Source organism: Providencia sp. PROV261 (assembly GCF_028477945.1).
Taxonomy (GTDB): Bacteria; Pseudomonadota; Gammaproteobacteria; order Enterobacterales; family Enterobacteriaceae; genus Providencia; species Providencia stuartii.
In genome coordinates this window covers 1-57,671 of record NZ_JAMPMC010000023.1, presented here as the reverse complement: position 1 = coordinate 57,671, position 57,671 = coordinate 1, and the positions used below count along the sequence as shown (strand labels likewise).

49 protein-coding genes are annotated in these 57,671 nt (G+C 40.8%); 21 read left to right on the top strand and 28 right to left on the bottom strand.

From position 1 onward, the window contains the following. Nucleotides 1-266 precede the first annotated feature (266 nt). The 14 genes from PR675_RS13540 to soxR form a co-directional block, all read right to left on the bottom strand. Entirely contained in the window at nt 267-1,370 is a 1,104-nt protein-coding gene (locus PR675_RS13540) for a hypothetical protein (RefSeq protein WP_060560912.1), read from the bottom strand. Between the two features lie 14 nt (nt 1,371-1,384). Next, a complete protein-coding gene (locus tag PR675_RS13535) occupies nt 1,385-1,906 on the bottom strand; it encodes a fimbrial protein (RefSeq protein WP_004926037.1) in 522 nt (173 codons plus the stop codon). Then, nucleotides 1,906-2,433: a fimbrial protein gene (locus PR675_RS13530; RefSeq protein WP_004926035.1), complete on the bottom strand. Its 528-nt coding sequence runs from the start codon at nt 2,431-2,433 to the stop codon at nt 1,906-1,908. Before PR675_RS13530 ends, PR675_RS13535 begins: the two co-directional genes overlap by 1 nt. Continuing rightward, nucleotides 2,426-2,833 (bottom strand): hypothetical protein, encoded by a 408-nt coding sequence (locus PR675_RS13525; RefSeq protein ID WP_060560911.1) that lies wholly within the window; start codon nt 2,831-2,833, stop codon nt 2,426-2,428. Before PR675_RS13525 ends, PR675_RS13530 begins: the two co-directional genes overlap by 8 nt. A 39-nt stretch (nt 2,834-2,872) precedes the next feature. Next, nucleotides 2,873-3,610, bottom strand: a complete 738-nt coding sequence (locus PR675_RS13520) for a fimbrial biogenesis chaperone (protein ID WP_060560910.1) — start codon at nt 3,608-3,610, stop codon at nt 2,873-2,875. 53 nt (nt 3,611-3,663) lie between these two features. Beyond that, on the bottom strand, nt 3,664-6,180 hold the full coding sequence (locus PR675_RS13515) for a fimbria/pilus outer membrane usher protein (protein WP_060560909.1): 2,517 nt from the start codon (nt 6,178-6,180) through the stop codon (nt 3,664-3,666). A 58-nt stretch (nt 6,181-6,238) separates the two neighbouring features. Next, nucleotides 6,239-6,820, bottom strand: coding sequence for a fimbrial protein (locus PR675_RS13510; RefSeq protein WP_223854619.1), 582 nt, complete (start codon nt 6,818-6,820; stop codon nt 6,239-6,241). A 60-nt stretch (nt 6,821-6,880) separates the two neighbouring features. After that, a complete protein-coding gene (locus PR675_RS13505) occupies nt 6,881-7,432 on the bottom strand; it encodes a fimbrial protein (protein ID WP_004926028.1) in 552 nt (183 codons plus the stop codon). A gap of 197 nt (nt 7,433-7,629) precedes the next feature. After that, nucleotides 7,630-7,899 (bottom strand): helix-turn-helix domain-containing protein, encoded by a 270-nt coding sequence (locus PR675_RS13500; protein WP_004926025.1) that lies wholly within the window; start codon nt 7,897-7,899, stop codon nt 7,630-7,632. A 1,035-nt stretch (nt 7,900-8,934) separates the two neighbouring features. Then, the gene (locus PR675_RS13495; RefSeq protein ID WP_060560908.1) at nt 8,935-9,609 is read right to left on the bottom strand and encodes a hypothetical protein; all 675 of its coding nucleotides are present in this window, start codon (nt 9,607-9,609) and stop codon (nt 8,935-8,937) included. Nucleotides 9,610-9,674: 65 nt separating this feature from the next. After that, a complete protein-coding gene (locus PR675_RS13490) occupies nt 9,675-11,321 on the bottom strand; it encodes a Na+/H+ antiporter (protein ID WP_004926020.1) in 1,647 nt (548 codons plus the stop codon). A 382-nt stretch (nt 11,322-11,703) separates the two neighbouring features. Next, nucleotides 11,704-13,011 (bottom strand): MFS transporter family glucose-6-phosphate receptor UhpC, encoded by a 1,308-nt coding sequence (gene uhpC / locus PR675_RS13485; protein ID WP_036942056.1) that lies wholly within the window; start codon nt 13,009-13,011, stop codon nt 11,704-11,706. Nucleotides 13,012-13,047: 36 nt separating this feature from the next. Continuing rightward, on the bottom strand, nt 13,048-13,839 hold the full coding sequence (locus PR675_RS13480; RefSeq protein WP_004926017.1) for an inositol monophosphatase family protein: 792 nt from the start codon (nt 13,837-13,839) through the stop codon (nt 13,048-13,050). A gap of 507 nt (nt 13,840-14,346) precedes the next feature. Beyond that, a complete protein-coding gene (gene soxR, locus PR675_RS13475; protein WP_004926014.1) occupies nt 14,347-14,844 on the bottom strand; it encodes a redox-sensitive transcriptional activator SoxR in 498 nt (165 codons plus the stop codon). A gap of 159 nt (nt 14,845-15,003) precedes the next feature. On the opposite strand from soxR, the gene PR675_RS13470 reads away from it, so the two are divergent. From PR675_RS13470 to PR675_RS13455, 4 genes are read left to right on the top strand one after another with little or no spacing between them, the layout of a single operon-like run. After that, nucleotides 15,004-15,432 carry a DoxX family protein gene (locus tag PR675_RS13470; RefSeq protein ID WP_004926011.1) on the top strand — a complete coding sequence of 143 codons (429 nt, stop codon included), beginning with the start codon at nt 15,004-15,006 and terminating at the stop codon, nt 15,430-15,432. A 12-nt stretch (nt 15,433-15,444) separates the two neighbouring features. Continuing rightward, nucleotides 15,445-16,554: an efflux RND transporter periplasmic adaptor subunit gene (locus PR675_RS13465; protein ID WP_004926007.1), complete on the top strand. Its 1,110-nt coding sequence runs from the start codon at nt 15,445-15,447 to the stop codon at nt 16,552-16,554. Nucleotides 16,555-16,564: 10 nt separating this feature from the next. After that, a complete protein-coding gene (locus PR675_RS13460) occupies nt 16,565-19,669 on the top strand; it encodes a MexW/MexI family multidrug efflux RND transporter permease subunit (protein WP_004926005.1) in 3,105 nt (1,034 codons plus the stop codon). Further along, complete coding sequence (locus PR675_RS13455) at nt 19,666-19,842, top strand: hypothetical protein (protein ID WP_004926002.1); 177 nt, start codon at nt 19,666-19,668, stop codon at nt 19,840-19,842. The genes PR675_RS13460 and PR675_RS13455 overlap by 4 nt, the downstream gene beginning before the upstream one ends. Before the next feature lie 56 nt (nt 19,843-19,898). On the opposite strand, the gene arnT is transcribed toward PR675_RS13455, so the two are convergent. The 4 genes from arnT to dcuC all read right to left on the bottom strand — a co-directional run bounded on the left by arnT (nt 19,899) and on the right by dcuC (nt 26,816). After that, entirely contained in the window at nt 19,899-21,548 is a 1,650-nt protein-coding gene (gene arnT, locus PR675_RS13450; protein WP_060560907.1) for a lipid IV(A) 4-amino-4-deoxy-L-arabinosyltransferase, read from the bottom strand. Between the two features lie 480 nt (nt 21,549-22,028). After that, the gene (locus PR675_RS13445; RefSeq protein ID WP_004925996.1) at nt 22,029-23,303 is read right to left on the bottom strand and encodes a bifunctional O-acetylhomoserine aminocarboxypropyltransferase/cysteine synthase; all 1,275 of its coding nucleotides are present in this window, start codon (nt 23,301-23,303) and stop codon (nt 22,029-22,031) included. A gap of 608 nt (nt 23,304-23,911) precedes the next feature. Further along, complete coding sequence (locus PR675_RS13440; protein WP_004925994.1) at nt 23,912-25,159, bottom strand: aromatic amino acid transport family protein; 1,248 nt, start codon at nt 25,157-25,159, stop codon at nt 23,912-23,914. A gap of 298 nt (nt 25,160-25,457) precedes the next feature. Continuing rightward, the gene (dcuC, locus tag PR675_RS13435) at nt 25,458-26,816 is read right to left on the bottom strand and encodes an anaerobic C4-dicarboxylate transporter DcuC (protein ID WP_004925992.1); all 1,359 of its coding nucleotides are present in this window, start codon (nt 26,814-26,816) and stop codon (nt 25,458-25,460) included. 764 nt (nt 26,817-27,580) lie between these two features. Between dcuC and PR675_RS13430 the strand changes: the two genes are divergently transcribed. Continuing rightward, nucleotides 27,581-27,880 carry a PAAR domain-containing protein gene (locus PR675_RS13430; protein ID WP_036942061.1) on the top strand — a complete coding sequence of 100 codons (300 nt, stop codon included), beginning with the start codon at nt 27,581-27,583 and terminating at the stop codon, nt 27,878-27,880. A gap of 20 nt (nt 27,881-27,900) precedes the next feature. Here the strand turns inward: PR675_RS13430 and PR675_RS13425 are convergent, their stop codons facing one another. Continuing rightward, complete coding sequence (locus tag PR675_RS13425; RefSeq protein ID WP_014656910.1) at nt 27,901-28,356, bottom strand: regulatory protein RecX; 456 nt, start codon at nt 28,354-28,356, stop codon at nt 27,901-27,903. Nucleotides 28,357-28,437: 81 nt separating this feature from the next. After that, nucleotides 28,438-29,898 (bottom strand): DUF4026 domain-containing protein, encoded by a 1,461-nt coding sequence (locus PR675_RS13420; RefSeq protein WP_004925984.1) that lies wholly within the window; start codon nt 29,896-29,898, stop codon nt 28,438-28,440. A 236-nt stretch (nt 29,899-30,134) separates the two neighbouring features. Between PR675_RS13420 and PR675_RS13415 the strand changes: the two genes are divergently transcribed. The 8 genes from PR675_RS13415 (at nt 30,135) to PR675_RS13380 (ending at nt 39,153) form a co-directional block, all read left to right on the top strand. Next, nucleotides 30,135-30,317 (top strand): hypothetical protein, encoded by a 183-nt coding sequence (locus PR675_RS13415; protein ID WP_004925981.1) that lies wholly within the window; start codon nt 30,135-30,137, stop codon nt 30,315-30,317. A 216-nt stretch (nt 30,318-30,533) separates the two neighbouring features. Continuing rightward, the gene (locus tag PR675_RS13410) at nt 30,534-31,535 is read left to right on the top strand and encodes a hypothetical protein (RefSeq protein WP_014656912.1); all 1,002 of its coding nucleotides are present in this window, start codon (nt 30,534-30,536) and stop codon (nt 31,533-31,535) included. Further along, complete coding sequence (locus PR675_RS13405) at nt 31,535-32,686, top strand: BamA/TamA family outer membrane protein (protein ID WP_272582763.1); 1,152 nt, start codon at nt 31,535-31,537, stop codon at nt 32,684-32,686. The genes PR675_RS13410 and PR675_RS13405 overlap by 1 nt, the downstream gene beginning before the upstream one ends. Next, nucleotides 32,686-33,831, top strand: a complete 1,146-nt coding sequence (locus PR675_RS13400) for a DUF4056 domain-containing protein (RefSeq protein ID WP_014656914.1) — start codon at nt 32,686-32,688, stop codon at nt 33,829-33,831. Before PR675_RS13405 ends, PR675_RS13400 begins: the two co-directional genes overlap by 1 nt. Nucleotides 33,832-34,310: 479 nt before the next feature. Continuing rightward, nucleotides 34,311-35,117, top strand: a complete 807-nt coding sequence (locus PR675_RS13395) for a protein bax (protein ID WP_014656915.1) — start codon at nt 34,311-34,313, stop codon at nt 35,115-35,117. Nucleotides 35,118-35,377: 260 nt separating this feature from the next. After that, a complete protein-coding gene (locus tag PR675_RS13390; protein ID WP_004925973.1) occupies nt 35,378-36,796 on the top strand; it encodes an MBOAT family O-acyltransferase in 1,419 nt (472 codons plus the stop codon). Next, complete coding sequence (locus tag PR675_RS13385; RefSeq protein WP_041705094.1) at nt 36,783-37,970, top strand: SGNH/GDSL hydrolase family protein; 1,188 nt, start codon at nt 36,783-36,785, stop codon at nt 37,968-37,970. The genes PR675_RS13390 and PR675_RS13385 overlap by 14 nt, the downstream gene beginning before the upstream one ends. Beyond that, nucleotides 37,921-39,153: an SGNH/GDSL hydrolase family protein gene (locus PR675_RS13380; RefSeq protein WP_060560905.1), complete on the top strand. Its 1,233-nt coding sequence runs from the start codon at nt 37,921-37,923 to the stop codon at nt 39,151-39,153. The genes PR675_RS13385 and PR675_RS13380 overlap by 50 nt, the downstream gene beginning before the upstream one ends. A gap of 228 nt (nt 39,154-39,381) precedes the next feature. Here the strand turns inward: PR675_RS13380 and gntU are convergent, their stop codons facing one another. The 3 genes from gntU to gntR all read right to left on the bottom strand — a co-directional run bounded on the left by gntU (nt 39,382) and on the right by gntR (nt 42,468). Next, complete coding sequence (gntU, locus tag PR675_RS13375; protein ID WP_004925967.1) at nt 39,382-40,740, bottom strand: gluconate transporter; 1,359 nt, start codon at nt 40,738-40,740, stop codon at nt 39,382-39,384. Next, nucleotides 40,737-41,279, bottom strand: a complete 543-nt coding sequence (gntK, locus tag PR675_RS13370; RefSeq protein WP_004925965.1) for a gluconokinase — start codon at nt 41,277-41,279, stop codon at nt 40,737-40,739. The genes gntU and gntK overlap by 4 nt, the downstream gene beginning before the upstream one ends. A gap of 193 nt (nt 41,280-41,472) precedes the next feature. Then, the gene (gntR, locus tag PR675_RS13365) at nt 41,473-42,468 is read right to left on the bottom strand and encodes a gluconate operon transcriptional repressor GntR (RefSeq protein WP_004926113.1); all 996 of its coding nucleotides are present in this window, start codon (nt 42,466-42,468) and stop codon (nt 41,473-41,475) included. Between the two features lie 202 nt (nt 42,469-42,670). Here gntR and PR675_RS13360 point away from each other — a divergent pair, with 202 nt between their 5' ends. The 8 genes from PR675_RS13360 (at nt 42,671) to PR675_RS13325 (ending at nt 51,195) form a co-directional block, all read left to right on the top strand. Further along, entirely contained in the window at nt 42,671-43,696 is a 1,026-nt protein-coding gene (locus tag PR675_RS13360; RefSeq protein ID WP_060560903.1) for an ABC transporter substrate-binding protein, read from the top strand. Next, a complete protein-coding gene (locus tag PR675_RS13355) occupies nt 43,693-44,697 on the top strand; it encodes a FecCD family ABC transporter permease (RefSeq protein ID WP_014656919.1) in 1,005 nt (334 codons plus the stop codon). Before PR675_RS13360 ends, PR675_RS13355 begins: the two co-directional genes overlap by 4 nt. Beyond that, nucleotides 44,694-45,461, top strand: a complete 768-nt coding sequence (locus PR675_RS13350; RefSeq protein ID WP_004925950.1) for an ABC transporter ATP-binding protein — start codon at nt 44,694-44,696, stop codon at nt 45,459-45,461. The genes PR675_RS13355 and PR675_RS13350 overlap by 4 nt, the downstream gene beginning before the upstream one ends. A gap of 10 nt (nt 45,462-45,471) precedes the next feature. Continuing rightward, the gene (locus tag PR675_RS13345; RefSeq protein ID WP_060560902.1) at nt 45,472-46,290 is read left to right on the top strand and encodes a class I SAM-dependent methyltransferase; all 819 of its coding nucleotides are present in this window, start codon (nt 45,472-45,474) and stop codon (nt 46,288-46,290) included. Beyond that, nucleotides 46,287-47,132, top strand: coding sequence for a ModD protein (gene modD / locus PR675_RS13340; protein WP_040132720.1), 846 nt, complete (start codon nt 46,287-46,289; stop codon nt 47,130-47,132). Before PR675_RS13345 ends, modD begins: the two co-directional genes overlap by 4 nt. Nucleotides 47,133-47,240: 108 nt before the next feature. After that, nucleotides 47,241-49,250, top strand: a complete 2,010-nt coding sequence (locus tag PR675_RS13335; RefSeq protein ID WP_040132719.1) for a TonB-dependent receptor plug domain-containing protein — start codon at nt 47,241-47,243, stop codon at nt 49,248-49,250. A 475-nt stretch (nt 49,251-49,725) separates the two neighbouring features. Then, on the top strand, nt 49,726-50,715 hold the full coding sequence (locus PR675_RS13330) for a winged helix-turn-helix domain-containing protein (RefSeq protein ID WP_040132718.1): 990 nt from the start codon (nt 49,726-49,728) through the stop codon (nt 50,713-50,715). Continuing rightward, nucleotides 50,716-51,195, top strand: coding sequence for a FidL-like protein (locus PR675_RS13325; protein ID WP_004925940.1), 480 nt, complete (start codon nt 50,716-50,718; stop codon nt 51,193-51,195). A gap of 69 nt (nt 51,196-51,264) precedes the next feature. Here PR675_RS13325 and PR675_RS13320 read toward each other — a convergent pair whose 3' ends face one another. The 5 genes from PR675_RS13320 to PR675_RS13300 all read right to left on the bottom strand — a co-directional run. After that, nucleotides 51,265-52,317 carry an isoaspartyl peptidase/L-asparaginase family protein gene (locus tag PR675_RS13320; RefSeq protein WP_004925938.1) on the bottom strand — a complete coding sequence of 351 codons (1,053 nt, stop codon included), beginning with the start codon at nt 52,315-52,317 and terminating at the stop codon, nt 51,265-51,267. Between the two features lie 75 nt (nt 52,318-52,392). Next, complete coding sequence (locus tag PR675_RS13315; protein ID WP_004926106.1) at nt 52,393-53,160, bottom strand: fimbrial biogenesis chaperone; 768 nt, start codon at nt 53,158-53,160, stop codon at nt 52,393-52,395. Nucleotides 53,161-53,194: 34 nt separating this feature from the next. Continuing rightward, nucleotides 53,195-54,457: a hypothetical protein gene (locus PR675_RS13310; protein WP_014656925.1), complete on the bottom strand. Its 1,263-nt coding sequence runs from the start codon at nt 54,455-54,457 to the stop codon at nt 53,195-53,197. A gap of 120 nt (nt 54,458-54,577) precedes the next feature. Next, nucleotides 54,578-57,118 carry a fimbria/pilus outer membrane usher protein gene (locus PR675_RS13305; protein ID WP_014656926.1) on the bottom strand — a complete coding sequence of 847 codons (2,541 nt, stop codon included), beginning with the start codon at nt 57,116-57,118 and terminating at the stop codon, nt 54,578-54,580. Between the two features lie 95 nt (nt 57,119-57,213). Continuing rightward, on the bottom strand, nt 57,214-57,671 hold a 458-nt coding region (locus PR675_RS13300; protein ID WP_272582762.1), incomplete at its 5' end, for a fimbrial biogenesis chaperone.

Below are 57,671 nucleotides of genomic sequence, written 5' to 3'. Positions count from 1 at the left end.
AAATCGCGTCAATAACATAAAACGCGATGTGTGGGTGCATTCTCGACCATGTTTAAAAAATGGTTGAGCAAAACACCTTCAAATTTTATTCAGCGTATTCATCAATAACAGAGGATGGGTTGAGCCGCCATTTTCCTCCTAGTGCAATAAATGAAGCCAGCGAGATGATTATCTAACAAAAACAGACCGAGGCACGCTTCCCAAACCTGTTTCAAGATAACTGGCTCTTGCGGCTCAACCGAATAGCTTATTGTCAGCAAGACAAGTTAATCATAAGTCGCAATCAACCACGCAGATCCTCGATAATCCCCCGCAGCTGCATTTTGCCCTTGAATGCGACTGGTAATGCTGATGGTATCGAGTTGATGGATCTCAAGGTTTAAACTTTGCCCCGTTTGCCCTGTCGCTTCATCGGTCATTGTTAATTCACTATAAATGACATCGTGATGGTTTAACTGGCTTTTTAATGGCAAGCGCTTTTGAGGGTCATCATCTTTGGTGTAATCCAAACGTAATCGGATGTTAGTCGATGATTTAAACTTACAACTGTAAGTGACTTTTTCTACCACTGTACTATCGTAATTCACACTACTGAGTTTGCCATGACGTAGGCTGACGGTTTCTGCTTGCCCTGTGCTAGTCATGGTCGTGCACAGAGAGCCAATATGAATTTGTGAAGCAGCCAGCCGTAATGGAACCGTTGTCTCATTGATAGGCCAACTGTCGTAAGGCGGTACCGTTTTCTTGGCGGTATAAGCGCGAACATAGCCACCTAAATCCATAGCATTTATCACTAATTGCCCATCAATAATTCGCTCATTAATATAGAAGGTTAATTTGATTGGAAATTGGCTATAGAACTGCCCCGAAGGAAAAATGTCTCCATCAAAGCCATTAGAACAAACCGCAGCGTCAATATTGACCCAACTCATCAAGTTTGTTTCAACCGTCATGACTAAATTACTGTTGATTTGATAGGCTGGTCTCCCTTCAATATAGACACCAGCCATTGGCGCATACATAAATAAGCGATGAAATGCGTTTTCCGATGGGATGCCTACACTGCTCTCTCCCCATTGCCGACCTAAGCATTTAACATAACCGGATACACTCACATCTTTACTGGCACTATCAATTAGCATCGTATTGCCAATGCGGTAATAATTTTTTCCATTAGAGCCAACAAGTGGCGTCGCCACTAATTCACTGTTACGCTCTAATTTGATCACATACCCTGTGTTGGGGTCGACAATTTGAGCTGCGTAATCAGCCGTTGCATCTAAGCTATTTATCATTAAAAATAAACCTATCATCCACGCATAATTTTTAGCTGTCATATGCCTACGACCATCATCTTTAAAATCACACATCGCTTTAGCCCTTATTAGTCATACGCGACTAAAATTGTCATAGCAGAAGTGAACTTGCCCGCCGCTAATTGTTCAGCAGGAATGCGATTAACAAGGCGAGCCTGTAAATCAGTTTGGTATTCGGTAGCGCTAAGCCGTTGTGGGTTAATTCGTTGCAGCTTGTTCATCGCCAAAGGACGGATGCCCCCGTCGATGACTTCATTGAAAGAGATCCCTAATCCAGAAATTGAGGTCGCTAATACTGTTTGCCCATTATGAATGAATGTATTGTTCCCTTTCGGCGCCAACATAATCGCTAAATCTTTATTAAAGTCACACCCTGAAAGTTGAATCGCAAACGCTCTATGGTGCGAAGCGCTATTTAATTCATCAAACTTTACCGTACCGAAATCTATTTTTAACGTAGAGCCATGATGTTCACTGTGAATATTGCAACTAGGCGCCACCATAGTTGCACTGACCTCCACTAAAACATCTGCGTGAACTAACGAGCCAAATAGCATTAACACGGTGATCAGTGTCTTGTGTTGTTTCATTATTCGTACTCCACCACAAATGTCGCCGTGCCTTTAAAATCCCCCGTTTTGATTTCACCGCTTGCAGGTTTACGAACAAATACCCCAAAGTTTAATTGTTGGCGATTATCTACGACTGACACGACACCAACCTTAATGGGTTGATTCCAAATAACAGGCTGCTTGTCTTTATCCATTTCTATCAATCCAAGTAACGCCCCGCTTGCGCCTTGCGTCGTTAGATAATGGTTACCATCAATGTCGATTAATTGATGGCTTTGCCATGTTAGACGGATTATTTTATTCAGATCAGATGGGCTACATTTATTAATTTCAATAAAAAAGGGAAACACGTCGCTGACGCTATGTTCATTAAGATATTGTTTACGCAAATAACCTAATTGAATTTGTTTATTAATAGATCCCGCTGCAATTTGGCAATCGTGATGAATAAGTTCACCTTTAAATTCAACATCTAAATGATTTTTACCCAACGCATTTAATGGGCTGAAAGAGCATATGGCAATTAAGATAAATGCTTTATTCATAACTCACCTCTAGCCCCACTCTATTTTGATTTTTATTGAGTTCAGGAAGCGGTATTGGGTTATTGCCATTACCTAAGCTCATCTCAAAATATTCCAATACAACGCCTTGCCGCATATCAATAAATTGTACTTTGACAGGCGTTTTCGCAGCCCCTTTCAAAAGGGCACTGTCACGAAATAGCCCACCACTTCCACATCCTGTCAAAATAGCCTCAGTGTGGCTGATTAAATTACAAGGAGCATGAAATAAAACAGCATTAACCCTTACCCATCCTTGTAATAGCTGCCCATCATTGTCTCCCGTTATCAATGTATTGGATATCAATGGCGCCGCTTTTGCCCAATTACCTATAGCGCCAATCAGAGCAAGTAGACATAGCAATACAATTTTTGAATTCATTATTTCCTTCCTTTTTATTGTTTGCTGCCAAGATGGCTATCACAGCTCCTCTCTCACGGTGCAAATCGCATCAATACAACGAAATGCCAGAGTTGGCTTGCCACCGTAATCGTTAATGTAAGTAAGATAAGGAGTTGATAATGAAGGTGATATAATGTCGTGCGTTGATTTAGGTGGAACCATAACAACATCAAAGCGACTTTGTTCAGATTGAGATTTGCTGTTACCTAAGCCAATAACAGTTAAATGAAAAGGCGTATGATTATTCAGTTGATAACCTTTTGCCGTTCTCGCCAGTGTGATCTTATGTGCCCATTGCGTCTGCGACTCTGACAAAATATTCTTAGGGCGATAAAACAACTTAACGCGAGACTGCAAAGCAATTTGTAATGTATTTCCTTCTGTCGATTTAGGAGGTACTTCCCGTAAATTAAAATAAAATACCGATTCTCTATCTTGCGGTAATTGTTCCAGCAGCGGTGTCACACTTAATCGCACTAAACTATCGCTATTGGGTTCAATTCGCTGCAAAGGTGGTGTCGCTAAAATCGCCCCTTTGGTTAATTTATTTCCTTGTAAATCTTCTATCCAGCTTTGTGCCAAATAAGCTTCTTCAGGATTATCATTCGTGATCCTGATATTGATCGCGCGTTCATTTCCGGGAAAAACGATCCGAGTTCTATCTAATGTGACGGCACTATGCGCATATAGCGTGGTTAGCAACAGAAATAAACAACAACCGACAAACAGCCCATGACGTAAATATAAATTCAACATACCTAACCTCATAAACCTAATTTAATTATTTTTTACCTAGATGATGAATGAAACTACAACTTCCCCCGTAGGCATGGCAGTAACAACATGTCCGACGACACAACAAACGTCTCTGGCAATTTGATCCTGCATTGCTTTTGGTTATCCCAATAAACAAATAACGACTCTTGTGCCGAAACGCCCACTAACCAAGTCACTCCATCTTCCCCGACAATACCTAATTCACGATTATCAGCATTGCGTACACTGGCACCAAAAGGCGGTTTCTTGCCGTTCTCTAATGACAAAATGGCAAAGAGTTTTTCTCCCTTCATCACCGTTAAATGGCGATAACCAATCGCTCCTTTAGTGAGCGTAATATCGGTTGTCGACGTTAACGTCTCTAAATTATCGGGTAATTTGCTGGTATTAATGGATGCAGTAGACTTACGATAGCTATTCACATTTGGGATCACCGCTAACCCAAAAGCGTTGGTTTTGATCACGCCATTATCTAAAGGCACGCCGCTGATCCCCGACGTATCTATCATTAATCGCGTGTCACCATTTGCTGAACGATGTAATGCAACACCTTTAGCGGTCGCGGTTATTCCACTGTTTATGGAGGCTCCCACACTACGATATTCATGCGGTACATAGCTGGCATTTGCTGAGATATTCGCTTGCGATAAGTCTCGAGAATAGAAACCACTAAGGCTGGTTTGGTTATCCATGTTTTGGCCATGGTGATAACCCATATTTAAGCTGTAATTATCGGTCGTGTTGTAGCCGCTATAACCCACGTTGTGATTGAATTGATTATGACCGGATGAGCGAGAGTAAAGCTCTGAAAACGTTAAGCTATGCCCTGTATAAAGAGGAACCGTTAGGTATAGATTAATTGCATCATCTTCAAAACCATTATCCCGCTCTGTTCGCGTAGCAGACAGCGATAAACTCGCCCCATGTTGAGATAAGGCTGGCAAGTTGAGATGGGTACTTGCATACATCCCATATTGTGTTTGAGGATCGTTTTGCCAATAAGTACTGTATTGATAATTTAAGGAAATATTAAAGTGTTCAAAGTACTTATTCAGGTAAATTTGATAATTCGTTTTCGGCGCATAGGGGGTAATACCTGTACGCGCCTCATCAGAAAATTGTGTCAACGTCCGGTAGTCTTTATCGGCAAAACGGTAGCCTGCAAATGTAATATCCGTACGCAAATCATCAAAGGATTTAGCATAGTTGACTCGATAAGAGCGCCCTTGTCGCTTCTTATCTTCAAGATCAGCAAAAGACTGAGTGATATCAACGGAAATAGCGCCAACGGAAAAAAGATCACGCCCTAAACCTACCGCTAGCGCCTGATAATAACCATTTAACTGAGAGCCTCCGTACAATGACCAAGCATTAGAGACGCCATAGGAAAACTCGCCACCAATAACGGGCTTACCTGTAAGATGATGGCTATCATAACGCGTTTTTCCACCGACTAACTTATAAATAAGGCGTCCCGGTCGCGTTAAATAAGGCAGTGACGCTGTGCTAACCGTAAATGTCTTCTCTTCACCATTTTCTTCTCTCACGGTGACATCCAATATACCGCGTATCCCACTCTCTAATGTTTGAATACGAAAAGGCCCTGGTGGAACAAGCGTTTCAGAGATAACCCTATCTTGGCTACGGACGATCACCGTCGCATTGGTATTGGCTACGCCGATAATTTCAGGCGCATAACCAACCAGCTTGGGAGGGAGCATTCTATCGTCACTTTCTAATGACACCCCGCTATATTGCCAAGCGTCAAAAATATCAGAATAAAAATAATTCTCGCCTAACGTCAAAATAGCGGCTGACTCTGTTAATGAAGTGAATGCATATAACCGGCTGAAATCAAACTGATGTGTTTCTTGTGGCGAGTATCCTCCACGCTGTTTTTGGTAGCTTCCATTATAATCCCCGCGAAAGCGCCAAGCGCCGGTATTTATCCCCATCGTTCCATTGGTTGATAAATAAACTCGTTTAGTGCCGCCTTTTTCTTTTGTTGCTGACGCGTTCGCATTGAAATCAATAAATCCCCCGTTTACACCTTCCTCCCATAATGCTGGCGGTATCCAGTAGGGATCTCTGTACTCCATCCACATTTGAGGGATAGTTATTTTTAATGATAATGTCGATAGCTCAACTTGAGTTTGAGCCCCGGATAACAATGATAAATCTAGGCATCGCCCTTCGTTTAACGTGGTTAATTTGCGCTTTGCAGAATGCGTCAATCCTATTAATTGCAGCATATCTGTTGGTATACAAACAAATGGAGAGCGTTGCTCGGCAGAAGGGCTTTTCTCATATACGGAAATATCACGTGGGGCGCCTAAGCGCAGCCCATTAACCCACACAGTTAAAACATAATCTCCCGGCGGTACATATCCGGCGACAGAGAATCGGCTTATATCGATATTTTGCAGATCTTCTGCATCCAGCACATCAGTATTGAATTCAGCAGCACTCGCGCCCCATGTCGTCAGGCCAAACGCCAATAAAATAACCCGCCGTAGTTTGCTATGTTTAAACACCATGCTCTGTTCCATCCCTAATACGACAAAGAAACACCTCAAAAATAAGTGATGAGGCCCTTATTTCTGTTTCTTATTGATAGTCGATGAAAAAACGAACCAAACCTTGATAGCTACCTGCTTGAATCGGTTGCCCTGTCAGCTCTAGTTGTAAGAAGTAACGTAAAAAAAGAGTCTCCCCAGATTTGTCTTGTCGTAACACGTGGTTAGACAAAAAATAGCGCTGCTCAGGAACCAATCTTTTTCGTTGTTCATCCAATACGGAAATGCCTAAGCCGTGTGAAGGCCCCTGTAATACAAAGGCATTTATATTTTGAGTTGTATGTCCGGAAAAACGTATTGACCATGTTTTACTGTCGATTGTCGAGTGCATGCTGCCGCAACCATGTAGCTCAATGATAAAGGGTTGGCTATAGCGCTCACGACCGCTGGCTGTGGATAATAGCGGTAAGGTCAACGGGGAAAAATTGATTGTTTGGTAACGATCAGTCATAGCTATTGAACAGGGAGTGGCAATCACTGTTCCTACTATTCGGGTCATTCCATTGAAAGAATGGCGCTGTGTATCAATCGCAGCATACACGGTAGCGTGACCAAGTACCCACAGCATCATGAATTGTATAATGTGGCGACTAAAATGTTTGTAAGCACTCACAGCACCCTCCGCATGCCTTGATGGTTCCGCCAGCAAAAGGCTGGCGGACGGCTATCCTGTTTACTGGTAAGTAATTCGGAAGTTGGAGGTTGCATTGAACTGCCCTTCAACAACATCTTTTGTTGTATCTACGGCTTTCGCAAATGCTTTGAATTTTAATGTATTATCTCCTTTTTTGTTCGCTATCCGCGATAAAACATCCTTCGCTTTACCGAACTCAAAACCCTCAATACCAACACCGACATTATTCGTGTTGCCCACCGATGTTGAGAGTAATGTGCTTGCAGCGTCAGCATAGCTTTTACCTGTAAACACCAATTCCATGGTTTTCACTGCCATTGGCTTTCCTTCTGCATCTTTATCGAAGTCTGTAAAATCACACCCCGTGAATTCAATATTAAAATCCACCTCGGCAACCCTACCATTCTCAAGTGCACGACGAGAAAGCTGTCCGAAATCAATGGTTTGTTTTAATGATGATTGGGCGATATTACAGGGGGTACTGACGACTGTACCGATAAAATCCACTGTACCTAAGTTATCCGCAGTCGTGTTGAAAGAGGCAACAGATGTAGCAACAACAACCACTTGCGTGAATTTTACTAGTTTCATGTGTTTTTCCTTTCAATATAAAATAAGACTTAAATTGCTATAAATTCATCATAAGGCATTGATATGATGGAATTTACTAATTGATTATTAATAGGTAACAATAAAAAAATCATCCCTGATCAAACCGCTTTAGTCTCCTTGCATACGCAATGGCGCTTCGCGTATAAACTACCGTCGTTAAATTCTGCTACTGGAGGCTATCTGTAGAGTTTTAATTCCGCTATTTCAGCCGAATAATTTGCCATCACTTTGAAAAAAAAGTCTGACCAATCCATATCTAATCCTTTTAATAAAACATCTAATGTTTCAATGCTGATACTTGTTTCTCCTCGTTCGTAACGGGAAATTTGTTGTTGGCTAATATGCAACATTTTTCCAAGTTGAAGACCAGTTAAAGATTTACCTCTTCTCGCTGCTCTTAAAAAATCACCAATATCTTGTCTTAATAAAATTCTATTTTTGCTCATATTAAAAAACCAATCGTCAGATATTTAAGTTTCATAATAAAGTCACTATTTTTAAATAGCCTTCTCTTATTACTAATAATTAAATTAGCAAATGGATTCACTGATAATAAATAAAAATATAATTTTATTAAAATATAGATTTATCAATTAAATGTGTAAATACGTTTATATCGATCAAACACCCAATTATCAATAGCCAAATCCTATCAAAAATAAGCAAATCGATCGTTTATCACGATGGAATAATAATATAAAATCATTATTATCAAATAGTTAAAAAATACACTTCAATATTGAATAATGTTTTTTGCAATTAATTTTCTTGCTATTTAAATAAAAACAGTGAAAATAAACAGATAAAAATACACTTATCTAAAGTAATTATTTAAATCAAAACTATAGGATATAAAACAGTATATTAAAGCTAAGAAAAGTAATAATCCCACTCAAGAAAACTAAATAAAAAACACTTACAACATAAGAAATTGAAATTACACCATTATAGAGTAAAGCCAGGATGGAAAAATATTAAATAAAAATAGAATAATTAAAATAAAACTATCGTTGATTTAAAATACACCATTATTATTAAGATATATTTTTATATAGAAACTAATTATTTAATTATATTTTAACCATGGCATTATCCATTTTATATCAAATAATTTTTAATAAAGAACCATAGTATGACTATGCTCTATTTAAACTTTTATTTTACTACTGAAAACCAAAACCAATCATAATCTGACTGATATTAACTGTTGCGCTTTTCTATTTTAAGCATATAACATGAATTTCAATTTAAGCACGCCCCATTTATCGAAGAAATTCCATAATGTTATTCCACCATGTTCACTTCACTCCGTATGACCATTCATGGGCTTCCTTCTTTAATACAACAAAAAAACCCGCTTTATCTGGCGGGCGATGAGTGCAACTTATTCCTACCACTCAGAGATGGTACAAGCTGCAACGTTTAGCATATCTAGCCGATACCAACTAACCGCTTAAATAGAGTCTATGAAACGACGAGTGCTATATGTCAAAAAAAGAAAATGGAGCCGAGAAAGCGGCACTAAAAGAAGCGCCAATAAAATCAAAACCAAACTGTAAGGCATTAACGCTTAAGCAAGCTGTATCCCACACGGTCCACCCTTCTTCATCTTTATTCATCTCATTTTGCAACGTCAACAGAAGTTGTAAGTTAATGGGGAGTACGCCGAGTTTTTTATCTGCGCCTTTATTGGAAATGTCATCAACTAACACCGCGGCCCAACCATATGGGCTATTTTGCTCACCATAGTTCTTATGACCAACCCACTGACCAAAAATATCTACTCGAAACCCTTTTTGCTCATTATCCGCGGAGTGTTTTACTGCCATTTGCCATAATTGGTTAATCCGCTCAGCACTGATACTTTCTATTGGTAGCATTTTTAAACGATATTTCGGCTCAGAAGGCTGACCTAACTTGTCAACGACCTTCCAATGCACGGGGGTATAATCATTAAGCTGATTGGTACCTTGGTTGTGCTCTATTTTTATTGGAAACCAACCATATTCACTTTTCCGATTGCCATATTCATGACGACAGATCCAGTTTCCCTGTTTATCCTTGCGGAAGCCTTTTCCTTCATTATCACGGGAAATAAATAACGCTTTTTTCCATAGTTCATCTAATTCTTGATCTGAAAATTGCTTATTTTCCATGCCTTATTTCCTCCTATTGGACATTAAAAAAACGGCTAGAATCGAAACTCTAGCCGCTATTTTAATTAGTGTTTTTTGCTTTTATGATGATTGAGCGTTTCTTCTTTAAGATCTAATTCATCACGTAAGCGATGATATACGCGCTCACTGATATTCTTACCTTTACGCATGAGATACAAGGCATCGCGTTTCGCTTGTAAAGCTGAGCGAGACATTTCTCGTTCCATATCAATCATTTTGTGTAGGTCATAGACATCAGACTCAGTTTCATCAGTATTATCTAAGCGTCTGCCATAGATTTCCAATAATTGAGAGCCTACTTCGGTGCGCATTGCAATTTCATCAACATCTTCTGAAGGATGGTTCATCAATTCACGTAAATGTGCCATTGCAGCCTCATTGAGAGCCATACGAGCACGGATCTCATCATTATCATACGGTAAATCCTGTACCAACCCTTTCGTCAAAATAGGCAATGCAACGCTAGCGATTAACAATGAACACAAAATCACCCCCATTGCCAAGAAGATAGCCACATCACGATTTGGGAATAGGCTATTATCCGGCATTAGCAGTGGTAATGTTAGGATACCCGCCAAAGTAATCGCACCACGAACCCCCGCCGTTGCCATTACCGCCATCATGCGAATGTGTAAAACATCCGCTTCTTTACCACGACGACGGTTGTTAAATACGGTTAAGGTCATTGAGATCCAAACCCAAGCAAAGCGTAAAATCGCTAATGCGACGGTGATAACAATCACATACACAAATAGCATCCAAGGGTGGCTTGCTCCCGCCGCTTCAGCGACTTGCGGCATGTTATTCCACATACCTGGTAATTGTTCCCCTAATAAGATAAAGATCATCCCATTAAGTGCCGTTTGCACCGTATCCCATACCGCTTTACTTTGCATACGAGTTGCCGCCTGCATGCGCCCTGCAATTTTTTCATAGTGCATAGCGATACCCGCAACCACTGCGGCTAGGATCCCAGAGACATGAAGATGTTCAGCCAATAAGTAAGCACTAAATGGCATCAATAGGCTGATCATGATTTGGATTGCCGGCTCTTCACCGGTACGTTTCACCAAAAATTGGTTTAACCAGCCAATAACCCAAGCCACTAATAAACCAATTAAGATCCCGCCAAACGCGACAAGGGCAAATTCTCCTGTTGCGGATGTTAAAGAGAAGGTACCTGTTAATGCTGCCGCTACAGCGAATTTAAAACACACCAAGCCTGTCGCATCATTGAGCAGAGATTCACCTTCAAGAATATGTGCCATACGTGAAGGGAGTGGTGAATTGACTGTCATTGCAGAAACAGACACGGGGTCGGTTGGTGACAAAATTGCCGCCAGCGCAAAAGCAACGGCTAATGAAATTGCAGGGATCAACCAATGAATAAAGAAGCCCATCCCAACCACTGTCACCACCACAAGACCTATCGCCAATGACATAATTGGCTTAATCTCTTGGAATAACGCTTCCTTAGGAATACGCCAGCCATCCAAGAACAGTAATGGAGGAATAAACAAAAACAAGAAGAGATGCGGTTCAAATTCAACCACAAAACCAAAAGCTGACAACGCTGCACCTAGCGCTATCTGAATAATAGGTAAAGGAATAATATCCTTAAGTAGCCGAGAGACAAATACGCTCACAATAACGGCCAATAAAAAAACTAACACAAGGGTCACAACTGACATGGATTTGCTCCAGTATTAAGCTAAGCAGAAGTTATCAGTAGTGAAGTAAATAGATAAATTGAATCAATGTAAAGTATCTATTTACTAGAAAATAAAAAAACAGAATTTTCAGAAAACTATCAGTACAATCATTCTGTTACAGAATATTACAAACTTTATCGAGCCGAGCTTAATAAAATCCTATTATGATGATAATTAAATAGTTATAACGATTATTCGTGATAAATTATCAATAACTCGTTGGTTTTATCTGTTTTGCTATTTTTCTTATACCATCTTGTGTTCACTTACATCTGTCGTAATCGCCTAAGGCTATATTTAAGTCATATAAAAGGGTACTGACGTGATGAACGCCAATACCCTTTACTCTGCTATCGTTGATCTATTTCTTTTTCACTAATAAAGGCAATAACAGTACTGCCGATAAAAGCGTCGCAATTATCATTGTTATAAAGAAGCCATTCCAACCCGCTGTTTCAATGACTTTCGCAAGTGGATAACCTGATAAGGCGGCACCTAAATAACCAAACAAACCAACAAACCCTGTTGCGGCACCTGCTGAATCTTTATGAGAAGCTTCGGCAGCAGCCATACCAATTAACATTTGTGGACCAAAGATAAAAAAGCCTACAAAAAAGAAGCAGACAGATATCAACATGTATCCCATTTCAGGGAATAGCCATAAAAAGGCAGCGACTACGCCAATTCCGACCATAAAGATAATATTCATTGGTGTCCGGTTTCCTTTAAAAAAGAAGTCGGACCCCCAACCTGCCACTAATGTACCTATAAACCCACCCACTTCTAAGAATGATAATGCTGAGTTAGCTTTAATTAAATCATAGCCATACTCTTCAACTAGATATAAATTAGTCCAATCATTCAATCCGATACGTACTATATAAACAAGGATGTAAGATACGGCTAATAGCCAAACATATTTATTGGTAAAGATATATTGAACTAATATCGGCCAAAGTTTTAATTTACGGCTAGACGCTTCTTGTTGTAATTCAAGCTCATCATTACGCCAATGTCCTACTGTCGGTAATCCCATCGTAGAAGGCTTATCCCTTAAACGTAAACAGACGAATAGCCCAACAATAATCGCGATAATACCGGGTATATACATACCATAACGCCAGCCATAATGAACCGCTAATCCTCCTGCTAAAAGTGGGATTATCGCTCCACCAACATTATGAGATGTATTACAAATCGACCACCATAGACCTCGTTCATTGCGTGAATACCATGAAGTTAATGATTTAGAACATGGTGGCCATCCCCAGCCTTGGAAAAAAGCATTTAACACCCAGAAGAAGGTAAATAACCACAAACTTGAGCTCATCCCAAAAAAAATGTTGATAAACCCTGTTATGATTAATCCAACTCCCATAAAAAAACGGGGATTAGAGGCATCGCTCATTATGCCAGAAGCAAAACGAGAAAAGCCATAAACTAAATAAAAAGCAGTCGTTAATATACCAACATCAGCAATACTAATCCCCAAGTCTTTAATCATTTCAGGCATCACATAATTAAAGCTTTTACGGGTAAAATAATAGGTTGCATATCCGGCATATAGGGCGATCATAATATGAATACGCCAATAACGATACAGCCTATCTATTTCCTGTTTATCAGTGATGGGGGGTTGGTCGGGTAACGTTTTTATCCATCGGAACATAACATTCTCCTCAATAACCATTATTTTTATTGTTAGCTATAAAAACTGGTGTAATACATCTAATGCTTGTTGATGAAGTTCTGTTGTTCCTGCCGCAACCACTGTTTTTCCTGAATGCATAGTCAACGGCTTTCCTTCCCAATCGGTAATTTTCCCACCAGCTCCCTCAATAACAGGAACTAATGCACAATAATCCACTTCCCGCATACCACCACTATCAATACTTAAATCAATACGCCCTGTTGCAAGGCATGCATAGGAGTAGCAAGCCGCGCCATAGACCCGCCACTTTGTTTTTGGAATAATCTGTTCATAACCTGCACGATGTTCAGGTAAAACAGGCTCTGTATTACTGGAAGACATGAGAGCTAACTCTAGCTGAGTGCAATTGCGCGTTTGAATTGGGCGACCATTTAAAGTGGAAGGATGACCTTTAACCCCTACCCAACGCTCAGATACGGCAGGGTGCTCGATAATACCAATAACAGGTACTCCGTGGTGACAAAGTGAAATTAATGTTCCATAGATCGGAATACCTGCAATAAATTGGCGTGTACCATCAATCGGGTCGATAACCCACGTAAATTCTGACTCACCAAGCTGGAAGCCATATTCTTCACCTAAAATATTATGTTCGGGATGAAACGTTTGAATAATTTGTCTTATTTCCCGTTCAACATACTGATCAATTTCAGTTACTGGGCTTTCATCATCCTTAGTATCGAAATAAATATGTTCATAAAGTTTATTTTTTCTATGTTCAGTGAGAATATAACGTGCCCTGTCAGCCGCAACATGTGCAGCTTGTAAAAAAATACGATAATCCATAGTGACCTCTCTTTATGTTTATAATTTCTATAACCATCGTCTTTAATGATTAGATAACTAGCTGTTTTTTTTATTTATTTTTATATTTATCAACGAATGCCTATCGAGCGAAAAACTTACCCTTACTGCTATTCATGTTGCACAACACAATAACCTAACCAATGGCTATGTGAATTTTTTGTTGCATTTATGTTTCAATTTATAGACTGAGGGATTTTAAGAAGATGGTCTTGATGAGTTTCAATAGAAATGGTGCGTAATTCGGCATAACAGCCGAAATTTCGTTTATAAAAAGAGAGGTAAGCAAATGACAGGAGATAAACGAGTCTTTAGGTAACTCACTTAATCAAATATTTTTACTGTTTCGTCTTTCACCCACACGATGCAAAAGAGTGACAAACTCAATATTATTTAGTGCTATTTTTCAGTGACTCTTTCCCTGACCCGCAAAGCGGGTTGACTGGTCAAGTCGATAACATTTCACTTCACCAGTCATCACGCCACTTGTTATGGACGTTCTAAAATTCGAGCCCCCGGTCCTTTACGCCCTAAAATATCATCAGGGTTACGCAGTGGACATTCACTCAGAGATAAACAGCCACAACCAATACAATGGTCTAACTCATTACGTAAGCGAGTCAGTTGCCGGATCCGCCTATCCAACGAGGTTTTCCACTCCGTCGACATCTCTTTCCACTGCTCTGAAGTCAGTTTACTGTTGGCCGGAAACTTACCTAACGCATCTTGGATCTCTTTTAAAGGTATCCCTGTGCTCTGTGCCACTTTGATAATCGCAATATAACGTAATACCACCGACGGAAAACGTCGTTGGTTGCCTTGTGTTCTCGTACTTTGGATCAATCCTTTTGACTCGTAAAAATGCACGGTAGAAACGGGAACGCCAGAGCGTTTAGCAACCTCTCCGACAGTCAATGCCCTTGTGAAATCAATCTTATGTTCACCGTCTCCACGCCTTTTTGTCGTTTTCGTGTTTTTCTCAGCCATTTTTGACTACCTGCTCTTGACCTCAACTTAACTTAAGGTTTTATAGTTCTAGCCACTGAATTTGTCAATTCAGATTATTCCATTCTATTTTCTGCATGAGGTGGTGACAGCGCTTATTTTGTGACATGCAGGCTAACTTGATTTTAAAGGGGATAGGCTATGCCATCGGTAATTGCCAAAATTTTAGAAAGTAACACATTATGGATTATCGCTCGCTTGCTGATATTAATTCTGTTTATTTCATCTGGCTTAGCAAAGGTTTTTGACTATGAAAATAGCCTAGCAGAAATGCGCGCAGCAGGTTTACATCCAGACTGGTTCTTCAACATCGCCTCTGCATTTGTGCTGCTAGTAGGCTCGCTATTAGTACTCTTTAACCGCCTACTTTGGCTTGGAACTGGCGCACTCGCCGTATTTTTATTCCTGACCATCGTGATTGTTCATACTTTTTGGAGCTATACCGGTGAAGAAGCCAAACTCGCGATGTTTTGGGCTATTGAGCACACCTCTGTCATTGGGGGATTAATGGCTGTCGCCATCGCAGGTCATTTCCGTGATCTTTATTTCGCTGTTAAGGCACAGAAATAGTAGGTATTTATAATGAATAAAAAAACAATTGTCACGCTGTGCTCACTGCTGATTGTTGCTGGTGGTGGCGCAGCGATTTACACCTCCTACGCCCAAGACGGAAAAGACGAACAGGCGGCTTACCAATATCCACCAGTGAAAGTCGCATTAGCACCAGTGACTCAAGACAATGCACCACGCACTTTTTATGGTGTCGGTGAATTAGAGGCTGGCAGCCAAGTCTTTGTTGCGGCGGAAACCAGTGGCCGCATTACCAAAATCAATTTTGAATCGGGTCAACAAGTGAAAAAAGGCCAGCTTCTGGTTCAACTCAACGATGCCGTTGAACAAGCTGACTTAGCTCGCTATCAGGCTCAGTTGCGCAATGCGGCACGTTTGTACGACAGAACCCGTACCTTGGCTGCTAAACATCTCGTTGCAGAAGCACAGGTCGATAGCACTCGTGCGGAACGTGATATCGCGCAAGGTTTGATCCGGCAAACACAAGCGTTGATTGCACAAAAAGCGATCCGTGCTCCATTTGACGGCACTATCGGTATTCGTCAGGTTCACGAGGGTCAATACCTCAGCCCCGGCGAAGCCATTGCAAGCCTCGTCGATACCAAAACATTAAAACTTAATTTTTCCCTTGATGAGCAAGCTGCGCCAGAGTTACATGTTGGCCAAATTGTTGATATTCATGTCGATGCTTATCCAGGTAAAACCTTCCCTGCACGTATCAGTGCCATCGACCCATTAGTGGGTAAATCGCGTACCATCCAATTACAAGCCACGCTTGAAAATAGTGACGGTGAGTTAAAGGCGGGTATGTATGCCAATGTGAATGTCGTACGCCAAGCAAACAGTGAGGTACTAACAATACCTGAAACGGCAGTGACTTATACGGCCTATGGTGACACAGTTTTCATCGCTGAAGGCAGCGGCGAAAAAATGACGGCAAAACAAGTCTCTGTGAAAACAGGCCAACGCTGGGATGGCAAAATCGAAATTGAGCAAGGGCTAAAATTGGGTGACAAAGTGATCACCTCAGGGCAATTACGTCTTAACAATGGCTCCGCCATCACCCCTGTCGCACAAGATACATTAGCAGAATCACCGGTTAAGACCGCTCAGGATTCATAAGGAAGGCGCAATGAAATTTACTGATGTTTTTGTGCGCCGACCCGTTTTGGCGCTGGTTGTGAGTTCATTGATTGTATTGATAGGGTTGTTTGCATTAAGTAAATTGCCTATTCGCCAGTATCCACAATTGGAAAGTTCTACCATTACTATCACTACACAATACCCCGGCGCATCCGCTAAGTTGATGCAGGGCTTTGTGACTCAGCCTATTGCGCAAGCTGTCTCTTCTGTCGAAGGGGTCGATTACTTATCCTCTTCCTCTGTACAGGGCAGTAGCTTAGTGACCGTACGAATGGAGCTTAACCGTGATTCAACGCAAGCACTTGCACAAGTCATGGCGAAAGTTAATCAGGTTCGCTACAAGCTTCCAAAAGAAGCTTATGACCCAGTTATAGAGCTGTCTTCCGGTGAATCTACCGCTGTTGCATATATCGGTTTTTCCAGTACAACCCTTTCTATTCCGGCACTGACGGACTATTTATCTCGGGTTGTTGAGCCGATGTACTCCTCCATCGAAGGTGTAGCAAAAGTACAAGTGTTTGGTGGTCAACAGTTAGCCATGCGTTTATGGTTAGATGCCGATAAACTTGCGGGTCGAGGATTATCTGCCGCAGATGTTGCGCAAGCGGTTCGCCAAAATAACTACCAAGCGGCGCCCGGTAAAGTGAAAGGCGAGTATGTGATTTCTAACGTCTATGTGAATACAGATCTGACTAACGTCTCTGAATTCCAAGACTTAGTCATACGCAACGATGGTAATGGGTTAGTTCGTTTACGTGATGTTGGTACTATAGAGCTAGGTGCCGCAGCCACTGAAACCAGTGGTTTGATGAATGGAGAGCCTGCAATTTATTTAGGCCTATTTGCAACCCCAACCGGGAACCCGTTGGTGATTGTCGATGGTATGAATAAATTGATGCCTGATATCATTAAAACGTTACCACCGAACGTTAAAGTAGAGATGGCATTTGAAACTTCTCGCTTTATCAAAGCCTCAATCGATCAGGTATTCCATACGTTGGTTGAAGCATTATTGATTGTTATTGCTGTTATTTATTTATGCTTAGGCTCTATTCGCAGCGTTATTATTCCTATATTGGCGATCCCATTGTCAATGTTAGGGGCCGCCGCACTAATGATGGCGTTTGGCTTTAGTATCAACCTATTAACGTTACTTGCCATGGTGCTTGCCATCGGATTGGTGGTGGATGATGCCATTGTTGTCGTGGAAAACGTCCATCGTCATATTGAGGAAGGTAAATCGCCAGTTCTCGCTGCACTGATAGGCGCTCGTGAAGTGGCAGGGCCTGTGATTGCCATGACCATCACATTAGCAGCGGTGTATGCACCGATTGGCTTGATGTCTGGTCTAACAGGGGCGTTGTTTAAAGAGTTTGCCTTGACGCTCGCAGGCTCCGTGATTGTTTCAGGTATTGTGGCCTTAACTTTATCACCTGTGATGAGTTCGTTTATGTTGAACTCAAAACAGAATGAAGGCCGCATGGCACATATGGCGGAAAAGTTCTTCGCTTTCCTCGCTCATTACTATACCAAAGGGCTGAATTTCTCACTGAGGCATCGTTGGATCACCGGCATTATCGCGGTATTTGTCTTCATCAGCTTACCTCTCCTGTACCAATCAGCCCCCCGTGAACTCGCGCCGGTTGAGGACCAGTCTGCCGTATTGACGGCAATTAAGTCACCCCAACACGCTAACTTAGAGTATGTAGAGCGCTTTTCTCATAAACTGCATGATGTGATGATGGAATTGCCTGAGACGGAAAGTACTTGGATCATCAATGGCACAGACGGTATCTCATCAAGCTTTGGGGGAACTAACCTCACCTCATGGGAGAAACGAGATCGCCCTGCTTCTGCCATTCAATCAGACTTACAAGCTAAAGTAGGTGACGTTGAAGGTAACAGTATCTTTGTCTTCCAGTTACCGGCTCTACCTGGCTCTACAGGCGGTTTGCCAGTACAAATGGTGCTGCGTAGCCCACAAGGTTACCCCGTTTTGTATAAAACCATGGAAGAGATCAAGCAACAAGCTCGCGAAAGTGGATTGTTTATGGTCGTAGACAGTGATCTTGACTACAACAACCCTGTGGTTGAAGTCAAAATTAACCGCTCCAAAGCCAATAGTCTTGGTATCAGCATGCAAGATATCGGTGAATCACTCACATTATTGGTTGGTGAAAACTATATTAACCGCTTTGGTATGGACGGACGTTCATATGATGTGATCCCTCAAAGTGTACGCAGCCAACGATTAACACCCGATGCGCTTGCTCGTCACTATGTCAAAGCACAAGATGGCACAATGATCCCGCTATCAACAGTTGTTGAGATCAATACGCAAATTGAACCGAACAAGTTAACTCAGTTCAATCAGCAAAATGCGGCGATTTTCCAAGCTATCCCTGCACCGGGCGTCACATTAGGACAAGCCGTTTCTTACTTAGAGAGTATTGCTAGTGCACTACCCGCAGGTTTCAGCCATGACTGGCAATCTGATTCGCGCCAATATAAGCAAGAAGGCAATACCCTCGCCTTTGCGTTTATGGCGGCGCTCATCATCATTTATCTGGTTCTTGCTGCACAGTATGAAAGCTTAGTCGACCCACTGATTATTTTAATCACCGTACCGTTGTCAATTTGTGGGGCATTAATTCCTCTCGCCTTGGGATATGCCACCCTCAATATTTATACCCAGATTGGCTTGGTGACGCTCATTGGCCTCATCAGTAAACACGGTATTTTGATGGTGGAGTTTGCTAACGAATTACAAGCTCACGAGGGCCTCGACAAGCGCCAAGCTATTTTGAAAGCCGCTCAAATTCGTTTACGCCCCATTTTGATGACAACTGCCGCGATGGTGATTGGCTTAGTTCCCCTGTTATTTGCGACAGGTGCAGGCGCAAACAGCCGTTTCGGTCTGGGTTTAGTGATTGTCACAGGTATGTTAGTTGGAACCCTGTTCACACTGTTCGTTTTACCAACCATTTACTCATTGCTTGCACGTAATCACAGTGCAACCGCATTAACACCAAGGCGTTATGAGCTTGCCGAAGCGAACCGCCTGCTAAAAGAAGATGAGGAGAAAGCGTCATGAACCACAGCATAACGAATCGTCATTCGAAAAATAGTCGAGGTATCAGTGGCAACGAAATGAGTACGATGAACAATAGCTTTGCTATGCTAATGATTTATCATGGGCTAACAAGTAGCGAAGCTAAATCCTCGCATGAAAAAGAGGTACCAACCTTCTATAAGGCCACGAGATAGCCTAAATACATAATCAGCCGCATAGTCACTATGCGGCTTTTTTGTTGAGCATGCGATTATTTTCGGCCCTCATAGAGGACTAAAACTAAATTCCCCTCTCGAATAATAATCGGTTTCCCCGGTAACGAATTTAATATCCTATCTTGCGTGCCTTCAACAACGACCGCAACATCCTGATAATTATGTTGCTCTAACAAGGTAGGTAACTGATCTAACCGATAGAAGCGGTTTGCTGCATCTGGGTATTTCAACCCATAACTCAGTTCACCACTTTGGTGGAGCATCGTAATATCACTACGCTTTAAAACCCATGCGAGTGCCGTACCTAACCCCACATTATTCGTCAATAAATAGGTTTTATTCGATAGCTGAGGGCGATATTTTTCGATGAGCTTTTGTGGCGTATTATTGCTGGCGATATGATTTGGGATCACATACCCCACACTGAGGCTCAATACCAAAGTACATGCCGCTGCCCACGCCCAAAAACGTCTGCGATATGAAATGATGCCAATCACGCCCCAAAATAAAAATGCGCTTGCTGCAAGTAACCGCTTATTATCTTCATCTGCCGCATAAATATCGAGTTGCCCAAAGTAAGGTAAAAAGAAGATTGCCGCTGCCGTAAATAAGCCAATACAAATATTGATAATGGCATTCAGGCGGATGACGCCAGTCTGTTGTTGTTGCTGTATCTTATCAATATACGCGGCCATTAAGATCGCAACGGGGGCAATACAAGGCAAAATATAGGTCAGTAACTTCCCTTTCGTAATACTAAAAAAGATGAAAGGAACTAAGAACCACAGCAAGAAATAGAGATGTAGCCCTTTTTGGCGAACACTGTTTATCAGTGAAGCAAAAAAATAGCCCAGCCAAGGTAATACTGCTGCAAGCATTATTGGAATATAAAACCAGAAAGGTGAACGGTTTTGGGCGTTCTCTGACATAAAGCGCTGCACATGTTCCACCCAAAAGAAATAACGCCAATAATCTGGCTCGCGACTAGCAATCATGATGGCCCAAGGCAAGCAGACAATAAACATGCTGCACAAAGCCACAAAGGCAAAGCAGAAAACTTCCTTAAACTGTTTATAGTAAATTGACGTTAAAAAAATCACTAAGCCTGGGATGACTAAAACCAAAAAGCCTTTTGTCATCAGCCCCAATCCACCTGCGATACCTAATAAGATAAAGGCGGTTAGCTTTTGTGAAAAAACCTGTGTTGTTAGCCCCCACTGATAAAAGAAAATCGCCATTGTGATAAACGCGGTCAATATCGGGTCAAGGATATTGTATGTTCCCATCGCGAGTATCATGAGCATTGAGAGGTAAATCAGTGTGGCATTAAATGCAAGATCGGCTTTTTGCCATGCCCTTTTTGCACTGAGATAAACAAACAATGCACTGATTAAGGTACTAAAAACAACACCAAGCCTAACGGAAACGTTGTTCTCACCAAACAGCATTTGAAAAAATGCGTTTACCCAATACCCAAAAATGGGCTTTTCAAAATAACGAATATTGAGAAGTTCAGGTACGCTCCAGTTATAACTTAGAATCAATTCTCGACTTATTTCAGCATAACGTAACTCATCAGGTTGCCAAAGAAGCCGCCCCGGAAGAGGAATAAAATAAGTGAGTAATACAAACCCAAATAGCAGGCACCACTTAAGGTAGGCAACCTTATTATTTGCCATAATCATGTTTCTCAACCATTCTTTCTATAAATGTTTAATAATAATTAGATATAAACCTGAATATTATTGTTCACCTTAAAGTGACATAACATCGGGCTATTATTTAGCTTTAATCAGGTTAATCACACTATTATCATCAGTGTGAGTAAACCTCATATAAACAAATAAAAAATTAATTTGCCGTTCTTAAACAATCAATAAATGAATATAAAATAAAGTGTTAACGCACATTTCAAGCTTTTCGGTAATGTAAGACTGGAGTGGTTTAAAATAGTTCAACGTTAAAACATTATTCCATAAAATATTTAAGACATAATCATTCGTTTAATTACTCTCTTAATTCGATAACATCAATTAACGATGACAAATACCCATCAATGGAGTAATAGACTTAAATAAAATAAAGCGATACAAAAAAGCGATTATCGATAAATATTGTATTATCAATAATCGCACATATTAAGTAGCTTGATTCAGTAGATGGCTTTATTGCGCAGCATGCAGCGCTTGTTCAAGATCCGCCAAAATATCATCAATATGTTCAATACCAATAGAAAGGCGGATCATGTCACGTGAAACCCCCGCTTTCGCTAATTCAGCATCGTTAAGCTGGCGGTGAGTTGTTGAAGCTGGATGGCACGCCAATGATTTAGCATCACCAATATTGACCAGCCTGACGATTAATTTTAAAGCATCAATAAAACGCGCCCCAGCGTCCTGCCCACCTTTAATACCGAACGACATAATACTGGCAGGCTTGCCATTCATATATTTTTGCGCCAACGCATGCTCAGGGTGGCTAGGCAGCCCCGCGTATTTCACCCAAGCCACTTGAGGGTGTTTTTCCAAAAACTGTGCGACTTTCAACGCATTCTCTGTATGGCGCTCCATACGTAAAGCCAACGTTTCTAGCCCTTGTAAAATCAAAAAGGCATTAAATGGAGAAAGCGCGGCACCCGTTCCGCGTAATGGTGCTACGCGGCAGCGAGCAATAAAAGCTGCCGCACCAAAATGCTCAGTATAGCTAACTCCATGGTATGCAATATCTGGCTCAATCAATAACGAAAAACGATCTGCATGCTCAGTCCAAGGGAACTTACCTGAGTCTACGACCATTCCGCCAATAGAAGTGCCATGACCGCCAATATATTTAGTCAAGGAATGCACGACAATATCAGCACCATGTTCAAATGGACGGCATAAATAAGGTGTTGCCACCGTGTTATCCACAATTAGAGGCACACCATGGCGATGAGCCACTTCCGCTAATGCCGCAATATCGACAATAAACCCAGCAGGGTTAGTGATAGATTCGCAAAATACGGCTTTGGTTTTATCATCAATCAGAGCTTCCAAAGCGGCTAAATCATCATGTTCTGCAAAACGCGTTTCGATACCAAAACGAGGTAGTGCATGCGCCATTAAGTTATAAGTACCACCGTACAATTTGGCAACCGAAACAATATTATCGCCCGCTTGTGCGATAGTTTGGATAGCATACGTAATTGCCGCCATCCCAGATGCTACAGCCAGCCCAGCAATCCCGCCTTCTAAGGCGGCAACGCGTTGCTCTAAAACATCATTGGTAGGGTTCATAATACGGGTATAAATATTTCCTGCGACTTTCAAGTCAAACAGATCTGCGCCATGTTGTGTATCATCAAAAGCGTAAGACGTTGTTTGATAGATAGGGACAGCAACCGCTTTGGTGGTTGGATCGGGTGAGTAGCCGGCATGAATCGATAATGTTTCTAATTTCATTTGTTATCCTTATTATGCCGCAGTAAACAATATGACCTGATATAGCATATCTGTATTTACTACGTATCTGTTATATCAATAGATATTATCTAATTGTATTAAGCAGACAACCCATCTCAATGTGAAATTATTTCACATAGCTGAATATCCTATTGATTAACAAGGGCGAAGGAGTAACGCCGTGTCATTCGTGATTTATTAAGTGCTTAATCATAACTTTAAAATATAAAAAGCCTCTTTTAATTTGTTAAAACAGCCGCGACCTAGCAATCACAAAGATTAAAAAAGAAATCAAAAAGGCCCCTAATGGAGAACGCGAAAAGCTTAGCGTTTACTAGATGGAAGTGTGAATATCCTATTATTTTTCACCGAAATGCAGAAGGCACACATTCGACAGAATATCTGAAAAAAAAGTGAACGCTTTGGCAATTTAAATATCGCTATAGCGCATTTTGATGTAGAGGGAACGCTGTCGATATGGTGAGTAAGAATACGAGACGCATCTTTGCGTAGTGATCGCTCCTCTATCTGAAGGCCCGTTTACGGGCCTAAATATCAGAGCGTTATGTACCTATTAGGGTGAGCCCCCTCATACAGGAGGGGAGTTGTTAGAGTAATTGTTGCAATAGACCATAAAGGACGGAAGTGATAGCCGCTAAACCACAAATAATGGTGAAGATCTGCGCAACAATTGATGTGCTGAATTTTTTCATCGCCGGCACAATACGCATCGCAACGACTGGCAGAATAAACAAAATAGCAGCTATCATTGGCGCACCCAGCGTCTCAATCATATAGATAATATTTGGGTTTTTGATAGCGACAATCCATGTTGTGAGAACAATAAACAGCATGGATACCGTTTGAATTTTTCTCACTGAGAAAGAAGTACGAGATTTAATTAACCCAACTAAGCCTTCATGTGCCCCTAAGAAGTGTCCAAAGTAACTTGATACGATAGCGGTAAAAGAAACAATCGGCCCGAGGTAAGAGATAATCGACGATGAGTCAATATTCGCCATATGAGATAACACACTAATGTTTTTGTCATTTGCGGTTTTAAGCTCAGCAGGACTTAATGACAAGACCACCGAAAAAACAAAAAACATCACAAATCCAGTGAGCATCAATGCTGCGCCGCCTGTGATCATATCCGTTTTAATGACCGCATTATCACCGAATTGCTGACGCTGATCTTTTGTAAACTGGCTGATAATCGGGCTATGGTTGAATGAGAACACGATAAGCGGGATCGCCATCCAGATAACGACTGGCATTGCGGCCCAATCGGGGCTCACTTCTAGCATAGAGGTATTCCATCTAGGGATAAAGTAGATGGACAAAGCTAACAAAATGAAAACTAAAGGATAAACCATCACGGAAGTCAGGCGTAACATCAAGTCACGCCCAAACAACACACCCGCCGTCATCGCACCAATTAATATCCCAGACAGTAGCCAACGTGGCATCTGCTCCATGTGTAACTGGTGAACTAAAAAGGAGTCAACCGTGTTAGTGATACCCACACCGTAAATCAGTACGATTGGGTAAATAGCGAAAAAGTAGGCAAACGTGATAATGTTCGCCCCCGTTTTACCAAAATGCTCTTCTACCGTATCCGTAATATCTGAATTGGGATTTTTCGCGGATAAAACAAAACGAGCCAATCCTTTATGTGCTAACCAAATCATTGGCGTCGCAATCAATGCAAGTATTACCAGCGGCCAAAAACCGCCACTTCCTGCTTTAATCGGTAGAAATAACACACCCGCACCAACCGCGGTGCCGAATAAAGATAAGACCCATGTAAAATCTTTATAAGTCCATTTGTTAACTGGTTTGTCTGTCGTCTTCATAGCATTATCATTAATTGTTCATATAAAAAAGATGTGCGGATTTTGCATCAATTACTATTGAGTACCTAGCTTATTTTCCGGCTTTTGTTTGTCTTTTTGGTGCAGATCTCAAAAAAGGCGCTTAATAGGGAAAAATGGGGGAGAATAAAAAATAAAAAACCTTATTTTATTTAAAGAAACACACTAAAAATTAACAAATTTTCGATTACTAGCGTGATTAACTATCCGCCTTCAAATAAAAAAGCGGCTGAAAAAAGATCGCTTCAGCCGCTTTTCCAATCACAACACTAAAAAGTGATCAGCGATATACTGGAACCAAAATTTCCGTTGCAATAATCACCACCAAAAGGCCCACTAATACAGGAACGGAGGTTCTTTTGACCACTTCAAATGGTGATATTTTTGCCATACCGGATACCGCGACGACAACGCCAGAAACGGGTGATAATGTTCGTCCTAGGTTAGAAGCCTGCAACATAGGAATCACTAAATAGGCTGGATTCACTCCCATCTGTTTTGCTAAATGAGGAATAAGTTCAACAAAGGCATAGAAAGGCGCATTCCCTGAGCCTGTTGTCATCGCCGCTAACATGGTGATAATGACCAGTACAATCATCATCACTATTGCACCAGAGCCGAAGGATTGCGCTAAACCAATTAGCCCCTTGATAAAGCCGACACTACTTAAGCCTTGTGCAAAGACCCCAGCGGCCACCAACAGCATCACCACACTGGCAAATGCATCAGCCATACCTTTATAACAGGCATCTAACCCCGAATAGACCTGTTTGGCATTGAAACTACGTAAAAATTCAATAACTGCCGCCAAAATAATACAAGCAACAATAATTGTGATGATGTGTAATTCAGGCGCCCACTTACCATCAAAGATCAGCACGCCAATAATCGGGGTGAACGGTAAGATGGCATAAAAAGTCGGAGCATGAGTTTTAATTTCACTCACATCCAACATTTCTGTGTTGACCTGCTCTTTTTTATCGAGGAAACGCTGCCAGAAGAAGTGAGCGATAGACATGGCTACGATCGCAATAATTGAAATGGGTAACGTCGTTTTAAAAGCAAAATCAATGAGCGGCATTTCGGCAGCTTCTGCCGCTAAAATCACATCGCCAGAAGTTGGCGCTAAAATAATGGCCGCTGGTGAAGCACAGATAGCGGCTGCGGCGCCACGACTAATCCCCACATTTACCATGACAGGGAACAAGGTCGCCATTAATAATACCCCTAGCCCCGTCGCCGAAGAAACGGCCAATGACATTAAACAAGCGACAATATAAGCGGCAACCATCAACATATAAGGTGAGTTGATCATCTTTAATGGTTTTGACGCAATTTTGACAACAACATCATTTGCGCCAATGTGGGTCATATAAGAGGCAAACCCACACAACACCATGATCATCATCCCTAAGTTGCCACCACGATCCATCAATAAGTATTTTATATACTCAATAATGTCGGTCGCACGCCATCCCGTAGGTTTTACTGCTTCTGGTAAAATACTTTTCCCCATAAGCACGGTAATGATCAGGAGTAAAATACCGCCTGTCATCAACACACCCGTTGCTGAATAGCCTTTGATAATATAGCGCCCAACGCCTATCGCAACGATGACGCCAATTAACAACTCAATCATATACTTCCCCTGCCTGTTTCATTTTTTATTTGATGGTACTTTGCCCAAGATATGAACGGGATTTACTGACGCGGATCATGTCAATATCAGATAATTATGACAAATAAACACATTAGCAATACATTAAATGGTAAATAATTTTATAAGGATGGAAAAAGAAAGACTAGCCCACTGCCGAGCGGAGAAACCATTATCTCGACACGCCACGTGCAGCGCCGTTTGTACCTCATCAAACAGCACAGAATTTGCTTCACCGTAGACAGCTATTTCCTGATCGCGATGGATAAACCGAGGGGAAAAATTTGCGTTTAAAGGGGACGTACTGGTGTTGATATTGGCAGGGATCAGTCTGTTTCTCACGTATTGGAGCGTGAGCGAGTATCAGAACCTGACCGAGTGAAAACGGTCAGCCAAAAGATATCAGACGCAGAGCCACAATATCGAATTGACCAACTGCACCATGGACGACAAGCGTAAGAGCGCGTTATCAGCACGTTATCTCAGCGTGTCGGGGAATTCGCGACACAGGACAGTCAGTTAGCCATGCAATACAGGGAAATCAGTCAACGGTTAGAAAACGCTAGTTTAGGGTGTCTTAATTAATGGGGAGTGGACAGGTATTACCACAATGAAACAGGATCTCCATTAGAGGCCTATTTTGAGCAAGGGGATTTTGCTTTTGATGTGGGTAAAAATGATCTAGGCACAACCATTTGGCATTTAGTACGTCAAGGAAAACGAAGTGATTAGGCACAAAGAAGAAAATGCGCTGCACCATTGATAACCGTAAAGTGATTCAAAAAGGAGATACCACATCAACGGGCGGTACTGTATTAGAAGGAAGCGATGTTGCTAGTCGGAAAGATATCGATATCGCTACAGAGGGTATGAAAGTCTTTTGTCCGGCGTGTAAAAAAACAGGCACCATCAAGGCCGTAATAATGCCTCCTAGGGTAAAAACTATTCACGTCGTATTGCAAATAGCATTTATCTGGAATTGGAGAAAACCGATTAGCCGCACCAATCTAGTTGTTTTGAGGGGTCGTGTACGCGTAGGCATGTGATTAAAAAATTAAATGATGGGTTATCGAAACTGTTCAAAAATCATATCACCTGAAAAACCTCGATACTGTAAATAACGGACTTGCTTGCTTTTTTCTTTAAAGTCGCGAGGAATTTCATCGCCGAATTTTTTACAACGCACATCCGTCGCAAGCTCAAACCAATCCACATCAAGCTGCTCAAACTGCTGTTCAATTAAAGTCGCAGTAAAACCTTTTTGGCGTAATTCCTGCTTGATCCGTAATGGTCCATAACCTTTACGAATATAACTACGTAACTGTAGCTCTATGACGCGAGTATCATTCAGGAAATGCTGTTCACCTAAACGTTCAATTACCCGCTCAATCAACGGCTCGTCAATAATACCGTCATTTTTTTCATACATACGCCGTTTCATGCGTGCTGATAATTCCGCCGTTCCGTAATCACGGCGAGACAGCATAAATAACGCATATTGATATAATTCAGTTTCATTCATATACGACACTCTGTAATAAAAATGGGTACTCAAAGTACCCATTCTATACGCTAAATTATCCGAGTGCAGCTAAGCAGAGATTTAATGCACTTGAGACCCAGACAGTAATTTATAAATGGTATCCGGAGTATAATTACCGTCTTGGTAATAGATGGTCCAGTCGGTGATATCATCACGAGTCAAAGGATATACTTCCCCTTCCTGCATCGTCTTCACATAGAAAGGATGATTGATCAAGCGCCCCTCAAACTGATCACCGTTCCATGAAACGGGTTCAAACCACATATGCTCATGGCCATCGTAGTCATCTTCCTCGTCACGATAACCGATGCCACATTTCACCAAGAAACGCCATTCGCTCTCTTCTTCGGTGTCTGATTTTCCAAGTAGCTTAGAAAAGAAGCCTTTTTTCTGTACTACAGGTTTCGGACCATAGTTATCCAGCATATGGGTAAAGTATTCCCAACGCAATTTAGCCTTACGAGACATATCCGCCGTTTCTTCGTCGGTACGCATAAACATCATGGCGTTTTGATCTTCAAAACCTTTAAAAAAGCTTTCTAAAACTGGTTCTTCTTGTGTCACTCTAAAGAGCATCACAGACGGATGTTGATGAGACTCATCACGATCCTGCCAATCCCCCATAAAACGATTGGAATCAGCATCGCCAAATTCATAATTCATCTCTTCGAGTGGTTTCAAATTATCAATTGGCGTTGATTGCCCAACATGTTTTAAGCCTTCTTCAAACGGTAGCGCCACTAAATACTCATAACCACTTTCTGTTTGTCCGATAAAAATTGGTTCATTAAACTCAATTTTGCCATGTGTAATGCTGTTATTAACAAAGCTCCAAAATAGCTCTGGAATACCGTAATAGGAAGCAATCGGATGTGGAATAATGATTTCCGCTTCGGATAAGCCACAACGTGCAAGGCCATGCGTGTGGAACCAATACATGGTTGGGCCACGCTCCTCGTTCTCTTGCTCTTCACTTTCGTCATGATCATAAATAGCGTGAACAACATATAAAGAATCGATACTTGGCATTAAGTCATCGATAAGTTGGAAATTTAACCATTCACGAGTAAAGACTTTCCCTGCCGCCGATAAATCAAGCCCCAACAATAAATCAGGGACTAATATTTGAATAAGTTTTAGTTGCTGTAGATAGCTAACCAATGGCTGGTCTCGAAATAGACACTCAACAATCACCGCTTGCGGTGCAGCGCTTGCCTCTGCATACAATTCCGGGCTGATTGGATCGGTTGAAAAATAGGGATTAATGACGTACTCAGGATCACTATCCACTAATGAGACATAAAAACGCAGTTCTTCTTCTCCGCGTTTACATGAAAAGAAAAAATCACTTTCACTTTCAGGTAAATAATCAATTTCACCTTCAGTAAAATAGTCTTGCTCTTCTAAACGTAGCTCTAAGAGAGATAACGTTAATTCAGAGGCAGGGATTGCCACCATCATAGATGCTTCTTTTTCACCTTTACCGGCGGCAATATCGAGGTATTGTTGTTTATTATTCATTATATAAGCCTATAATTTATTTACTCGGCAAAGGATAGCAGCTTAGTCTATCGTTTTATATTGTGAATAATCTTAACGAATTCATATTAAAATGATTATCTGTATATTTGGAAATAGTCATTATTCGACAACAACTTATTCTACTTTTCAATCCGAAGTCACTCAGGCACAATAACCTTAATTCAACTATCCTCTTGGATACTCTCTTTTATGACATTTAAATATGGGCTTTAGATATGGCAGAACTCACCAAAGAGCAAAAACAGTACGTTGATCAGCTCGCGATGGAGCGTGTTTTTGATATGAACAATGATGATGTTTTGATCAATGCATTAGAGCAGAAAGTACACCAAATGGAAGATCATTTAAAAGCCTACTTCCATGAGCGTGTGCATTTTCATCAAAACAAACAGAAATAATCAGACGATCGTCAATAAAAGAAGCTCCCCGCTTCTTTTATTGTTTGTGAGCACTTCCTTCTCAATCTAATAGACTATAAAAAGTAATTGACCAAGCTCAAGTTTTCTTCAAACACAGCATTTAACGCCATCTATTAATTCCCCTATTATGCTAAACTTATCACTCGTCTTTTATAGACTTGTTTTCCCTTGTTTATTTCAATGTTGAGCCTATTTATGACACGCATTCAACTTAGCAAAGCGTTGCTACTCTCTTGTTGTTTTTCTATTCCTGTCAGCTTTGCTGATAGTGATCGCCCACTTTTTTCAATCACCATGAGTGAGTCTGGCGTTCCACAAAATAACAGCGAAGGTGGTATTACGCGCTCATCCTCAAGCGAATCTCGTGTATTACCAATTTGGGGCGATGAAGCACGCGCCCGCGGTTACGATATCCCAGAGCCTTTTGGTGTGAGCTACGGCTATATGAACCTGCGTCAAGATGTTGTCGTGGATAAAATCGGTTTTATTTCTAATTCAAATATGGACTTAGAGAAATTACTCCATATCGAAACTGGGCATACACGTAGTAAAAATGAGTCACATGTCTTAAAGCTTGATGCTTGGGTGTTCCCTTTTATGAATGTGTATGGGCTCTATGGAAAAACAAAAGGAACATCAAAAACAAATCTAAATAACGTAGAAGCCCGAATGAAATTACCTTGGGGCACAGATTGGATTATCCCTATCGGGAAGAATTTACCTTTCGAATTAGAGTATGAAGGGAAAACATACGGCGGTGGTGTCACTTTTGCTGGCGGGTACAACCAATTCTTTACAACCTTAGATGCTAACTATACTAGAACAAATCTAGATATTTTAGACGGCGATATCTCAGCCTTAGTTATTACCCCACGTGTGGGTTATGAGTTTATTTTTGATCCTCTGATTAGCGGTCAAGGAAATACAAAAATTCAAGTTTGGACTGGTGCTATGTACCAAGATATTACCCAACGTTTTAAAGGGGATATCAGTAAGCTTGATCTACCTCCTGACTTAAGCAAATGGATGATATTTGCACCCGGTGACACAAAATTCGATGTTAAACAACATCTTGCCCATAAATGGAATAACATTGTCGGCGCACGCGTTGAACTGACTCGCAATTTTAATGTTCTGACCGAAGTTGGCTTTAATAACCGCAATAGTTTTTATATCTCAGGTGAGTTTCGTTTTTAATGCTGCAGCAACAACACTCTTCTTTATTAAGGCTGACACTGCTCAGCCTTTTTATTGCCCTCCCCACGCAAGCGGAACTGCTACCTGATCGGCAAAAAATTGATGGCTGGTTAAATGATCTTGGTGGTACAAACCATTTCGATGAGAGTAAAACCATTGATTGGGGGTTATTGCTCGGCCCTTTCTACACCCCCGAAATGGGGATTGGTATAGGTACTGCATTAGTGGGGTTATACCGCATTGATAAAAATGATAAAGAGACTCAACCGTCTTCAATAGGTTTAAGTGGCTTTGCCTCTTCTACAGGCGCATTTGGCGTTAACTTTACCAACTATAACTTTATTGACCATGACCAATGGCGGTTATTTGTTTCTGGTACGTTAAACAATATTCCAACCTACTATTGGGGGAAAGGTTACACCGCCGGTAAGAATGACCATAATAAAGAAAAATATCACTCTCAAGAATTTGAAATTACGCCTCGTGCACTCTATCGTCTCACCGACGCTACTTATATTGGGCTCGGCTGGAACTTTTCTTCTATTAATGCTAACGACCCTGATGATGGTGCTAAACATTATTTTCAACAATCAATTGGCGGGCAGTCTGTTATTAATTCAGGCATGAGTGCCTACTTTAGTTATGATACACGCGACTTTTTGCCAAATGCGCATCACGGGCAGGCTTTCGAAGCGGTCTACACTTATTTTTCGCCGAGTTTTGGCAGCGATACACGTTTTCAAAGTACCCAATTACAATACGCCTATTACCACGAGCTCACTGAAAACACAGTCATAGCACTCGATAACTATGCACGATTTACCACGGGTGAAGTACCATGGGATCAGCTGTCATTATTAGGTAACGCCAATCGTATGCGAGGCTACTATGAAGGTCGCTATCGCGATAATAATATTTTTACGACACAATTAGAGTTACGGCATAAACTCGATTGGCGTCATGGTATCGTCGGCTGGGTAGGTACAGGCACGATGAGCAATAAAACGGCTGAATTAGGTGAAGGTCATTGGTTGCCTACCACGGGTATCGGTTATCGTTTTGAATTCAAACCACGTATGAATGTACGGCTCGATTTTGGGGTTGGTCGCAATAGCACTGGTTTTTATTTTCAAGTAGGGGAAGCTTTTTAATGTTACAGCGATTAATCATGCTTATATTCACTTTATTATTAGCAGCATGCCAAAGCACTACCCCCTACAAGCTACCCAACGTTCTTCCTGAGCTGAGTAGTGATACTCACGAATCAGCGACTCAGACATGGCCAGTATTATCCCCTCTAGCACCACCTCAAGGCCTAAGAGCCTGTTGCGCTTTTGGCTATGATCTGCACGCACAACTTTGGGGTATCCCAGTTCCTTTCTATACGATTGATAATATCGTCGAAGCCGATAAGTTAGGTGAACATCATTACAATGATAGCTTTTTCGGGGCCACCGCCGCTTTAATGGGCGTGAGTAAGGAAAAGGTTGGCCTGTTATATAGCGAGAAAGGCGGGTTTATCGATATTTCCCATGTCAGGGACACGGCTGACTATACCCTCTTTTTGTTTAGTCAAATTTACCCAAAACTGGGGGAAGGCTGGACGCTCAAATTAAGTGATGAACTGGCTAGCCGACAAATCGTCTTCCACTCATTTGCGCCCCCGACTTCCGCTCAGGAGCGTTATACACTTAGCGCTTATTTAGCAGCAAAATTGGCATTCCAGCTAGCAGCTTGGCATGAAATTGCCCAATGGTATGGTTACCAATCTGTTCCCGGCTTTTCCGAGGGGATCTCAGCTTTTTCACCAGAAGACCTCTATTCCAACCTACTTGGCGCCCGTTTAGCCATGACATTAATTTTACAGGGGAGAGCGCAATCATTGCCGATGTTCTCTCAATCTCTGGAAAACACCCTGCCTATCGCATTGGAGCAGCTAGGTGCGAATAGTAAATCACAAACTCGGAAGATGTTCGACCGTGTCGATGGCTTATGGTGGAATAGCTACCAACGAGTTCCTGAAAAATTCCTTGTGTTAACCCGTGACTACGATACCTCAGATAATCGTTATCCTTTAATACCTTTGCAAATGATACCCACTGAGCACTTACGTTTAAGTTTGCCTAACGAGTATCGAGGCTATGTTTTACACCAGCTTGCGCAACTTAGGTTATTACCGACAAAAAAGATGGCCCAATTGCCTATTCCGCAAACCTATTGGACCGTCGCTGATTTTCCAGCCTTATCCACCAAAGCGCAAAAACAGGATCAACAGCAGCAGCGATTGTCGTTTTAAAACAACCTAAACAAAAATAGGTGGAGATTGCTCACTTAGGCTAAATTTCCACCGATTTTTCACCCCCTCCTCCGCATTTTCTAGCTCATTTTTTCACCCGAAAACTGCTCATATTAATATCATCACCCTTTGATAAAAACGCAAATTACCAATTTTGTATAAAAAACAGGCTATCGATCGCTTAATAAATAAGCAAAATAACCTTATAATAACGAGGTGAACTGTATGTTATTTACCCATATTTGAGTTAGGTTAACTTGTTTTTTGTATCAATACATCATTAATATTTATTAGTTTTAAATGTAATATTAACATAAGAAATACAAAAACATTATTAAACAAGGGTAAGTTAAACAAAAAATAAATCACAATGTGAAAATGCAGTAATTTAGCTAAAGTCAGCCGGATAAAAGTAGCTACCCAAAAATTATTCTGTTACTATTCGCTCGATTTTTGTTCAGAGAAATTAGGAGAAGCAAATGCCCTCTCGAACGATGAGGACAAACGCAGTCTTCGCTTTCTTACTGTTATTTTTATTTTCGGGGTTGAGTTTTGGCTCAACAAGTACCAGTACCACACTCAAGAAAGAGTATTCTCACAAGGCCGTGCAGAGCTCAAATCAGGCTCATACACCTCTGCCTGATTTGCGAAAATACCCATCCGGTACACCACGTAAGAAAGCGTTTTTAAAAACGATTGTCCCTGTGATTGAAAAAGTCAATCAAGAAATCATGGCTGAGCGTAAATGGTTACTTTCTGTACGCAAAAACAAAAAGTGGAGCGCACAAGAACTTCGCCGTCTAGCTCAAATATGTAATAGCTATGGTATGACCTGTACCAGCCCAAATAGAGTCAATTGGGATAAGCTGTTAAGCCGTGTTGATATCATGCCAACCCATTTGGTTGCGACCCAAGCAGCCACTGAGTCAGGTTGGGGAACGTCACAGCTAGCACAGCAAAACGGTAATTTATTTGGTATGAGATGCGGCAGAGGTTGCCAAGTCAATCAGGGGAAAATTAAAGGCTATTCCGCCTATAACTCTGTTGAAGAGACCGTGTCTGCCTATATGAAGAATATGAATACTCACAATGCCTACGAGTCACTACGATCGTCTAGAGCAAAACAACGTTTATCAAAAGATGAGCTAGATACAACCAAGCTTATCAATGATATGAAAGGGTATTCACAACTAGGTTCCTCTTATAACCGTTATTTGCAAGAGATGTACGTGAGCAATGAAGAACTGATTACACAAGCTCAAAAAACGGCATCGACTCGAATTTAATTTGTATCACCAGGTACAAGTACTCATCTAAAATCCACTTTTTTATAAAGTGGATTTTTTCTTATTGCAACCAGGCCGATTATTAATATGATGTGAATACACATTTATACTTCAAATAATTCGAGATGCCGTTAAGCGATACAGAAACACACACTAAGTAGATCCCCTATTTTGTGGCACGTGTGAATAAATGTAGTCGGTAGCGCAGCTAACTTGATGTATGACGAGTATGCAACAATAATTAACAATCTGAGTCTTATATGAATTTTTTCTCATTCGAGTTTCTTGGCTCTTTTTTGGTATTTTTCCTTATTTACTGGAGCTGCCAGCCTAGTGCGAAGCTTCAAAATGGGCTACTAATAACCGCAAGTTATTTTTTTGTTTATTCCTTTAATCCCGATTTTGCTTATATCTTATTCGGCTATACCCTATTTATTTATTTTCTTACTAATTGGGTTTCAAATTGGCTTTCCAATAAATGGGTATTTACATTACTCGCGATAGGAATAATCAGTTGCTTTACTGCATTTAAATACTACTCATTTTTTCAAGAAACACTCCAGCAAACCTTCGATAAATTGGGGCTTAATGTAGGTTTACCTATTATTGAATTATTAGCGCCGCTTGGACTCTCTTTTTATGCTTTCCATTCCGTCAGCTATACACTTTCAGTTTGCCGCAAAGAGATCCCCAAAGCCGATTTCTTCGATGTCGTGCTATACCTTAGCTTTTTTCCGAGTATTGTCGCTGGTCCAATTAACCGAGCAAAGAATTTTATTCCACAAATTCAAGCAGAAAGCCGCGAAATACTGGATGCGCGAAAAGCAATCCTACTTATTTCATTAGCGCTGGTTAAACTGTTTCTATTTAGTGCCTATTTATCGGAAAACTTTGTGAACCCTGTCTTTGATGCGCCAGCAGGCTTCAGTGCAGGGGAAATACTCGTCGCAACCTATGCCTATGCATGGAATATTTATTTTAACTTCTCAGGTTATACCAACTTAGTAACTGGTATTGCCTTACTCTTAGGTTTTCGAGTTCCTGTTAACTTTAATGCGCCTTATATGGCGGCCAACTTAAAGGAATTTTGGGCGCGTTGGCACATTAGCCTCTCGACATTTATCCGTGACTATATCTATATCCCACTAGGAGGCAACCGAAAAGGCTTTAGTCGGATGAATACGAATGTCTTTTTGGCAATGGTGATTTCTGGATTATGGCACGGTGCGGCAATGACCTTTGTTATTTGGGGAGCCATTCATGGCCTAGGGATTGTCTTACTCAACCTTAAGAATCTATGGATGGAAAAATTAGGTTGGGCCAATAATCGATTTAATCACACCGCGACCACACTTATATCGCGCATTGTGACATTCCATTTTGTCTGCTTTGCTTGGATATTCTTCCGCAGCCAAACCTTTGATGACGCACTCATGATGATCTCACAGTTTGGGGCGCCTGGATTTATTGCATCGATAGGCTCCAACCTCGGCCTATTAATCGCATTTTGGGCATTATTGCTGTTGTACCCTTATTTTGTACAGTCATATCACTATATTGCGAAAAAGTACCAAAATATAGCTTGGTACTATTACCCTATTCCACTCGCGCTTATTTTGACTGTTATGTTTATGCTTTCACCTTCAGGAATGCCGGGATTTATTTATGCTAACTTCTGAGTTTAAAAGAAATCTAATAAAAACCGGACAAGTCTTTTTTATTGTTTTGGTCGTAGGGCTATTATTAATTTGGCTCAATCAAGGTTCATTAGAGCGTTTTTGGCAGCAAAAATATCACCGCGATCCCCCTTGGGCGTCTCTGTCTGGAAACCCTGTTTGGGATTATGGTGCTTATTTAAATGAGGGTTCACTCGCTGCGGGTAGTACTTTCCTCTATCATGTGTCAGGGCAGCATGCTCAAGATACTAAAGACGCAGAAGCACTTGCCATCGCAAATGAAAATAGCAAACGCACCTTTCCTGAAGGCTATCAAGTTGGGCTACATTTTATTAATGGCTATCTCTATCCGGCAGAATCTCTCTCTGTCACCTTCCCTGAATTACTCAAACGCCAACAAGCGCGGGCGACATTAAAGGGCAACAAACTCGGTCCAGTAAAAGTCGCTCATACCGGGCCTATTGAGCCTAAAACGGTGGCGAAATTAGAGAAAGGTGATCAGGTTCTGTTTGCGGGTGATTCGATGATGCAAGGTGTCGCACCACATGTGAAAAATATGCTATTGAAACACTATAATATCGATAGCATTAACCTGAGTAAGCAAAGCACGGGGCTTGCTTATCCACGCTTTTTTAATTGGCCGCAAACCATTTCTAAAGCGTTGAATGATAACCCTAAAATTAAAGTGCTGGTGGTTTTCCTTGGCCCTAATGACCCATGGGATATGCCACCAGATACGGGCTATAAATATGTGAAGTTTAAAAGCGAAATATGGGAGCAGGTGTATCGTTCTCGCATTAATGATATATTAACGACTGCGCGCCAACATAATGTCGATGTTATCTGGGTTGGCCCTCCCAATATGCGCAAATCTACTCTATCAGAAGGTATGAGGTTCCTAAGGAGTCTCTATCAATCCGAAGTCGAAAACAGTGGTGAAATTTATTTTTCCGTGAATGATGTCTTTAAATACAAAGACCTCACTTACTCCGATTATTTCGGCGACGATAGCAGCAAAATTAAGCTCAGAAGTGGTGATGGGATCCATTTCAGCCCTAAAGGGCAACAAGCGATAGCTGAAAAAGTATTTTCATTAATTCATTTTGAAGAGGAAAAAGAGATACCTCATGAAGCAGAACAAACTGCGTCAAGCCAAATCCAAGTTAGCGGCAGCTAGCGTCATCGCTTTGCTGTCGCTAAGCTTGTTGTCCTGTCAACAAGATGCCGAGCGGACGAGTCAAGGTTCAACACGAGGTGGTACACTCACAAATGTGAATGTACGTGGGCAGCTCATCAATAACGCTGAGCCAAACCTCAGCCACTTTGCGAGCAAACTAAAGCAAGGTCATCAACAGGTCCATATTGTTCAAATTGGGGATTCTCATACTGCTGCCGATTTCTTTAGCGGTAATTTAAGAACATTGTTCCAACAACGCTATGGTGATGCGGGGCCAGGTTTTGTACCTGCGATTTCCATTCCGGGGCAGCGTACTGCGACAATTAACCGTAGAAGCGATAAACAGCAATGGGAACTGTTTAGTAGCCGTAAGGATGAGCGTTTCGATTACCCTCTTGGTGGGCTTATCGCGTTACCAATGACATCGGCGAGCACTGTACAACTGATGCCATTGCAAGCGGCAAATGGGGTTTATCAACTGCAAGCTCTTTACCAAAACACAGCGGGCAGTCAGATGAGTGTCTCCCCTGCGGCTTCATCACCCGTTGCATTACCCGCAACAGGCAATTATTGGCGCTTCTCTTCTCCTGTGAATACTCAGTTACCGGCTGAAGTTACTGTAAGTAATGACAATAACCTCAAGCTAGGAGGGTGGATGTTGCGCTCAAATCGTCCGGGCGTTATGTTATCGGCGATCGGCATTAATGGCGCGACAATCAATATGATTGATAAATGGCAGCCACAATGGGTTGAAACATTGGCACAGATGTCACCCGATATGGTGATCTTAGCTTATGGCACTAACGAAGCATTCAACGACAAGTTAGATTTAATTGCGTACCAGCAAAGCTTGCGTGAGAAAATTCGTCAAATCCGCCAATATATGCCAAAAAGTGTCATCGTTTTAGTCGGCCCTAATGACTCAATTAAATTTAACGATGCCACAAGCTGCGATGCCAAAATGCCTGTGCATTTAAAGAATGTTATCAAGATCCAAAAAGCGATAGCAGCACAAGAAAATACTCTATTCTGGGATTGGCAGGATTTTATGGGTGGGCCTTGCTCGATTCGTTCATGGGCCGCACAGGATCTCGCACGACCTGATAATGTTCACTTATCTGCCGAAGGCTATAAAAGAAGTGCGCAAGGCTTTTATCAACAGCTTAGCCAGTTATTAAACTAATCTAAAAAGCAAATGGCGAGATACGCTCTCGCCATTCTTTTTAGCAGCAAATACATTCATCGCATTATCTGCCACTCTTATTACCATCGCCCCTATAAACAACAATGCTCGTATGGTACGGATCTCCTATCGAGTGGTCATACAAAATTCGCTTAATGAATCTCTTTGGAATTGCCCTATTTTGCTCACTCCTCCCCGAACGCGATTGGCTTTCGGGGAGTCGTTAAATTACAAGAAAGCGAAGAAGATCATACCGACTATTGCCCCTGTAGTACCGAGGATAGTTTCCATAATGGTCCACGTTTTCAATGTCTGAGCTTCCGTTGCCCCCGTAAACTTACCAAACAACCAGAAACCGGAGTCATTCACATGGCTTAAAATGAGTGATCCACCAGAAATACAAGTCGCTAATGCCGCCAATTGTGCCCCTGAATAACCTAACTCACCAACTACAGGCAAGACTAACCCAACCGTTGTTAAACAGGCTACCGTTGCCGAGCCTTGGATCACACGGACAGCGCCAGCAAGGACAAAACACGCAACGGCAATAGGCAAGCCTGCACCGATTAATGAATCACCTAATGCGGGGCCAACACCGGAATCAACAAGTACTTGCTTAAAGACACCACCAGCACCCGTTACCAATAAAATGATCCCCGCAGGTTGGATTGCCGCAGAGCAAACCTCCATGACTTTTTCTTTATTCATGCCATAGCGGAAACCTAAACCGTAAACAGCTAGCAGACACGCTAATAATAAAGCCGTAAATGGATGACCAATAAACTCAAGCCAATGCTCAAGCGTAGAGCCTTTTTCAACCAAGTGTGTTCCGATGGTTTTCAGGCCTACTAATACCAATGGGAACAAGACTAAAGATAGGCTAAACCCGAAACTTGGCATTTTGCCGTGATCCATCGTTGGTGCTTGGTAATCCGCTGGGATATCAATACTGACGTGTTTACTAATAAAACTGCCAAAGAGTGGACCTGCCAATAACATACCGGGTATTGCCGCACACAGACCAATTAAGATCATCCAGCCATAGTCGGCGCCCATTTGTGAAGCAACCAACATTGGTGTAGGCCCTGGGAGTAAGAACGCAGCCGCAGCTGCTACCCCTGCAAACAACGGAATAGCCATGCGAACAACATTATGACCTGTGCGGTTTGCTACAGCGAATACCACCCCAATCAACAGCACGATCGCAACATCAAAAAATAGTGGTAATGCACAGATTAAACCGGCGATCCCTACAGCGTAATGCGCTCTTTTCTCCCCAAATAATTGGAGTAGTTTTGTCGCAACCTGATCGAGCGCGCCTGTTTCGTGTAAAATTTTCCCAAACATGGCGCCAAGTGCGACAACGATAGCCAAGAAACCGAGTGTTCCTGCCATCCCTTTTTGCATCGTTTCTGTGATGTCTTGCACTGGCATACCTGAAAATAATCCAGCGCCGATAGAGACAATCATCAATGCAACAAAAGCATGTAAACGGGCGTACATGACAAGAAACAGTAATAAAACCACAGAGCCGACCGCAGTCAGAACGAGTGTCAGTGTGCTTAATGCTTCAACTGGGGTGTTCATGAATTGCCTCCAGAAACAATTTGATGAATAGCCGTACGTGTATTTTCAATCACTTCATCAAGTGATGGGCGAATATCGACAACATGAACATCCTGTTCTTCTGATGTAGGCTCTTGCAGTGCCTGAAATTGTGATACCAACATTTCAGGCTTAAAGAAGTGCCCTTTACGTGCTTTGAGGCGATTTTCAATGAGCTCAGCATCCCCTTTCAGGTAGATAAAATAGAGATTCTTATTACCTTCTCTTAACTTATCGCGATAACTTTTTTTCAATGCAGAGCATACAACCAAAGAAATAGGGTTGGTTCGCTGCATTGCAAAAATGGCATCATTTAATGCTGCAAGCCAAGGTTGGCGATCTTCATCATTCAGTGCGTGGCCCAAAGCCATTTTTTGAATATTTGCTCTCGGATGCAGAAAATCACCATCTAAAAAAGCCGCATTTGTTTTTTGAGCGACACCGCTTGCGACAGCCGATTTACCGCTACCCGATACCCCCATAAAAACAAATGTATAATTTTGTGCTTGGGTATCACTCATGGGAAACTCCTCAGGTGTTAAATAAAAAAGGTACGCTTATTTTTTGTTTACCGATGATAGAAACCGAATTGTTACCGGTAACAGTTACCAGTAACATTATCAGCAGTGCGGCTATTTTTAGCAATTATCTTGATAGGGAAATAAAGAGATCTGTGATGCCTCTCTCACTAATATGCTGCATCACTTTTTAATTTCAAATACTTTCACCGGGCAGTAACTCAAAACCAACATCAAATAACGTTTGTGGTAACTTTTTACCATTAATGCGCGCAAGCAGTACTTCGGCGGCCTTACGCCCCATGCTATCCCGAGGGGTTAAAACACTGGCTAATTTCGGCGTCATGACTTGCCCAACATCATGACCGTGAAAACCTGATATTGCCAAATCTTCAGGAACTTTAATGCCAAGACGCTGGCACTCAAAAATAGCACCGATGGCAAGGTCGTCGTTGGTACAAAATAAACCATCTGCCTCGGGGTATTTTTCTTTGCACTCATGAAGTAACTGAGCGCCTAATGAATAAGAAGAGCTTGCTTGCGTCATCACATTACGAGGCTCCAACCCCGCATCACGCATCGCTTGCTCATAGCCTTGTAGCCGAATAAAGGTCCGTTCATCATATCGAGCGCCAAGATACACCACATGTTGGCAGCCACGCGCTAACATAGCTGCTGTCATCTGCCGTGAGGCTTCAAAGTTATCAATACCGACAGCAACATCTAAACACGGAGAGACGCTATCCATGATCTCAACCACAGGGATCCCCGCAGTCTTCAACATTCTAAGCGTGCGATCAGTATGGGTACGCTCTGCTAAGATCACACCGTCAATATTGTAAGAAAGTAGAAAAGTTAAGCGCTCCTCTTCTTTTTCAGGAAGGTAACCATAGTGTGCTAGCATGGTTTGATAACCATAATGGTCAGTCACTGTTTCAATACCGCGGATCACTTCAGCAAAAACTTGGTTGGTCAGCGACGGTAACAGAACACCAATCGCATGGCTGGTTGCATTAGACAGCAAATCAGGGGCCTTATTGGGAATATACCCTAACGCTTCCACCGCTTGAGCAATTTTACCGCGTAACACTTCAGAAACCTGCTCTGGGTTTCGCAAAAAGCGACTAACTGTCATTTTCGTGACACCGACTCTGTCGGCAACATCCTGTAGTGAGGGTCTTTTTTTCTTCATATATTCCGTGTTTCTAACTTACGCAAGTGCGAGTGACTATGTTCAGCGATCTTTGTATGGATAGCAATGTTTGTTACTGATTTACATCACAGAATAGCGGAGTTTTCCGACTAATGTCTCTTTTGTTATTGACTCCTTAGTATGACTCCGTTAACTTCCGCGCTATATATCAATAAATATAACGAAATTTCTTTTTAGCACTATGGGAATCAATCGTAGACTCTTTATTCAATCCTGCGCGGCGTTAGCGGCACTCGCTTATTTGCCTGCTTATGGGCGCATTGAACAAGCGTTGTTTGGTGTATTACCACAACCAAACAAAATCCAGCGTGTAATGAGTTCTGGTCCACCTGCAGATTTACTGCTATTTGCTTTAGCCCCTGAAAAAATGGTTGGATTCTCATCCATTCATTTGCAAAAAGAGCATGACGAACTATTTGCTCAACAATGGCGAGATTTGCCTATTTATGGTCGCCTAGCAGGTCGAGGAAGTACGCTATCTTTGGAAAAGCTGCTCGATTATAACCCACAGTTAATAATTGATACTGGAAATATTGATGACACTTATCGCTCTCAGGCGGCGAAACTTGCCAAACAAACAGGCATTGCTTATTTACTGATAGCCGGAGGGCTACAAGATTCAGCACAGCAATTACTTCAACTCGGTGAGACCTTAAATGTACCGCAGCAAGCTCAAACGCTCAGCACACTTGCCAAACACTATTTGCAAGACGCGAAACAATTCGCCATACAACACCATGAGAATGCCCCCAGTTTCTACCTAGCTAGAGGCGCCAAAGGTTTACAAACAGGCACCCGAGGCTCTATTCATACTGAAGCCATAGAAATATTAGGTTTCCGTAATGTCGCCGATATTCCTAATTTTAGGGGGTTAACAGAGGTTTCAATGGAACAACTGTATGATTGGAACCCCGATATTATTATTACTCAATATCAAGAAGCCGAGGAATTTATTCGCCAATCCGCGTTATGGAAAGGGTTAACGGCGGTTGCCACTAACCAATTACTGACCTTTGGAGGAATGCCATTTGGTTGGCTTGATGGCCCCCCAGGAATTAACCGCCTCTTAGGCATGCGCCGGTTACAAAGCCATTTTGATCAACAAATCGAATCCACCATACGCGATGACATCAAACAATTTTTCCATCTGTTTTATCACTCATCGGTGACTGATACGCAAATTGATAGATTGATGGAATTATCATGAGTCGCACAATCAAACCGTTACTTCTTGTTATCGTTTTTATCGGCGCCCTGATCATTGCATTAATTAGTGGTAAGTATTCACTTACGCTTAATCAGCTCATTGATTTAGTTGTGTCTGAATTTACCTCACAAACTCTCGCCGATGACCCACGCAATGCCACTGTTTTTTGGCAAATACGTTTTCCTCGCACACTCGCCGCGATGGTGATTGGAGGAGGACTGGCGATTGCAGGAGCGGCTTATCAGGGAATGTTTCGAAATCCATTAGTATCACCCGATATACTTGGGGTTTCAGCGGGGGCTGGGGTAGGTGCTGTTATTGGTATATTTTTAGGTCAATCGCTGCTCTACATTCAACTAGCCGCCTTTGTTGGTGGGCTATTGGCAGTATCTTTAGTGTGCCTAATTGCCCGAATGGCGCGCCAGCATGACCCCATTTTATCTCTCGTCTTAGTTGGTGTTGCGATCAGCGCCTTATGTGGTGCAGCCATCTCTTTAATAAAAATTCTTGCAGACCCTTATACCCAATTGCCTTCTATCACCTTCTGGCTATTAGGCGGGCTTTCATCCATCACCCAAAGCGACCTACTGTCTGTGTTGCCCATTATGTTGGTTGGCATTATGCCACTGTTACTGTTGCGCTGGCGCATGAATTTACTGAGTCTCTCTGATGAAGAAGCGAAAAGTTTGGGGATCAATGTCAGCTTAATGCGAACAATATTTATTATTTCAGCAACATTGATTACCGCCAGTGCGGTATCCATTGCAGGGATCATCGGTTGGATTGGCTTAATCGTTCCGCATATCACCCGAATGATAGTGGGCGCTAACTTCCGCTATCAACTCCCTGCCTCAATGGCTATTGGAGCCATTATGTTACTCATTACCGATACACTCGCTCGCACTATTGCTTCCATTGAGCTTCCACTCGGCATATTAACTTCAGCGGTCGGTGCCCCTTTCTTTTTGGCAATCCTTTTACAAACACGGAGTGCCAAATGAACCTAATCAGACTGGAAAATGTGGCGATTGGCTATCATCATCAAGCCATTATGACAAAAATTAATTTCGCGTTACAAGCTGGCGCGATGACCTGCCTTCTCGGTGCGAATGGGTGCGGCAAAACAACGCTAATGAAAACTTTATTAGGGCTTCTTCCTGCTCTTGAAGGTCACATTTTATTAAAAGAAAAGTCTCTCACCTCTTATAAACCGGCTGATATAGCGAAAGTAATTGCTTACGTACCTCAAGCTCATGATACCCCGTTCACTTTTACTGCCATAGATATGGTCATGATGGGGCTGACGCCTCACCTCTCACTCTTTTCTGTTCCCGGCGCCAAAGAACGCGTACTCGGGCTAGAACAACTAAAAAAGCTGGGGATTGAGCATCTTGCCTCGCGTTTATACAGCACCCTCAGTGGGGGAGAAAAACAGTTAGTATTGATAGCCCGAGCCTTAATCCAAAAACCAATCATGTTAATTATGGATGAGCCCGCCGCGAGTTTAGACTTTGGTAACCAGATCCGTTTATTGAAGCAAATTGAACAATTAAAAGCAGATGGGATCACTGTTCTCATGTCGACTCATCACCCACAGCATGCTGCCGCCATTGCAGATAATGTTATCTTACTGGATAAACATGCTGGCGTAAGACAAGGCTCTGCCGAAAGTATGTTAACACTTACCAACCTAGCAAGACTCTATTCTATTGATGAAGAGAGTATTGCCGCTCATTTTCAGCTTCCAGCTCATTTTACTCGCTAAGGTGAAAGTTATGCTTATTGACCAATTAGATTTTGCTCAGATGTACCAACAACATATGCAACAAGCCCAGCGTTCACGCAAAGAGCCTGAGCATTGGGATAAAAAAGCGCAAAAAATGGCACAAACCTGTGCAAACCCACAAGATCCCTACTTAATTCGTTTTCGTGAACTCATGGATTTTACTGGTGCAAAAACCTTATTGGATGTCGGATGTGGGCCGGGCTCTGTCTGTTTGGCACTGGCAAAGCATTTCACCACCATCATTGGTATTGATTACAGCCAAGGTATGCTTGATGCTGCCCAAGAGCGTGCGAAAGCAATGGATATCAATAATGTTCGATTTGAACAATTAGCATGGGAAGATAACTGGGCGCAATTACCTAAAGTCGATATCGCCGTCGCTTCACGGTCCACTTTAGTCGATGACCTTAAAACAGCCTTATTGAAGCTCAATCGCCAAGCAAACTTACGTGTTTACACCACGCATACTGTAAACCCAACCTTTATTGATGAAAATATCATCCAATTTATTGGTCGGGAAGTCGTTCGCTTACCGACTTACATCTATGCGGTGAATATTTTGCATCAAATGGGAATAAATGCGCGAGTCGATTTTATTAACAGCCCAGATAAAGGCGGATTTGAACAGGTTGAAGATTTTGTCGAAAGCGTCAATTGGTCACTCAAAAATCTCTCTGATGAAGAGATTGCAAAATTACACCAATATTACGACCTGCAACTCGCGTCAGGAAAGCGCATTCCCTATCCTGCGCGCAACTGGGCCATGGTGTCATGGGATGTTGTTGATGAAATGAGTCTAACATTATGATTTATTTACCCGATAGTTTTATCGACCAGCTACTTCTTGATGATATTCAATATGGCGATTTAACAACACGCTCTTTAGGCCTGCATACTCAAGCAGGCACAATGACATTGGTTTCGAAACAGGGTGGGTGTATCAGTGGTATTGATATTGCCTCACGCATGCTAAATAAACTCGGTATTGATTTTCAAGCTAATTATCGTGATGGCGACGTGGTTCCAGAAAATAGCTGCTTAATAAAAGCCTCTGGAACAGTAGAAGCCCTTCATCAAGCATGGAAAGCCGTACAAAACGTCCTTGAATGGTGCTGCGGTGTTAGTCACTACACCCACCAAATGGTCAGTCTCTTAAAGCGTTATCAACCTGATGCCCAACTTGCCTGTACAAGAAAAACGGTGCCGGGAACAAAGTTACTTGCATTGACCGCTATTATTGCTGGCGGCGCTATTATTCACCGAGCAGGGAGTGCGGAAAGCATTCTATTGTTCACCAACCATCGTCGTTGTCTTGCCGACCCCGATGATTGGCACTCGCATATTCATACACTTAGGGAAGCCGCCCCTGAAAAACAGATTATTGTTGAGGCAGATAATAGACAACAAGCGACACTCGCCATTGAGGCTGGCGCCGATATTGTTCAATTAGATAAATTCAGCCCAGCACAAATCCGCCAATTGCATCAACAAATACAAACACAAAATCGTTTATGTCGGCTATCTGCGGCTGGAGGGATCAACTTACAAACAATAGAGGCGTATGCGCAAACAGGCATTAGATTGTTTGTCACATCGGCTCCTTATTACGCTCCCCCCAGAGATATCAAAGTAAACATTTTCACAGGATAGACCTAATTTAAACGAACCCTATGTTGCAAAGGGTTCGTTTTCTCAATAAACGACGCACATCGTTATATAAAAAACAACATATCGATTTAGGCAAATTGGAATTTTATGATGAAAATAAAACAGATCACTTATTTAGTTGGGATGGCACTATTTACTACACACAGCTTTGCAGCCACCTTTGAAAAATTAGCTAATCGTGATGTGATGAGTGTTTGGAGTACACCACTCGCAGCCGATGAAAACATCATGACTCAAGCGCAAATGAAGCAGCTGAATAAAACAAATGTTGCTCAAGCGCTTAGTACAATGCCTGGTGTAGTGATCCAAAAATCAGGTAATCGTAATGAAACTCAAGTGAATGTCCGTGGTTTTGATAGTCGCCAAGTACCTGTGTTTTTTGATGGTATCCCAACTTATGTTCCTTATGATGGAACATTAGATCTTGGGCGTTTTATGACCAGCGAACTCGCTAGTGTTGAGTTGTCGACAGGCTATACGTCATTGTTACAAGGCCCCAACTTGATGGGCGGCGCCATAAACTTAACGACCGCCACACCTAAAAAACCTTTAGAGGCCAATATCAATCTAAATCAAGGCTTTGCTCGCGGCGCTGATAATGCGCGCAATATCAGCGCTCGTTTAGGCGGTCGTAACGATCTTGGCTTTATTCAGCTCAGTGGTAGCCAATACAAACAGCGTTTTATGGGGTTGCCTGATTCGGCTGATAATAACCCATTAGCCGGTAGTCACGGTCGTCGAACTAATTCAGCCACAGACGATAAGCGTTTAATGTTAAAGATGGGCTGGACGCCACGCGACGCTGATGAGTATGTGGTCACTTATTTAAAACAAGATGGCGATAAAAATAGCGCCCCCAGTGCTGATAATAAAAAACAGCAAATTTGGCAGTGGCCAGAGTATAACAAAGAGAGTATTTACTTTAATGGTACGACCCAAGTTACCAATGATATTGCGCTGCAAAGTCGGCTCTATCACGACAAATTCAAAAATACGCTCCATCAATACAAATCAGTTCAGGATTATCGAGCAGGCAAATACAATTACAGCCACTATGACGATTACAGTAATGGTGCCGATATGCGTATCGATTTTACCCTTCGTGAAATAGACATGCTGTCGTTCGCTGCCCACTGGAAAGAAGATATCCACCGCGCACGTAGTAATAAAGTCGTTCCTTATGATCGTTATAAAGATCAAACTTGGTCAATCGCCACTGAATACCAATGGGTTGCAACCGATCAGCTTGATATCATTGGTGGGCTTGGCTACGACTGGCGCAATAGTGATGATGGGAAACGTTATTTATACAATAAACAAAATGTCGTTACTGGGATTGAAAACTATGAAGATAACCGCCAACGTGCCTTCAATTGGGAATTTATGGCCCGTTATCATCGAGCAAACAATGATACGGTACAATTTTCAGTGTCAGATAGAAGCCGTTTCCCAACCCAAAAAGAGCGCTACACTAAAAATAAGATGAAAAACAATGATAGTTTTATCATCAACCCGCATCTTGATGCAGAGCGTGCTTTAACATTTGATCTCACTTATAAAGGCTACATCACCGCCGATTGGTCCTACAATGCTAGCGCTTATTATAATCATGTCTCTGATGCCATCATGGCACACTACATACATTATGACCCCGCCGCGGGCAGCGACGTTTATCAAAACCGTAATAGCGGTAAGGTTAATTATGCTGGGATTGATTTAGGCAGTCATGGCCAAATTACTGACTGGATGGCTGCGGGTTTAAGTTATAGTTATATTCATGCTGACCCAAAACACGATAGCGTAAAACATGTTGCAGAATTACCAACACATAAAGCGTTCGTTTGGATTAAGTTTATGCCTAATGAACCATTTAGCATTACAGTCACAGAAGAAGCAAGAAGTTGGGCATTTAATTATATTGATAGTAATGAGAAAGTTAGGGGTTTTGCAAAAACGGACATTCGCTTTAATTATGATCTAGGTCATGGAATTTCTATAAATTCGTCAGTGAATAATTTATTTGATAAGTCATATCAATATACCTCTGGATATATTGAAGAGGGTCGTAATTACTGGTTGGGATTTGAATATAACTATTAACCATCAATTAATTTAGGTAAGAGGTTCATCTCTTACCTAATAATTAAATAGATAATAAGACTTATATTAAATCACTATTTTCAAATAAAATTTAATAATATAGGTGCTTGTACTTAGGATTCGTCTTAATAATATTTAATCTCTTAAGCCCATTATCATAGCCAAACCTATATTTTAGTGATATATGGTTTTTTACACATATTTAATGCTATATACAGATATATAATTCTAACCTTACATAATTATACATTACACAACTCTGTTTTATCAGCTATATCTATATATTTAAGTCTAAACTCATCAAAGTCTCATAGCGCAATACTTGAAGTTAATTGATTCCGTATTTAGACTATAGGAATTATAAATATTCATAAAAATATACTTTTACTAATACTTTTAGATTTTAGAAAATTATTCAGTTTTTATCATGATTTCGCCGTCTTAGGATTAGAAATTAGAGAGAGCAACCGTGTTCATGAAAAATAGCAAAGACTATCTCATAAATAATAAATTTATTTTTGAGACAGGTAAGAACTTCATTTTTATAAAGAATGAAGTTGATAAGTTCGTTGAGTTATCAAAGCCTGCATCACGACTATTGAATGAAATCATCATACTTAACCAAAAATCCAAAATTGCTACAAGAGAAGAGCTACTGATAAAAGTTTGGGAAGAGTATGGCTTAGTAGGTTCAAACAATAACTTAAATACTTATATTAGTGAAATAAGAAAGAAATTTGAGTTGATCGGTATCGACCCAAAATCTATTGTTACCGTTCCTAAAAAAGGATTTCGTTTTGATTGTGACGCCTTAGAAACCATCACTGATGAAAACGATACGCCATATTTGCCAGAAGAAGAGATAGTCGTACTAAATAGCAGTGATGTTACTTTAGGTTTAGATGACTATGAACATTCCGTTACGCATTCTTCACAATATAGTGAAAAAAATGCTGAGGAAGCAACAACTCAATTTGTTGATCAGAAATCAATTATAGAAGAGCATCTTCATCAACCACGACAAGATAATTCGATATCAGAATTATCATCAACCGTACAAGAAGAGCCACAACTGCTCAAAATACAGAATAAGGGTAAGTTTAAAAATAACCCTATTTTGTTCGCTTTGATTGCAATGTCATTATTTTTGTTCATTTTTGTTTTCTATTACACCACTAATTCTAATGCAAGCATGGAAGTAAATAGCTACATGACAGTCAGTGAGCGAGACAAATGTTTGATACAAATACCTATTAATCTCATTGAAAGCTCAACAAAAGATAGCATCGATTTTGTGAATAAAAAACTTGATAAATATAATGTAAATTGTCAAGAGCCTAAGCGTGTTATCTTACTTTCAGAGCCGAATAGTATTCAGTCTGTTGATAAAAATATATCCCTTAGTATTTGTAAGGAAAAAAAGGCTCAATATGACTGTGTATCAATCAATGATCAGAGAATTTAAATGAAAAAATATATTTTATTGTTTTTATTTGTTTTTATTTCGGCTGTGGCAACAACAACATTTATCTATAATAAAGATAATGATGTGAATATTTGTAACTCTGATATTTTATGGATAAAAGATAACGGTACCGATGATGGGATTATGCTGAAGTCAAAAACCAGTGTACTCGTCGCAGATGATAATACCGGAAGAATGAATATGTATGGTTATATCAAGGAGAATAATATTTTTTATCGCCTTGATAGAGCGCTCTATTTTAGCTACCACGCGATTGATAAAAATAACCATTATTCGATACGGTTTAAATCGTTATCGATCACAAGTTCGGATAACGTTCCTCAAAAGCTGTTTGCAAACTTTATTCAGCTTGAAGAAGAAAAAATACACTATTATATTAATTTAACTAAAATGGATGATAATATTTACATTATCAAAGATGAAGCCTACTCATCATTTACTTGCCATGCTGATAAATAGAAAAAGCCTACTTAGAAAAAGTAGGCTCAGCCGTGAAAATTTCAGAAAAACACTCAAAAGGGTTAATAACTAAGGCCCAAATATGGCTACTTGTGGAATGCCATCCTGACCGATCGTTCCACGAAACATTCCCTTCGTATTGAATTGCATAACAAAATTACCTTTGCTATCTATCGCAATAATACCACCCGTACCACCCATATTTTTCACAGAGTTTAAAGTATTCATCACCGCTTCTGCTAACGGTGTATTACTGTATTTTATTTGTGCCACAACATCATAAGCGGCCACTCCACGAATAAAAACTTCACCTAACCCCGTGGTAGAAATTGCAACTGTATTATTATCAGCATATGTTCCTGCCCCAATAATAGGCGAATCCCCAATACGACCGTAATGCTTATTGGTGCTGCCACCTGTAGAGGTTGCCGCAGCAACATTTCCACGGCTATCTACAGCTACTGCACCTACCGTGCCATATTTATAATCATAAAGCAGAGGATCTTCAAATAAGGCAGCATTTAGCCCTTTTTCTTGATCAATTTTATGGCTAATTTCTTTGACTTTTTTTAGCTGTTCAAGTCTAGATTCAATAATAAAATAAGAAGGATCAACGAGTTCCAACCCCTCAGCTTTTGCAAATTGTTCTGCACCGGTACCACCCATCATAACATAAGGGCTTTTGGTCATAACTTTATAAGCCGCTATAATTGGATTTTTAATGTTAGAAACCCCAACGACGGCCCCCGCGGTATGGTCACGTCCATCCATAATGGAAGCATCCAGTTCTACTTTATTATCCGTAGTTAAAGATGCGCCTTTACCCGCGTTATATAATGGAGAATCCTCCATGATGATCACAGCGGCCTGTACAGCCTCAATACTGTCTCCACCTTTTGATAAAATTTCATACCCTGCTTGCAAAGCTTCTTTCAACTTTAATTCATGTTCTTTCTGTAATTGAGGTATAAGTGATTTTTCTGTTATATCACCAGCTCCTCCATGAATTAACAACCTAAAATTATTATTTTGTTGAGACATTGCAAAAGAAAATGGGAATAATAAAATAAAAAAACTCAGAAAAAGCGCTAGTATTTTATGTATATAGAATATTTTTTTCATTCGAAAACCGTGTAAACTAATTACCAAATATTACTCTTTCTGAGTTTTAGACCGGAAATAACTAAGATGAGTCGTTTATAACGTTGTTGTACGCTGTTCTAAAGGCATAGAAAACTCGTCCAGCACTCTCCAAGTTACTTTCGCGCCACTAGGAACAGATTTATTTTTCAGTTTAAACCTTTGCTCTCCTTTAGGAATCAATGGTTTAAATGTTTCATTTCTATCAATCTCAATAGAATTCACTGAAATATCTTCGAAAGTCATATATATAGGTGAATTATTTGTAACAATAAGTTCATTATTCTCCACCCTAAATTGTAATTTATCCAACTCTTCTTTAATTCTATAATATTCAAGCTGTTTTGGTCGGTAATATACTTTAAAATTCATCACGCGTACTACTGATAACTCAGAATTATGCTCGACATTATCACCCTCCTTTGGTACTTCAGAGGTTGGTATTGCTCTAAATTTAGCGATATATACAGACTCTCTGTCTTTGGGCATTTTTGACACATCACCAGCAAAGATAACTCGCCAATAATAGCGAGTTTTACCCTCTAATTTGTGTAATGGTGGCGTAATAATGAAAGGGATTTCTTCAGTATTACTATTCAATAAAGTAATGCCCGTATTCGTATCTAATGCTTCCATAGAGCCTTGGATCAGATAAGGGAGACTCTCTTTATTCCGTAAAGAAATAGAGATACTTTTATTACCTTCAACATAAGTACTCCGTATTAACTGAAAGCTAATACTATCCGGAATGTTACTATATGCAGATGTCATCGACAAAAAGAATAGAGCACCTAAAATAAATATTATCTTGCCTAGCTGTCTCATATTACTCTCTTAAACTATTAATGCTTAATATTGATCAAACCTTAGTATACACTAGCAATTCAACTCTTCCTTTATACTTACCAGGTTTTACATCACGATTCTTACACATTAACCAACGTATGTTTAAGTTATCATTTTCAGCTTGCGCATTTTTGTTTAGTGGAATATCTGAATTATCAAACTTAATTAAATTTGATTGATTCGTTGCGTCGCAACTCAGCGCAGGGATATTACCACCATCAAAATATGGTGCCCCTATAACCCAAGGTTTTACTGTACTCTTCTCACCTGAATCAATTTGTTCTAATTCCAGCTTCGTTAAATTGTCACCTTTGGCTTCACCCATTCTCGGAATTGCAGACATATATAACGGATTCCCTTGCCCGCTACAGTTAAATGTTAACCGCGATTCTAGTGGGATTGAATCAGCACGGCCAAAAGTTTCGTGGAATACAGTACCACTTGCTGCACTTATACGACAAACTCGGGCTATTTTAACATTGGTAATAAAGCGAACCTTTATCTCCCCATCAGCTCTAAAACCTTTATGTCCTCCTAAGCTTACAAGTCTAAAGGCACTATTATCCATTATAAAGTCACCAGGAACCGCTTTTCCATTTAAATAGACTTCTAAAGGCTTAGCAATAGAAAACTGAACATGTTTGGTTCCACCATAGCCTATAGTTATTTTACCTGGTGGAATATAACATAAATTTAAACCTTGGGTTTTTTTTGGATCAATAGACTTAAGATTTGCTATCGGTTCACCAAGAACACCCGAATATGATGTCTTTAACCCTTGAGTGCCGTTAGGTAAGTTTAAATTGATATCAACTTTAAAGCTAGGAACAACCCACGCGAATAAACCAGAAGCGTCTGTGTGTTTCATTTTAAAAGCAAATTTTTTACCCTGACCTAATACCGTATGTTCTGATGCATTAAAGGTCTCTGCTCTGCAACGACCTGAATAGTCAGAGATACCGACTATTGCGAACTCATCATCCCATTCTCTATTGTTAAGCGTTGAAGTGGTGTTCGGGTAATATTCAGGACGTTGAGTATAAATACCATACTCTGGAGGCCCCATCGTAATCGATGTCGCCCCCATCATCCTTGCATCAAGCAGATGAGGTGTCCCCTCAGGAACCTCATCATCTAGGTCAATCATACCATAGAGCTGTACAATCATTTGACCTGCCTGCATTGGACCTTCAGCATGCGCATTAGAAAAAAGCATCCCTATCGACATAGCTGATAAAGAAATCGCTTTCAAACATTTAGAAATACTTTTACTCATAACTGAACCTACCTTAACAAATATACAGTCAATCATTTATAATGCGCTAATTCATCTCATGTTCATTTTGAACGCTATCAATAAAATAAATGATTTGCTTTTTAGTGTATTAATAACAAGCTAGCGGCATTCTGCAGCAAGAGTACGAACAGGCTGCGTACTTGTTGTGATAACTTTATCTAGGCCGGTGAATTTCAATACACAATGTTGTTCTTGACCACTTCCCCAGCTAATATTTAATGTACCTGAATTAGGTAATCCACTCATAAATAGCTTATTATTATCACCTACAATACCTGTATTTTCTTCTACCACGTTACTTTCTACTAATGTAGCGATGGCTCCAAAAGGTACTGCACTTCCATTTGCCATACGTATATTAAAGAGCACCTGATAACCCACTTTTGTATCGAATTTAGCCTTAACAAAAGCCCCTGCCGATGGATAAATAGTCTTGGTTGTCTCCTTCAGCATGACATCATCAGGTAAAGTATTCACATCTAGGGTCACAATATTAGAGCTATAAGGTGTTGCATATGGATATAACGCATAACCTTGCCCGTTAACAACGGTATTTTGGTTATTCGTTTTTGTTCCTTTTGCTTCTGGAGCCTCAATAATAATACCACTATCACCAATTGTACGGCTAAACAGCACTCCGCCTTCGTGTAATAACATTCCACCGGACAAGCTACCATTCACAGACTGGTTATTTTTTGAGTAATTATAACCCGCAGATATGCCAAAATTAGGCGCAGAGTAACTAGAGCTTAGCGTACCGCTTCCACCAACTCCTTTATTTCCATATGCTTGAGAAATTCCATAAGAGAAACTACCATCTCTGGAAGTACCACTGATCCCTACCTGTTGGTTAATATAACCATCATTATCTTGACTGTAAGAATATGTACTATACATATTCTCTATTAATTCATTATTAGAGAATATACTAAATGGAATATCTACGTTGATAGATATTTGTCTGTTCTCAGGCCAACTTTCTTTATCTTTAATACGGTCAATGCTGTAGTTTACTGAGTAGTTAACTTTTTTAAATGAACCATTATATCCTATGGATAATTGTTTCACTTTCCTATCTATTTCCCAATAGTCATAAATACTACCGGAGATATAAACACTTCCGTACTCCCCTAACGACTGTCTTAGTGCCGTCGTGAAGCTACTACGTTGACGTTGATTTAACCACGGTGCCACATTATCTTTTAGCTTATGGTCATAGTTATTAAAATCAGCAAAACTAAAATACGAACGAGTTGAATAACGTAAAGCTGTCAAGTCAACAGATGTCCCTGTCGATGCCATACTTTTTGAATATCTTATTCTGAATGACTGCCCTGAACGATCACCAAGATTACCATCCATATTTGCTGTCGCATGGGTGATATCTGCAGATAACGCCCCAAATGTTCCCAAAGATATTCCAAGACCTGCCGCAGCAGAAAAATAGTCTTTAGCCATCAATAGCCCACCGTATAGTGTGCTATTTGTAGGTAATCCGTAAATAAATGACCCTAAAAAGAAATCAGATTCTCTAGAGGTTTTGGTATATCCACCATCATAACGACCTACAACGGCCTCATATTTATAACCATCAGGACGAAGCATCACAGGTAAAGATGAGAAGGCAACTGTTGATGTTTTCTCAGTACCATTCTCCTCTTTAATGGTGACATCTAAGTCACCCGCGTTTCCTGTAGCGTAAATATCTTTGATGACAAACGGACCAGGGGAAACATAAGTTTGATAAACAATATAACCATTCTGGCGGATAGTGACCATTGCATTTGACTGCGCGATACCTCTAACTTCAGGTGCAAAACCTCTCATACTACTAGGTAACATTTGCTCATCAGATGCAATTTTCATCCCTTTCAATGGAACGGCATCAAAAACATCACTTCCTGAGCTGATTTCCCCGACAGAAAAAGTGGATTTGATAGAATGTAGTGCACGCATAACATAAGTATTAGAGAAATTCGTTTGGTCTTTTTCTCCCTTAGACTTACTATATGCTAAATTTGATCTTAACCTCCAAGGTCCTGCATTTAACCCTGCACGGATGTTCGCAAACATATTTTCATTTTTAATTATTTCATTTGCGTCATTTCTGCTTTTGTTACCACTGACAAAATAATTAAAAAATAATGCAGGAACACCATCATCTAATAAGCTAGGATCGATATAACCTTGTACCTTGTTATCCATAGCTATTTGAGGAATAGTTAACGTTAATCTTAGGTTTTGGATGTTAGGTGTCACCGTAGCATCTGGAATATATTTAGAAAGGTCTAAAATAGAGGTATCCGGATTAACGCCATTGAAACTCGGTAAAGTTTTAGTAGCCACGCCCCAGTCCTCCAAAAGTTTTGGAGTAAACTCGGGAACAACCTCACCTTGAGGGTTTAATTTAAAATTAACTTTTTTACTACCCAGAATATTACGGTTTACTTCAACAGTGATCAAATACTCACCAGGAGGCACACTATTCGTTGCAGTAAATTTAGATAAGTCAATCTGAGATGCGTCAACCCCCAACTGACTTTCTAACATTGTTGGATCAAAATAATCGTCACCATAGGAATATAGAGACAAAAAAATTAGTGACGATAACATACTTATTTTGAATAATTTCATTTCCATTTCACTGACCTTTATTTGCCTTTATATTCCCAAAGTTAATCGTTAATAATTTAGAAACTCTTAGATATATAAAGCTAAAGCACCTTTAAAATTTATTAATTATCAACAGATCCGTATTTATAGTGATATACATCAGTAGCAGAACCATAATCGTTCATAAAACGCCATCCACCGCTCATTTTCTCGCCATTAAATTTTATTTTATCTAAAACATATTTATTGAAGGGTGGAATTAGTATTGTTTCTTTTAACTCATTACCATTGTAAGTAAAATCGACAATAGTCATATTAAATGGAGTAGGATTATCAATAACCCATTTACCATTACTTTTATTGATAGTAATTTTTTCATAATCCGAGGTTTTAGGGGCGGATATACCTTCCGGCCGATAAAAAGCCTTGATAACAATCGCCGTTACAAATACAACACTCAGCTTATTTTCTTGTTCATTATTTTTTGATGTTGGCGGTATAGCTCTTGCCTTAAAGTAAAAGAGCGACTCTCTATCTTTAGGTAGATTAGAGTAGTCATTGGGTCTAATTCTTACTGTCC

Excerpts from the sequence above, each read along its gene's own strand:
- PR675_RS13480 (WP_004926017.1), bottom strand. The coding sequence starts at position 13,839 with ATGGATTATCGTATTTTTTTACAAGCTGCACATGTTGCGGCTGACAGG.
- PR675_RS13465 (WP_004926007.1), top strand. The coding sequence starts at position 15,445 with ATGAATAAAAAAACAATTGTCACGCTGTGCTCACTGCTGATTGTTGCT.
- PR675_RS13335 (WP_040132719.1), top strand. The coding sequence starts at position 47,241 with ATGAAAATAAAACAGATCACTTATTTAGTTGGGATGGCACTATTTACT.
- PR675_RS13385 (WP_041705094.1), top strand. The coding sequence starts at position 36,783 with ATGCTAACTTCTGAGTTTAAAAGAAATCTAATAAAAACCGGACAAGTC.
- PR675_RS13420 (WP_004925984.1), bottom strand. The coding sequence starts at position 29,898 with ATGAATAATAAACAACAATACCTCGATATTGCCGCCGGTAAAGGTGAA.
- arnT (WP_060560907.1), bottom strand. The coding sequence starts at position 21,548 with ATGATTATGGCAAATAATAAGGTTGCCTACCTTAAGTGGTGCCTGCTA.
- PR675_RS13400 (WP_014656914.1), top strand. The coding sequence starts at position 32,686 with ATGTTACAGCGATTAATCATGCTTATATTCACTTTATTATTAGCAGCA.
- PR675_RS13345 (WP_060560902.1), top strand. The coding sequence starts at position 45,472 with ATGCTTATTGACCAATTAGATTTTGCTCAGATGTACCAACAACATATG.
- gntR (WP_004926113.1), bottom strand. The coding sequence starts at position 42,468 with ATGAAGAAAAAAAGACCCTCACTACAGGATGTTGCCGACAGAGTCGGT.
- PR675_RS13405 (WP_272582763.1), top strand. The coding sequence starts at position 31,535 with ATGCTGCAGCAACAACACTCTTCTTTATTAAGGCTGACACTGCTCAGC.
- PR675_RS13520 (WP_060560910.1), bottom strand. The coding sequence starts at position 3,610 with ATGTTGAATTTATATTTACGTCATGGGCTGTTTGTCGGTTGTTGTTTA.
- PR675_RS13495 (WP_060560908.1), bottom strand. The coding sequence starts at position 9,609 with ATGGAAAATAAGCAATTTTCAGATCAAGAATTAGATGAACTATGGAAA.
- PR675_RS13500 (WP_004926025.1), bottom strand. The coding sequence starts at position 7,899 with ATGAGCAAAAATAGAATTTTATTAAGACAAGATATTGGTGATTTTTTA.
- PR675_RS13310 (WP_014656925.1), bottom strand. The coding sequence starts at position 54,457 with ATGAGTAAAAGTATTTCTAAATGTTTGAAAGCGATTTCTTTATCAGCT.
- PR675_RS13305 (WP_014656926.1), bottom strand. The coding sequence starts at position 57,118 with ATGGAAATGAAATTATTCAAAATAAGTATGTTATCGTCACTAATTTTT.
- PR675_RS13330 (WP_040132718.1), top strand. The coding sequence starts at position 49,726 with ATGAAAAATAGCAAAGACTATCTCATAAATAATAAATTTATTTTTGAG.
- PR675_RS13470 (WP_004926011.1), top strand. The coding sequence starts at position 15,004 with ATGCCATCGGTAATTGCCAAAATTTTAGAAAGTAACACATTATGGATT.
- modD (WP_040132720.1), top strand. The coding sequence starts at position 46,287 with ATGATTTATTTACCCGATAGTTTTATCGACCAGCTACTTCTTGATGAT.
- soxR (WP_004926014.1), bottom strand. The coding sequence starts at position 14,844 with ATGGCTGAGAAAAACACGAAAACGACAAAAAGGCGTGGAGACGGTGAA.
- PR675_RS13515 (WP_060560909.1), bottom strand. The coding sequence starts at position 6,180 with ATGGAACAGAGCATGGTGTTTAAACATAGCAAACTACGGCGGGTTATT.
- PR675_RS13460 (WP_004926005.1), top strand. The coding sequence starts at position 16,565 with ATGAAATTTACTGATGTTTTTGTGCGCCGACCCGTTTTGGCGCTGGTT.
- gntK (WP_004925965.1), bottom strand. The coding sequence starts at position 41,279 with ATGAGTGATACCCAAGCACAAAATTATACATTTGTTTTTATGGGGGTA.
- PR675_RS13390 (WP_004925973.1), top strand. The coding sequence starts at position 35,378 with ATGAATTTTTTCTCATTCGAGTTTCTTGGCTCTTTTTTGGTATTTTTC.
- PR675_RS13440 (WP_004925994.1), bottom strand. The coding sequence starts at position 25,159 with ATGAAGACGACAGACAAACCAGTTAACAAATGGACTTATAAAGATTTT.
- PR675_RS13455 (WP_004926002.1), top strand. The coding sequence starts at position 19,666 with ATGAACCACAGCATAACGAATCGTCATTCGAAAAATAGTCGAGGTATC.
- PR675_RS13490 (WP_004926020.1), bottom strand. The coding sequence starts at position 11,321 with ATGTCAGTTGTGACCCTTGTGTTAGTTTTTTTATTGGCCGTTATTGTG.
- PR675_RS13525 (WP_060560911.1), bottom strand. The coding sequence starts at position 2,833 with ATGAATTCAAAAATTGTATTGCTATGTCTACTTGCTCTGATTGGCGCT.
- PR675_RS13380 (WP_060560905.1), top strand. The coding sequence starts at position 37,921 with ATGAAGCAGAACAAACTGCGTCAAGCCAAATCCAAGTTAGCGGCAGCT.
- PR675_RS13540 (WP_060560912.1), bottom strand. The coding sequence starts at position 1,370 with ATGTGTGATTTTAAAGATGATGGTCGTAGGCATATGACAGCTAAAAAT.
- PR675_RS13430 (WP_036942061.1), top strand. The coding sequence starts at position 27,581 with ATGCGCTGCACCATTGATAACCGTAAAGTGATTCAAAAAGGAGATACC.
- PR675_RS13350 (WP_004925950.1), top strand. The coding sequence starts at position 44,694 with ATGAACCTAATCAGACTGGAAAATGTGGCGATTGGCTATCATCATCAA.
- PR675_RS13315 (WP_004926106.1), bottom strand. The coding sequence starts at position 53,160 with ATGAGACAGCTAGGCAAGATAATATTTATTTTAGGTGCTCTATTCTTT.
- PR675_RS13425 (WP_014656910.1), bottom strand. The coding sequence starts at position 28,356 with ATGAATGAAACTGAATTATATCAATATGCGTTATTTATGCTGTCTCGC.
- PR675_RS13505 (WP_004926028.1), bottom strand. The coding sequence starts at position 7,432 with ATGAAACTAGTAAAATTCACGCAAGTGGTTGTTGTTGCTACATCTGTT.
- PR675_RS13360 (WP_060560903.1), top strand. The coding sequence starts at position 42,671 with ATGGGAATCAATCGTAGACTCTTTATTCAATCCTGCGCGGCGTTAGCG.
- PR675_RS13325 (WP_004925940.1), top strand. The coding sequence starts at position 50,716 with ATGAAAAAATATATTTTATTGTTTTTATTTGTTTTTATTTCGGCTGTG.
- PR675_RS13395 (WP_014656915.1), top strand. The coding sequence starts at position 34,311 with ATGCCCTCTCGAACGATGAGGACAAACGCAGTCTTCGCTTTCTTACTG.
- PR675_RS13355 (WP_014656919.1), top strand. The coding sequence starts at position 43,693 with ATGAGTCGCACAATCAAACCGTTACTTCTTGTTATCGTTTTTATCGGC.
- PR675_RS13535 (WP_004926037.1), bottom strand. The coding sequence starts at position 1,906 with ATGAAACAACACAAGACACTGATCACCGTGTTAATGCTATTTGGCTCG.
- PR675_RS13530 (WP_004926035.1), bottom strand. The coding sequence starts at position 2,433 with ATGAATAAAGCATTTATCTTAATTGCCATATGCTCTTTCAGCCCATTA.
- uhpC (WP_036942056.1), bottom strand. The coding sequence starts at position 13,011 with ATGTTCCGATGGATAAAAACGTTACCCGACCAACCCCCCATCACTGAT.
- PR675_RS13445 (WP_004925996.1), bottom strand. The coding sequence starts at position 23,303 with ATGAAATTAGAAACATTATCGATTCATGCCGGCTACTCACCCGATCCA.
- gntU (WP_004925967.1), bottom strand. The coding sequence starts at position 40,740 with ATGAACACCCCAGTTGAAGCATTAAGCACACTGACACTCGTTCTGACT.
- PR675_RS13320 (WP_004925938.1), bottom strand. The coding sequence starts at position 52,317 with ATGAAAAAAATATTCTATATACATAAAATACTAGCGCTTTTTCTGAGT.
- dcuC (WP_004925992.1), bottom strand. The coding sequence starts at position 26,816 with ATGATTGAGTTGTTAATTGGCGTCATCGTTGCGATAGGCGTTGGGCGC.
- PR675_RS13415 (WP_004925981.1), top strand. The coding sequence starts at position 30,135 with ATGGCAGAACTCACCAAAGAGCAAAAACAGTACGTTGATCAGCTCGCG.
- PR675_RS13410 (WP_014656912.1), top strand. The coding sequence starts at position 30,534 with ATGACACGCATTCAACTTAGCAAAGCGTTGCTACTCTCTTGTTGTTTT.